The sequence below is a fragment of the Zoogloea sp. genome, from assembly GCF_030157465.1.
Taxonomy (GTDB): Bacteria; Pseudomonadota; Gammaproteobacteria; order Burkholderiales; family Rhodocyclaceae; genus Zoogloea.
Genome location: NZ_JAOAUU010000103.1, coordinates 1 through 45,930 on the forward strand (window position 1 = coordinate 1; position 45,930 = coordinate 45,930).

A 45,930-nucleotide genomic window follows, 5' to 3' on the forward strand; every position below is an offset into this window, starting at 1 on the left:
ATAAAGTCGTGATTCGATTGAGCCATGATTATTTTTCCTCCCGATCAGGCGTGAGCGCCAGCAGGTGCCAGCACCGGAGCGTCATAAGCCTTCTGACCGGCGATCGTTTTCACCATGTTGTAGAACATGATCAGCATGCCAGCCAGGAACAGCACACCGCCCACAACACGGATGGTCCAGAACGGGTAGCTAGCCTTTACGGATTCGACGAAGGAGTAAGTCAGGGTGCCATCCGGGTTGGTGGCACGCCACATCAGTCCCTGCATAACGCCCGAGATCCACAGTGCGGCGATATAAAGCACAACGCCGGTAGTCGCAACCCAGAAGTGGGTCGTGATCAGCTTGGTGGAATACATCTCGGTCTTGCCGTACATCCGCGGGATCAGGTAGTACATCGCGCCGATTGAGACCATCGCAACCCAGCCAAGAGCACCGGAGTGCACGTGACCAACGGTCCAGTCGGTGTAGTGGGACAGGGCATTAACCGTCTTGATGGACATCATCGGACCTTCGAAGGTCGACATGCCATAGAAAGACAGGGAGGTGATCAGGAACTTCAGGATCGGGTCGGTGCGCAGCTTATGCCAGGCGCCGGACAGGGTCATGATGCCGTTGATCATGCCGCCCCAGGACGGAGCCAACAGGATCAGGGAGAAGACCATACCCACGGACTGGGTCCAGTCGGGAAGCGCGGTGTAATGCAGGTGGTGCGGACCAGCCCACATGTAGGTGAAAATCAGCGCCCAGAAGTGCACCACCGACAGGCGATAGGAATACACCGGACGGCCAGCCTGCTTGGGCACGAAGTAATACATCATGCCGAGGAAGCCCGCGGTCAGGAAGAAACCCACCGCATTATGGCCGTACCACCACTGGATCATTGCATCCTGAACACCAGCGTAGGCTGAATAGGACTTGGTCAGGGTAACGGGGATCTCGGCGCTATTGACCAGGTGCAGCAATGCCACCGTAATGATGAAAGCGCCGTAAAACCAGTTAGCCACATAAATGTGGGAGGTTTTGCGGGTCCCGATCGTACCGAAGAACACAATCGCGTAGGAAACCCAGACGACGGTAATCAGGATGTCGATCGGCCACTCCAGCTCGGCGTACTCCTTGCCGGACGTGTAGCCCAGAGGGAGCGTGATCGCAGCGAGAAGGATCACCAGTTGCCAGCCCCAGAAAGTAAAGGCAGCAAGGCCTGGGGCAAAGAGACGGGTGTGGCAGGTACGCTGGACGCAGTAGTAGGACGTCGCAAAAAGGGCACAGCCACCAAACGCAAAAATCACGGCGTTGGTGTGGAGCGGGCGAAGCCGTCCAAAGTGGAACCATTCGGCAAAGTTCAATTCGGGCCATACCAGCTGTGCTGCGGCGATAACGCCAACCAGCATGCCTACAATGCCCCAAACCACCGTCATGATGGCGAACTGCCGCACGACTTTATAGTTGTAAGTCTGCGATTGCATGTGAGTCACCTCAAGAAAAAAAAAACAAACCCCCCCGCCTACACAACGAACAAACCGCTGGCAGGCTTCCGCGGAAGGATACCCCGCGAATAGGGGGACATTTTGACACAGATCAACTTTATTGCAGCGCAGGAAAACCGGAGCACGTTGCGGCGCATGGCTTTCCGCGGAATTTGCCATATTTTCAAAATCAAGGTTTTAGAAGAATATTGTCAACCGGGCTCCATGTGCCGACTGCTGCACACAACACACTTGCAGCGCCTTCCGGCGCACCCGGCGAGGATCCGGCAGGCGCCGACATTCAGTTTTTCCCGAAACAAAAGCATAAACAATTCTGATTTTATTAATATTCACAACAAGCTAAGCTTGTAGGGTTATTTGCTTACCAACAGGAGACACGCATGAAATCCTTTGCCCTGCTCACCGCCACACTGGCGCTGGGCCTCACGCTGGCTGCGGGCGATGCCGATGCGGCCAAACGCTTTGGTGGCGGCAAGTCGTCAGGCATGCAGCGCCAGGAAATGAGTCAGCCCAAGTCCGCAAACGCCACGCCGGCCTCGCCGGCCCAGGCTCCGGGAGCTGCTGCAGCTCCGACCCGCGCCCAGCAGGCTGGCGCAGCAGCAGCTCCGCAAGCCCAGCCGAAGCGGTCGTGGATGGGACCGCTCGCCGGTCTCGCCGCCGGTATCGGCCTGGCAGCGCTGGCCTCCCACTTCGGTTTTGGTGAGGAACTGGCCTCGATGATGATGATGGGCCTGGTCGCCGTCGCAGTGATGCTGCTGATCGGCTTCTTTATGCGTCGCCGGGCAGCAGCTCAACGGCCGGCGCTCGCTGGCGCAGGTGGCATGCAATACGCCGGTCAGACAGCGACGCCCTACGCCGCACCTCAGCCGGACCAAGTCTACGGCAGCAGCGCACCGATCGCCGATACGGCCGCACCGGTCGGAAACATCCCCGCCGACTTCGATGCAGAAGCCTTCGTTCGCAACGCCAAGCTGAACTTCATCCGCCTGCAGGCCGCCAACGATACGCGCAACCTTGACGACATCCGTGAATACACCACCCCGGAACTGTTCGCGGAGATCAAGATGAACTGGATGGACCAGGTCAGCGGCAGCCAGAAGACCGACGTTGTCTCACTGAACGCAGAAGTCCTTGATGTCGCCGAGGAAGCGGCCCGCTACATTGTCAGCGTGCGCTTCACCGGCCTGCTGCGCGAAGAGGCCAATGCAGCGCCTGAAGCCATCGACGAGATCTGGCACCTTACCAAGCCGCGCAGTGGCAACGCAGGCTGGGCCGTCGCCGGAATCCAGCAGAACGCCTGACGCTCCGGCAGATACGAAATCACATGCCCCCGCCCCTGCCCGAGCCACCGGCTCCAGCAGGGGCGTTTTGTTTTCAGGGCGCCAGCGGCAGGCCGTCCTCTCCGCTCTCGAGCAATTCAAAGCCCGTCTTCGCCGCCTCGGAAATCGCCAGCACGCAGGGATGGGTCAGACGCCGCTCGACCGAAATCGCAAAATACTCGATCCGCACCTCCTCGGCCCGCCCGAGCAGGACCAGCTCACCTCCCGCCAGCGTCTCCTGCTCAATCGCGGTTGGCACGGCGAATACCCCCACCCCTGCCCGCCCAAAGGCAGTCATCAGGGCCGTGTCATCAAACTCTCCGGCGATGCGGGGACGCAGGTGCTTGCGATCCAGCCAGTCCACCAGCTTGCGCCGGATGGCCGAATCCTCGCCGGGAAGCAAAGCCGGCATATCGCCGATGCATTCAGGGAAAGGCTTGCTCATGCTGCCAACCAGCGCATGGGCCGCAAAGAAACTGAGTCCCGAGTCCCCAAGGCGGTGGTTGTAGGCACGCACATCCACGGACGGAGGAATCGGCGAATCGGCGATCACCAGATCAAGCCGATGAATCGCCAGTTCGGCGAGCAGCCGGTCGAGCCGCCATTCCCGACAAATGATGCGAACCGGATCGGCCGGGTCCACTGCTGGCCTCATCAGACGATAAGCCAACGATTTGGGCACAGCGTCTGACACACCAACCCGAAACTCCACCGGCCGCCCCTTCGGGTAATGCCGAAGAGCCTGCTCGAGTTCGGCACTGATAGAGAACATCTCGTCGGCGTACTCCATCGCCAGCCGCCCTGCCGGTGTCAGCTCCAGAGCCCGGCCGTCACGGGCGAACAGCTGGGTATCAAGGCTCTCCTCGAGAAGCCGGATCTGCCCGCTTATGGTTTGAGGCGTGATGTGCAGTGCCTCACCAGCCTTGACGACACCGCCACTGCGTGCAGTTTTCCAGAAATAAAAGAGATGTTTCAGGTTCATGCAGATTTCCGGCGCAGATCCGCCCAGGTTCGTTATTTTCGAAGTGTACGATCATATATTGCGACTTTATATTCATGCCAGCTCAATCTAGAGTAACTGGAAGCTTGGCAACGCAAGGAGAGATCGCATCATGGAAATCCAGATCAAGACCAGCGGACTACCCGCAGCCAAGAAGCTGCGTGCCCACGCAAGCGCTCGCATCGGAGCCACCCTTGGCCGTTTCGGCCACATGGTTCAGTCGGTCAGCGTGCGGCTCAGCGATATCAACGGGCCGCGCGGCGGGGCAGACAAGCTGTGCCGAATCGTGATCCAGATGAAAACCCGCTCACTGGTACTGGAGGAACTCGGAGCCGACATGCGCCGGGTCATCGACCGCCTGGCCGACCGGGTCCAGCACAACGTGTGCCGCCAACTGGAACAACTTGCGCGCCTGGATCTGCAGCTTTCAGGCGCACGACTGCCCGTTCCCATAACTCGCCAGAGCCCTCCCCGCACCCGGAATTCCGGATAAAATCGCAGCCCGAACGCCATCTGCGGGGAAAAAATCCCCGCCATGCACTCATGCTGCGACTCTCCGAACTCCGCCTCCCCCTCGATCACTCCGCGGATGCCTTGCCTGACGCCATCGCCAGGCGCCTGAACATCCCGAAGGAGGACGTGCTCAGCTTCACCGTCTTCAAGCGCAGCTACGACGCGCGCAAGAGCCATTCCTTGTCCCTCATCTACATCGTGGACATCGAGGTGAAGAACGAAACGGTACTACTGAAGAAATTCAGCGGGGATCTACACCTCAAGCCAACCCCGGACATGGAATACCATTTCGTGGGCAAGGCTCCGCCGGATGTCGCCAACCGTCCGGTGGTGATCGGCTTTGGCCCCTGCGGCATCTTCGCCGCGCTGATTCTCGCCCAGATGGGCTTCAAACCCATCGTGCTCGAGCGCGGCAAAGCAGTGCGCGAGCGGACCCAGGACACCTGGGGCCTGTGGCGCAAGAACACCCTCAACCCGGAATCCAACGTGCAGTTTGGCGAAGGCGGTGCGGGCACCTTCTCTGACGGCAAACTCTACAGCCAGATCAAGGATCCGAAACACTACGGCCGCAAGGTGATCAGCGAGTTCGTCAAGGCTGGTGCACCGGAAGAAATCCTCTACGTTTCCAAGCCTCACATCGGCACGTTCCGGCTGGTTGGCATGGTTGAAACCATGCGTGCCGAAATCATTGAACTGGGCGGCGAGATCCGCTTCCAGCAACGCGTTACCGATATCGTCATCGAAGACGGCCAGGTGCGCGGCGTGAAAACGGCCAGCGGTGACGAGATCCGCAGCGACCACGTCGTGCTGGCCCTCGGCCACAGCGCCCGCGACACCTTCGAGATGCTCCACGCACGGGGCGTCTTCATGGAAGCCAAGCCCTTCTCGGTGGGCTTTCGCATCGAGCACCCGCAATCGCTGATCGACAAGGCCCGCCTCGGCCCCCACGCCGGCCACCCGCTGCTCGGCGCGGCCGACTACAAGCTGGTGCACCACGCCTCCAACGGCCGGGCGGTGTATAGCTTCTGCATGTGCCCGGGTGGCACGGTGGTGGCTGCAACCTCCGAACCGAACCGGGTCGTGACCAACGGCATGAGCCAGTACTCGCGCAACGAGCGCAACGCCAACGCCGGCATCGTTGTCGGGATCACGCCGGAAGACTTCCCCGGTGAAGGGCCGCTGGCAGGCATCGAACTCCAGCGCCAGCTCGAGAGCCGCGCCTTCGAACTGGGTGGCGGCACTTATGAGGCACCGGGCCAGCTGGTGGGTGATTTCCTGCAGGGCAAGCCCTCCACACAACTGGGCAGCGTCGAACCGTCCTACAAGCCCGGGGTGCATCTCACCGACCTCTCCAGCGCCCTGCCCGACTATGCGATCGCCGCCATGCGCGAGGCGATTCCGGCCTTCGACCGCCAGATCAAGGGCTTCAACCTCTACGACGCCGTCCTCACTGGCGTCGAGACACGCACCTCGTCTCCGCTGCGCATCACCCGCGGCGAAAACTGCCAGAGCCTCAACGTAAAAGGCCTTTACCCGGCCGGCGAAGGCGCCGGCTACGCGGGGGGAATCCTGTCGGCGGGGGTTGATGGCATTCGTGTTGCGGAAGCACTGGCAATCGACATGCTGAAGCAGGCCTGAGCCCTGGCAGCTACGGCCGTCAGCGCGTCACAAAGGAACGAAAACGGTTTTCCCGCCCGAGCATCAACCGGCCAAACTCGTCGAGCATGGCCGCACCGATGGACTCGGGCGACAGCGTACAGGACGCGTACCCCAGGCGTTCGAGGTTGCGAGACTCCATCACGATGACGTGGTTATCGAAATCCACCCGCCAAACCACCAGCACGCTGATTTCATCGGCCACAGTGAATGCGCCGTGCTCCAGCTCCCGCTGGCGGTTGCGCCGCTCCCGGCATTCAAACTTGAGCCCGAGATCAAAAAGCAACTGGCGCAGCCTCTCAACCCCGCTGCCGAGGCGTTCGAGATTCCGCGCGCCTGGCCCCTTGAGCGTGTAGCCGAGGGTTACCCGCTCGATATGCCCGCCCTCCCGCTCGGCCTGGGTACGAAAATCGGAGAAACCCTCCAGCCACGCCAGGTTGCGGAAGGCATCGTCGGAATCAAGGAAAAAATAGCTGCGGGCAACTGCCGGCTTGAGGTAATTGAGCTGGGTCGTCAGATCATGAAAATACTCGAACAACCCGCGTAGCCGCCGGTCGAGATCCTCCCTTTCCGCATCGACCTGCCGCGAAGCGTCGCTCGCTTCCTGCTGCCGGCTGACAACCTCGCCCTTCAACTGGTCGAGAAGTCCCCCTTGAGCACGAAGCGGAGCGGCCTGCGGGCCGGGCTGTGGGGCTGACGGCGCCTCGGCCACGCGAACCGGTGGAAATGCCGCGTCCGCAGGCACATCGGGAAACAGGGTGGAAGACACACGCAGACCTGAATGACGGGCATCCAATGCCTGCACGCGCTGACGTGCCGACTCGATATCGAAGGCTGCGATATCGGCCATCAGCGCAGCCGCGTCGGCATCCAGGCCGGTGGAATCAGCAGCGGAACAATCGGACGAAAGAGCGCTGAGCGCGGAAGGTTTTGGGAGCACGGCGGTCGGCAAGCCACATAGGCGGCAAGGTCGGCATGGCAAAAGGGATGCCATTATCGTTCTCTCGCTCACCGGCCGGCAAGATGCAATAAATCTGCAGGGCACATGACAACGAACTGCGTCGGCGCAGCCTCGTCCTCATCCGCCGCCGGCAACAGATGGATCGGCAGATGACGGATGGAGGTGTGCGTCTTTCCCCCGCCCCCCGGCCGCCGATGGCACAATCCCGCGCCCATGAAAGCTCTCGTCTCACGCACCCTCTACCTCATCCACCGCTGGCTCGGCATTGCCACCTGCCTGCCGGTCCTGATGTGGTTCGTCTCCGGGCTGGTGATGCTCTACGTCCCCTTCCCTAAACTCACCGCGGAGGAACGCCTGCCCCACCTGGCACCGATTGCGGCCGAAGCCTTACGGTTCAGCCCGGCAGCGGCGCTAGCGGCCTGTCCGGGCAAGTTCCGCGGCGTTCGACTGGCGATGTCCGGCGCACGTCCTGCCTACCATTTCATGCTCGACAGTGGCGCATGCAGCGTATGGGCCGATACGGGCGAGCCCCTGGGACCGGTGTCGCCGGAGGCTGCACGAGCACAGGCCCGGGATTTTCTGGGCACCACCGATGTCGGCCCCGCCGAAGTCATCGAACGCGACCAATGGACGGTCTACGCCAGCTATAACGCCCACCGCCCCCTGTACAGGATCGCCGCGAACGATGCCGCCGACAGTGTGATTTACGTCTCCCCCCGCAGCGGCGAAGTGCTGCTCGACACCACCCGATTCGAACGCGGCTGGAACTGGATTGGCACCGTACTGCACTGGATCTACTTCACGCCACTGCGCAGCGGAGGCGATTCAGACACCTGGCGCTGGATCGTGATGGGGCTGTCCTTCCCGGCACTGCTGGCCGCCAGCAGCGGGCTGTGGCTGGGACTGACACGACTGCGTATCGTCAAACGCTACCCCCGCGGGCAAGTCACACCCTACCGGGGCACGAAACGGTGGCACCACCTGCTCGGCCTCACTGCCGGTCTGTTCGCATTTACGTGGCTGCTCTCCGGCTGGCTGTCGGTTCACCCCTTCGGCCTGCTCAAACTGAACGGCCTGCCGCCCGGGGCTGCGCGACAACTGGCTGGTGGGGCATTGCGCGCATCAGACGACCTGCCCCTGCTCAAACGCCAGCTCGCCCGAGCCCCGGAGGCGCGCGAAGCCGAGTGGTTCCGCTTCGGCGGCAGGGACTACCTGGAGATCGGTACGGACACCGTCAAACTGCGTTTCGACGACCAGGCTGCCGCCGCGGCGCCCATCCCTCCCGAAACCTTCGCGGCCGCCATTCAGTCAATAGAAAAGGCAGCCATCGCCAGCGCCGAACTGATCCACGCCGAAGACCTGTATTACTACAGCCGCAGCACGCCGCGCGCCCTGCCGGTCGTGCGCATCCGCCTCGCCGATCCGGAAGAAACCACCTGGTATCTCGACCCAGCCACTGGCCGCATCCTGCTGCGGGTGGACAACGCCAGCCGCGCCCATCGCTGGATCTTCAACGCGCTTCACCGCCTGGACTTCCCGCCCCTCGGCTACAGCTCCGCCTGGACCACAGTGATCACGACGCTCTGCCTGCTGGGTGCGCTGCTGGCCGCCAGCGCCTGTGTTATCGGCTGGCGCCGCATCAAGCAGAAAAGAACTTCGCGCAGCTGAGCGATACGTCAAGGACGTGGATGCAGAGCCGATCGAAATGTGCGGCTCAAACAGCGAAGCGGGATTTAAAGAACGGGAAGCTGGAAATCGTCCCGGCTCAACGCCTTGACGTCCCCGCCAGGCCTCAGGCCCGGCGCCAGATCGTTCCCTGCGGCGTATCTTCGAGAGCGATGCCGTCGGCCAGCAACTCGGCGCGCAGACGGTCGGCCTCGGCAAAATTACGGGCTCTCTTGGCTTCGATACGCGCGGCGATCCTTGCTTCGATGCTGGCCGTTTCTTCGTCGCCACCGGCTTCAACGCCCCCTTGCAGGAAAGCCTGCGGATCCTGCTCAAGCAAGCCCAGCACCTGGCCAAGCGCCTTGAGCTGGGCCGCAGCCTGAGCCGACTGATCGCGGTTCACTTCGTTGGCCAGATCGAACAACACCGCAACGGCCTCGGCCGTATTGAAGTCGTCGTCCATCGCCAGCTTGAAACGGGCCGCCATCGGCGCGGACCAATCCACGTCGGCGGCGCCCACCGGCGGCACGTTGCGCAGGGCGGTGTATAGACGCGACAGCGCATGGCGGGCATCCACCAGATGGGCGTCGGAATAATTCAGCGGGCTGCGGTAATGGGCACGCAGAATGAAGAAACGCACCACCTCGGGCGCGTACTCCTTGAGCACGTCACGAATGGTGAAGAAGTTGCCGAGACTCTTCGACATCTTCTCGTCATCCACGCGCACGAAACCGTTGTGCATCCAGTAATTGACGAAGGAACATTGATGGGCCCCTTCGCTCTGGGCGATCTCGTTCTCGTGATGCGGAAACTGCAGATCTGCCCCGCCACCGTGAATGTCGAAGTGATCGCCAAGCAGCTCGGAACTCATCGCCGAGCACTCGATGTGCCAGCCCGGGCGGCCAGCCCCCCAGGGAGACGCCCATTTCACTTCGTCGGGCTCTTCCGGACGGGCGTGCTTCCACAACACAAAATCCAGCGGATCGTGCTTGCCACCCGCCACCTCGACACGCTCGCCGGCACGCAGCTCGTCCACGGATTTGCCTGACAGCTTGCCGTAGCCCTCGAACTTGCGTACCGCGTAACACATGTCTTCATTGGCGGCCTTGTAGGCCAGGCCGTTGTCCACCAGATTACCGATCAGCTTCTGCATCGATTCGACAAACTCGGTAGCCCTCGGCTCATGATCCGGCCGCAGCACTCCCAGCGCATCGGCGTCTTCGTGCATCGCAGCAATGAAGCGGTCGGTCAGCGCGCGGATGCTTTCGCCGTTCTCACCGGCACGCTTGATGATTTTGTCGTCGATGTCGGTGATGTTCCGCACATAAGTGACGTTATAGCTGCTGGCCCGCAACCAGCGCGCAACCATGTCAAAAACCACCATCACCCGCGCGTGGCCCAGGTGACAGTAATCATAAACGGTCATCCCGCAAACATACATGCGCACCTTGCCGGGCTCGATGGGGGTGAACTGCTCCTTTTTTCGCGAAAGGGAGTTATGAATTTTCAACATGAGAAAGACCGCAATGAAACCGAATGGGAAGAGGGGAATTCACGGAAAACTGCCGGAGGAGAACCCTGACTGGCTCGCGGACGCCGCCGCCGACAGAGAATCGGGGAACGCACATGGCCGGCAGCGGAGCTTCTTGATAAAATGGCTCTCTTGTCATCAACCCATCCCCACGAGACCCCGCGTGCCTGCGTACGCCGGCGAATCATATCACATGTCAAAACGTGCCCTGGCCGTATCCCTGCTACTCGCAAGCCTGCTCTGCAGCCCCGTCCGGGCTGACTCCCTCCAGGATCTGCAATCCCTTGTAAAACAGGGGCAGCTGACACAGGCCCTCGAAAAAGCCGACCAGCTTCTCGCCGCCAAGCCGCGGGATGCCCAGGTGCGCTTTCTGAAGGGCGTCGTACTGTCTGAGCTCAACCGGGGCAGCGAAGCAGTCGCGGTTTTCCAGAAGCTCACCGAGGACTACCCCGAACTGCCCGAGCCTTACAACAACCTGGCCGTGCTCTACGCCCAGCAACGTCAGTACGACAAGGCACGTAGCGCACTCGAAATGGCGATCCGCACCCATCCGAGCTACGCCACCGCCCACGAAAACCTCGGCGACATCTACGCCCGTCTGGCCAGCCAGGCCTACGACAAGGCCCTGGCCCTGGACTCGTCCAATGCGGCAGCCCAGAACAAGCTGGCGATGATCCGCGAAATGATGAGCGTCACCGGCAAGACGGTTCGCCCGGCTGCAGTGGCCAGCGCCGCACCCGCCGCCCGGACGCAGCCTCCCGCTGCACCCGCCCCCGCCGCAGCTCCGGCCGTGATCGCAGCAGCCAAGCCCGTTGCGCCGCCGCCAGTAGCTGCCGCACCGGCGCCGAAGCCGGCAATCCCGCCAGTCGCAATGGCCCCGGTTGCGGCTGCACCTGCAGCAGCCAAACCCGCAGCACCTGCTGCGCCTTCTGCCAAGCCGGTTACCGCGCCGCCGGCGCCCGCTGCAGCCGCACCGGCAGAGCTCAAGCCCACCGCCAAACGTCCCGAGCCGAAAGACGAGACGCCACAACAGGCAGCCGCCATCGCCAAAGCGGTCCAGAGCTGGGCCGGCGCGTGGTCGAAGAAAGACGTGAAATCCTACCTGGGCCACTACGCCAAGGATTTTGAGCCGCCCAAGGGCCTGAACCGCAAAACCTGGGAAGAGGAGCGCAGTGCCCGCCTGACCAAGCCCGGCAACATCGAAGTTGATCTCGAAAACGTCAAGGTCGTCAGCGTATCGGGCGATCGCGCCACCGTGAAACTCCGGCAGCACTATCGCTCTGCCAACTTGTCCACCTCATCGAACAAGACACTCGGTCTTGTCCTGCAGGATGGCAAATGGGTGATTCAACAGGAGCGGGTTGGCGGTTGATGTATCAATTGCTGCGTGCATTGCTCGGAGGGCTTGCGCTGCTGCTGGCGTGCGGCCCTCTCATGGCTCTCGATGCCGAGGTTTCTCGTGTGCCGGGTGGCGACGCGGACGCCGCCCTCGGCGCCGTCTTCAAGGACATCGAACAAAGCCGGCTCGGCAGCGCGCTCGAGAAAGTCGACGCGCTGCTCGTCGGCTATCCGAATTTCCGCCTCGCCCACCTGATTCGCGGCGACCTGTTGCTCGCCCGCACGCGCCCCCTCGTTTCTTTCGGAAACCCGCAGGATGCTCCGGCCGACAAGCTTGCCGACCTGAGGGAAGAGGCCGTCGCCCGGCTCAAGGCGTACCGCAACCGGCCGCCCAGCAACTACGTGCCCCGCTACCTGCTCCAGATGGAGCCAGAGCAAAAATACGCGATCGTCGTCGACACCCAGCGCTCACGACTCTACATCTACCAGAACGACAACGGCCGGCCGCGCTTCGTAGCCGACTACTACATCACCCACGGCAAGCTCGGCGCCGAAAAGGCCCGCGAAGGCGACAAGCGCACCCCTGTCGGCGTCTATCATGTCACCGCCAATCTGCCCCGGCAGAAACTCTCCGACTTCTACGGCAGCGGCGCCTTTCCGATCAGCTATCCCAACGAATGGGATCGCCAGCAGGGGCGAGATGGCCATGGAATCTGGCTGCATGGCACGCCCAGCGACACCTACTCCCGCCCGCCCCGCGCCTCGGATGGATGCGTGGTTCTGACCAACCGGGATCTGGATGCCCTTTCCAGTTATCTGCAGATCGGCCTCACCCCGGTCATCATCAGCAACACCATCGAATGGCTCAGCGTTGACGACTGGGCCAGCGAGCGCAAATCACTCAACCGCCAGATCGAAGACTGGCGCAAGGACTGGGAGAGCCGCGACGTTGATCGCTACCTCGCCCACTACTCCAAAAACTTCCGCAACAGCGAAGGCGGCTACGAACAGTGGGCCCGGCAGAAGCGCCTTGTTACCGCCAGCAAGAACTGGGTCAAGGTCGACCTCGGCAAGCTCAGCGTCTTCCGCAGCCCCGGCAAACAGGATCTGATCGTCGTTACCTTCGAGCAGGACTATCGAAGCAACAATCTTTCCAATGTCCTCAAGAAGCGCCAATACTGGCTCAAGGAAGGCGGCCGCTGGAAAATCGTTTACGAGGGCTTCGCCTGACAAAGCCTCGCCCCCGATGCACCCTCAAACCCGCACCAGGACATCCCATGAAGAAGATCCTTCTTGCCCTCACCCTTGCCGGCCAGGCATTGATCGCCGCCGCCGCCAATCCCCAGGTTGAACTGAACACAAGCGCCGGTACCATCGTGCTCGAGCTTTACCCGGAAAAGGCCCCGAAAACCGTAGCCAACTTCCTCGAGTACGTAAAAAGCGGCTTCTATGACGGGCTGGTTTTCCATCGTGTGATCGACGGCTTCATGATCCAGGGTGGCGGCATGAACGCCAAGCTGGAAGAGAAACAAACCCGGCCCCCCATCGAGAACGAAGCAAAGAACGGCCTCAAGAACGATGCTGGCACCATTGCCATGGCCCGCACCCAGAACCCCCATTCGGCCTCGGCCCAGTTCTTCATCAACCTCGAGGACAACCGCTCGCTCAACTACCCGTCACCTGACGGCTGGGGCTATGCAGTCTTCGGCAAGGTCACCGGCGGCATGGATGTCGTCCGCAAGATCGGCAAGGAGCCGACCACCACCCGCGGTTACCAGCGCGACGTTCCGGCAACCCCGATCCTGATCCAGTCGGCACGCCAGCTGCCCGAAAAATCCGCCAAATAAAACCCACCCACATCCCACAGGAGAACACCATGGCAGTCAAACTCATCACCAATCACGGCGACATCGTCATCGAACTGGATGCCGAAAAAGCGCCCGAATCCGCCAAGAACTTCATCTCCTACGTTGAAGCCGGCCACTACAACAACACGGTTTTCCACCGCGTGATCAACGGCTTCATGATCCAGGGCGGCGGTTTCGAGCCCGGCATGAAACAAAAGCCCACCGGCGCCCCGATCAAGAACGAAGCCGACAACGGCCTCAAGAACGAAGCGGGCACCATCGCCATGGCGCGCACCCAGGATCCCAACTCAGCCACCGCCCAGTTCTTCATCAACGTGGCCGACAACGACTTCCTCAACTACCGCTCCCCCGACGTGCAAGGCTGGGGCTACTGCGTCTTCGGCCGCGTCAGCGAAGGCATGGACGTTGTGAACAAGATCAAGAGCGTCAAGACCGGCACCAGCGGCTTCCACCAGGACGTGCCGAAGGAAGACGTGATCATCCAGCGCGCTGAAGTCATCTAAGCAGCACGCAAAAAGGGGCGACCGGCGCATGCAAATCCACTTCATTTCCGATCTGCATCTGTGTGCCGATCGCCCGGCACTTACCGCGGTTTTCGAGCGCTACCTCGCCGGCCCCGCCCGGGCGGCCAAGCGCCTCTACATCCTAGGCGACCTCTTCGAATACTGGGCCGGAGACGACGACGTCGACGACCCGCTCGCGGCCCTTGTCGCCAGCCGGATCAAAGCCCTTGCCGAAGCCGGCTGCAACGTCTTTTTCATGCCCGGCAACCGCGACTTCCTGCTCGGCACCGACTTTGCCGGGCGCGCCAGTCTCGAAATCCTGCCCGAGCCCACGCTGATCATGCTGGATGAGCAGCCCGCCGTGCTGTGTCACGGCGACAGCCTGTGCACCGACGACATCGCCTACCAGGCCTTCCGCAACCAGGTTCGCAATCCGGCCTGGCAAGCCCAGTTCCTCACCCAGCCGCTCGCCGTGCGCAAGCAGATCATTGCGGGCGTACGCATGAAGAGCGAAGAAGCAAAGTCGGAAAAAGCCGCGGCCATCATGGACGTGAACACCACCGCCGTCACCGCCCTGCTCCGCGAGAACGGTTTTCCCCGTCTGATCCACGGCCATACCCACCGACCAGCCGAGCATTCTCTGAACGTGGAAGGTCACGTCTGCGAGCGTTGGGTGCTCGCCGACTGGCGTGAAGAAAACGGGGAAGCGAAAGGAGAGGTGCTGGTGTGGGCTGACGGAAAACTCTCCCGCCAGCCCCTTTACTGAACCCGCCGAGGCGGTTTAAAGCATCGCTAGACCGCGGGCCAGATCGACCTTCAGGTCTTCGATCGACTCCAGGCCTACCGCAACGCGCAGCAGGCTCTCGCGGATTCCTGCTGCTTCGCGAGCTTCGGGCGAAATCCGGCCGTGGGTGGTGGAAGCCGGATGCGTCAGCGTCGTCTTGGTATCGCCGAGGTTGGCGGTGATCGACACGACGCGGGTCGCATCCACCACTTTCCAGGCTTCCTCACGGCCGCCCGTCACTTCAAAACTGACAATCGCCCCGCCGCTGCTCTGCTGGCGAAGCGCCAGTTCGTACTGCGGATGGGAAGGCAGCCCCGGGTAATGAACCCGTGCCACCTGCGGCTGGGCCTCCAGCCAGGTGGCAAGTTCAAGGGCGCCGGCCGACTGGGCGGCCATGCGGATCTTCAAGGTTTCAAGACCCTTCAGGATGATCCACGCATTAAACGGCGAAATGCACGGCCCGGCAGTGCGCAAGAACTTCAGCACTTCGTCTACCAGCACCTTGCTGCCACACACCGCGCCGCCAAGCACCCGCCCCTGACCGTCGAGATACTTGGTGGCCGAGTGGATTACCAGATCGGCACCAAACTTGAGCGGTTGCTGCAGAGCGGGCGAGCAGAAGCAGTTATCGACCGCCAGCAGCGCCTTCGCCTCGTGGGCGATGGCGGCCACTGCGGCGATATCCACCAGCTCGGTCAGCGGATTCGAAGGCGACTCGACGAAGAACAACTTGGTGTTCGGCGTAACGGCCGCCCGGTATGCATCCAGGTCAGTGGCCGCCACAAAGGTGGTGACGATGCCGAAACGCGACAGGATGTTGCCGAACAACTGCTGGGTTGCGCCAAAAAGCCCGCGAGAGGCAATCACGTGATCACCGGCACTCAGTAGCGCCATCACCGTGGACAGAATCGCGGCCATGCCGGAAGCCGTCGCCACGCAGGCTTCGGCACCTTCAAGCGCCGCGAGGCGCTGCTGCATGGCGGTGACGGTCGGGTTCGTGAAGCGGGCGTAAACATTGCCCTCCTGCTCACCCGAGAAACGCGCGGCCGCCTCGGCCGCACTACCAAACACGAAACTCGACGTGAGGTAGAGCGCCTCGGAGTGCTCGTTGAACTGGCTGCGCTCGATCCCCGCCCGTACTGCCAGCGTGTCCATGCTCAGACCGCTGATGGGATTGGTACTCAACTTTCGCTCCGTGAAATGAGGTTCAGATCAAGCTGGCCCGGCGCCTCTTCCGACTCCGACTTGCTGGCTGCGTCGTTACGCTGGTTTTCGACGCCGGAAAGGTACTCCGGGGTCACGTCACCCGTGACATAGAAGCCGTCGAAACACGAGGTTTCGAAAACCGTGATGGCCGGGTTGATCGCCTGCACCGCCGCCTTGAGGTCGTCCAGATCCTGGTAGATCAGCGCGTCGGCACCGATCTCGCGGCAGATCTCCTCTTCGTTGCGGGTGCCAGCAATAAGCTCGTTCTTGGTCGGCATGTCGATGCCGTAGACGTTGGCATAGCGCACCGGGGGCGCAGCCGATGCCATGTACACCTTGGTTGCTCCAGCATCGCGGGCCATTTGCACGATCTCCCGGCTGGTCGTACCACGCACGATGGAATCATCCACCAGCAATACGGCCTTGCCCTTGAACTCCTGATGGATCGTGTTGAGTTTCTGGCGCACGGATTTCTTGCGGATCGCCTGGCCCGGCATGATGAAGGTGCGACCGATGTAGCGGTTCTTGACGAAGCCTTCGCGATAAGGTGCGTTCAGGTGATGGGCCATTTCCATCGCCGACGGACGGCTCGAATCGGGAATCGGAATCACCACGTCGATCTTCAGGTGCGGCATGGTTGCGCGCAGCTTGCGGGCGAGGAACTCGCCCATCTTGATGCGCGCGTCGTACACCGAGATGCCGTCGATCAGTGAATCCGGACGAGCCAGGTAAACGAATTCGAACATGCACGGCGCGTGCACCGTGTGGGTTGCACACTGGCGGCTGTGGAAGCGGCCTTCGGTATCGATCAGGATTGCCTCACCTGGGGCCACATCGCGCACCAGCTTGAAACCCATCACGTCAAGGGCGACGCTCTCGGAAGCCACCAGCCACTCGGTGCCGTTCGGCGTGTCGTGGCGACCGATGACCAGCGGACGGATGCCGTACGGGTCGCGGAAGGCCACGAGGCCGGTTCCGGAGATCATGGCCACGGCGGCATAGGCTCCACGGCAGCGGCGATGCACACCGGCGACTGCGGTAAAGACCGTTTCTTCATCAAGGCGGAAGCTCTTGGCTGCAGCCTGAAGCTCATGGGCCAGTACGTTGAGCAGCACTTCGGAGTCGGAATTGGTGTTGATGTGCCGAAGATCGGACAAGAACATCTCCCGCTTCAGCTCTTCCGAATTCGTCAGATTGCCGTTGTGGGCAAGCATCAGCCCGAACGGAGAGTTCACATAAAAAGGCTGCGCTTCGGCCGCCGCGGACGCCGAGCCGGCCGTCGGGTAGCGCACGTGGGCAATGCCCCAGTTGCCGGGCAGATCGCGCATGTTGCGAGTGCGGAACACATCGCGCACGAGCCCTGAGCCCTTGTGCATGTGGAAACGCCCACTTTCCGCCGTCGCAATACCCGCTGCGTCCTGCCCCCGGTGCTGAAGCACCTGCAGGCCGTCATAAAGAAGCTGATTGACGGGTGTCGTCGCTACTACGCCCAGAATCCCACACATTTCAAACCACCTATCGGTATCGAAGTCTTTTTGCCAACGGCTCGGGAAGCCAAGGTCTGGAGGCCGTCACTGCGGTTTCGAGCGGTGCGGACAGGCTCGCCTCTTGCCACCAGACCTCCTTCGCGAACCCACTCATGCCGACGAGCAACGCCAATGCAAATACGATCAAGCCGCCCCTGACGGCGCCAAAGCAGGCACCGAGAAAACGGTCAACAACCCCAAGCCCGGCCGCGCGAATGAGTTCGCCCAAAGCCCGGCGCAGGATCGCCACCAGAATGAGAACAGCAACAAAAATGATCAGAAATGACGCCGGCCCCTGCAGCAAAGGCTCGGAAACCCATGTCGCAGCCAGAGGCTGAACCTGCGGCATGAATGATTTTGCTGCCACAAACGCCAGCAACCAGGCTCCCAGCGCCAGCACCTCGGACAACAGCCCGCGCCAGAATCCAAGCGCGGCAGACAGACCGACGAGGGCGAGGAGCGCGTAATCGAATCCGCTCAAAAGCCTGCGCTTCTCACTGTTTGGCGGCCACTGACGCCTGTACGCCCAGAATCTTCTGAATACGTACAGCGGCCTTGTCGGCCGCCGCCTTGTTCGGGAAGGGGCCAGCACGAACCCTCACCTTGTCGCCTACGGTTTCCGTGTAGGAAGAATAGCCTTCAGCCTTCAGCTTTGCGCGCAGAATCGCCACGTTGCCGGCTTCGCGGTAGGCACCGAGGGAAACGAGGTGCGCCTTGCCGGGAGCCTCGTCCTTCGGGCTGGCACCGGCCAGCAAGGCCTTGGCGCGATCAGCCTCTGCGTGGGCTTTCTCACGCGCCTTGTCCTTTTCCTTTTCCTTCTCGCGCTCCCGCTCCTTCTGCTTTGCATCGGGCTTGGGTGCATCCGGCTTGGATTCGGCTTTCCTGGCTTCGGGTCTGACCGGCTCGGACTTGGGCACCTCGGCCTTTTTAGGCGGAGGAATAAGCTCTTCACCGGGCTTGAAAACCGGACTTGCCGTGTCCGGATCAGGCCTGCGCCTGGCTGCGTCGTCCACGATCGGAGGCGCGCTTTCTTCCGCCATCACACCAGCCACGGGCTGACTGGGTGCGGGCCCCTTGCCAGTAATCACGCGGGACGTGAAGTTGCTGCCTTCCTGACTGGGAATACGGATCTGGACGTCCTGCGACGGTGGACGTGGCTCATGGTCCATCACCATCGGCAATACGATGGCCGCGGCCAGAGCCAGTGCTGCAGAGCCGACGAGGCGTCTGCGGGCGCGTTTTTTCAGGTCGATCTGGGTGTCGTTGTCGGCCATTCTTGCTGCAATACCTATTGCGGCGCATTCCGGGCGGCCATGACTTCAGCCACGGTCAGGAAAGAGCCAAAGACTACAATTCTATCACCCTCGGCCGCCCGACCGACTGCGACCTCGTACGCACCACCCGGCGAAACGTATTCGGCAATATCGCCGGAGACGCCGACTTCCCGCAGGATCGCAGCCAGCTTCTCCGCGCTGAGTCCGCGCGGCCCCGGCAGGCTTGCCACCAGCCAGTGATCGACGCGGTCACGCAGCAGGCGAACCACGCCGGCCACATCCTTGTCTGCCAGCATCCCGATCACAGCCCAGGTTTCCGGGAAAAAGCCCATGCTGGCCAGGTTCTCGTTGAGCACCCCGGCCGCCTGCGGGTTGTGGGCGACATCCAGCACGATGCTCGGGCGCCCCGGCAAGACCTGGAAGCGCCCCGGAAGCTCGACGAGCATGAAACCCTGCCGGATCGCCTGCATCGGCACAGGCAGGATGTCGCGCACGGACTCACAGGCCGCCATGACGGCAGCCGCGTTGAGCAGCTGGTTCATGCCTCGCAGCGACGGATAGGCCAGCCCGCCCCGCCGGCTTCCGCCTGCAGTCCAGAAGGCCCACTGGTTCTGGTCACCGGAAAAACCAAAGTCGCGGCCACTGACCCACAGCCTGGCACCAATCGCCTCGGCATGCGCAAGCAGCGAAGCGGGCGGCTGCGGATCACTGCAGATCGCTGGACGACCGGCACGAAAAATTCCGGCCTTCTCGAATCCGATGGCCTCGCGGTTGTCGCCAAGATAGTCCATGTGATCCATCGCTACGCTGGTAACGATGGCGCAATCAGGCTCGAAGACATTCACGGCGTCCAGGCGGCCGCCCAGACCCACTTCAAGGATGATTGCTTCAAGCCCGGCACGGCAAAAGGCAACCCAGGCGGCCAGCGTGCCGTGCTCGAAGTAAGTGAGAGGAATGTCGCCGCGGGCACGCTCGACCTCGGCAAAGGCGTCGACGAGGACCGCGTCTTCGACATCCCGGCCGTCGATGCGCACGCGCTCGTTGTACCGGAGCAGGTGCGGGGACGTATACAGCCCGACGCGGTAACCTGCCGCCAACAACACAGCCTCGAGCAGGGCGCAGGTCGAGCCCTTGCCGTTGGTGCCACCTACGGTAAAGACCGGGCAGGTCTGGGGAAGATCAAGGGCGTCGCGAACCGCGCGCACCCGGTCGAGGCCGAGCTGGATGGACTGACCATGGCGTGCTTCCAGCAGGCCCAGCCAGCCGTCAAGAGTTTCAGGCAACTGCATATCAGGAGGCGGAGCGAACGGAGGACTGGCGAGTCAGAAGGGTAAGCAGTTCGGCAAGACGGTCACGCAATTCACGGCGATCCACGATCATGTCGATGGCGCCCTTCTCGAGCAGGAACTCGGAGCGCTGGAAGCCCGGCGGCAGGGTTTCACGCACGGTCTGCTCGATCACGCGGGGGCCGGCAAAGCCGATCAGCGCGCCAGGCTCGGCAATCACCAGATCGCCCATGAAGGCGAAACTGGCCGACACGCCACCCATCGTCGGATCGGTAAGGAGGGTAATGAAGGGCAGCTTGCGATCAGCCAGACGGGTAATGCCGGCGGTGGTCTTGGCCATCTGCATCAGCGAGAACAGGCCTTCCTGCATCCGCGCACCGCCCGAAGCGGTGACGCAGACAAACGGCAGACGCTGTTCGACGGCAGCCCGAACGCCACGCATGAAGCGCTCGCCGACAACCGACCCCATCGATCCGCCCATGAACTCGAACTCGAAACAGGCAATCACCACAGGCACGGTCTTGATCGCACCCTGCACGACAACCATCGCGTCGGTCTCCTCGGAGTCCTCGCTGGCTGCCACGAGGCGGTCGGGATAGCGCTTGGAATCCTTGAACTTCAGCGGATCGATCGGCACCACTTCAGAGCCGATCTCGAACTGGCCTTCCGGATCGAGAAGATACTCGATGCGCTGACGGGCCCGGATGCGCTGGTGATGCCCGCACTTGGGACACACGTTGAGATTGCTTTCGAGATCCGAGCGATACAACACCGCCTCGCAGGCCGGACACTTGCTCCACAAGCCCTCGGGGATCGCCTTGCGACCAGACGGCGCATCGCGCTTGATCTTCGGTGGCAGCAGTTTTTTCAACCAGCTCATTAGCGCTCTCCCGCGTTGTCGATGGCAGTGCGGATGCTGCGCAGGAAGGTGGTGACCTTCGCCGGCGCCTCTTCACGGCTGCTTTGTTCGATTTCCTCGATGATCCGGCTGCCGATCACCACGGCATCTGCCAGGGTCGCGATGCTCGCCGCGGTGGCGGCATCACGGATCCCGAAGCCGACACCGACCGGCATGCCGACTTTTTCGCGAATCACCGGGATACGCCGGGCGACTTCGTCCAGATCCAGGCTTGCCGAACCCGTCACACCTTTGAGGGAAACATAATAAATGTAGCCACTGCCGACAGCCGCCACATCGGCAAAACGCTGTTCGGTGGACGTGGGGGCCAGCAGGAAGACCGGATCAAGGCCCGCAGCGCGGCAGGTTTGCGCGAAAGCAATGCACTCTTCAGGCGGGTAATCAACCACCAGCACGCCGTCTACACCCGCATCGGCGGCCGCGCGGGCAAAGGCTTCAGCCCCCATCGCCTCGATCGGGTTGGCGTAGCCCATCAGCACGATGGGGGTTGCATCGCCAGTGGCACGGAAAGCGCGAACGATATCAAGCACCTTGCGCGTGCTCATGCCCGCGGCCAGGGCCCGCTCGGAAGCACGCTGGATCGTCGGGCCATCGGCCATCGGATCCGAGAACGGAACACCGAGTTCAATGATGTCAGCCCCCCCCGCAACCAGTGCCTGCATCAGCGGCAAGGTCATTTCGGGAGCGGGATCGCCGGCGGTGATGAACGGAATGAGCGCCTTGCGCCCTTCGTTAGCCAGCCGCTTGAAAGTTTGTTGGATTGTGGACATGGACGGGTATGAATGGTCGGCGGCCCCGCCGGAAAAGCCGACGGGGCCGCGAAGATCAGAACTGGATGCCGGATTTCTCGGCGACGGTGTGCATATCCTTGTCGCCGCGACCGGAAAGATTGACCAGCAGCACCTTGTCCTTCGGCAGGGTCGGCGCCAGCTTGGCTGCATAGGCCAGGGCGTGGGACGACTCCAGCGCCGGAATGATGCCTTCGAAACGGCACAGGTCATGGAAGGCCTGCAGCGCTTCGGCATCCGTTATCCCGACGTATTCAGCGCGCAGGCTATCCTTCAGCCACGCATGCTCGGGGCCCACGCCGGGGTAATCGAGGCCCGCCGAAATGGAATGCGTTTCGATGATTTGCCCGTCTTCGTTCTGCAGCAGATAGGTACGGTTGCCGTGCAGCACGCCGGGACGACCCGCCGACAACGACGCCGCATGCTGACCGGTCTCGATGCCGCTGCCAGCCGCCTCGACACCGATGAGACGGACCTTGTCGTGGCCGATATACGGATGGAAGATCCCCATCGCGTTCGAGCCGCCACCCACACAGGCGATCACGTAATCTGGCTGGCGGCCGGCCATCTCGGGCATCTGGTCGATGCACTCCTTGCCAATGACCGCCTGAAAGTCACGCACCATCATCGGATAGGGGTGCGGCCCCGCGACCGTGCCGATGATGTAGAAGGTATTGCCGATGTTGGTGACCCAGTCGCGCATCGCTTCGTTGAGCGCATCCTTGAGGGTCTTGGAGCCGCTCTCCACCGGCACGACCGTGGCGCCGAGAAGCTTCATGCGGTAGACGTTGGCGGCCTGACGGCGCACGTCTTCCGAGCCCATGTAAACCACGCACTCCATGCCGTAGCGGGCGGCAACCGTCGCCGTCGCAACTCCGTGCTGGCCAGCCCCCGTTTCGGCGATAACCCGCGGCTTGCCCATGCGCCGGGCCAGCATGGCCTGACCGATGCAGTTATTGATCTTGTGCGCGCCGGTATGGTTGAGATCTTCCCGCTTGAGATAGATCTGCGCGCCGCCGAGAAGGTCTGACATGCGCTTGGCGTGGTAGATCGGGCTCGGACGGCCGACGTAGTGCTTGAGCTCGTACTCGAACTCGGCAACGAACGCGGGATCTTGCTGGGCCACTTCGTAGGCCTGCCGCAGTTCGGTCAGCGCCGGGATCAGGGTCTCAGCGACAAACACACCGCCATAGGGACCGAAATGGCCGCGCGCGTCGGGTAGATCGTAAGGGGCATCAGCCATGTGCATTTTGGACTCCGGCAACAAATTCGGTGATTCGGTCAGCATCCTTGATTCCCTTCGCCGCTTCGACACCGCTCGACACGTCCACAGCCCACGGCTGAACGCATCTCACAGCCTCGGCCACATTCCCGGCATGCAGGCCACCGGAAAGAATCAGGGGCAAAGGCAGCCCGGAAGGAATGAGCGACCAGTCGAAAGCTTCTCCACCACCACCATAGCCTTCAACAAAGGCATCCAGAAGCAAACCCTGGGCGCAAGGGAAGGAAGCTGCGTATTTTAACAGATCGAGCCCCGGCCGCATCCGCCCTGCCTTGATGTACGGCAGGCCATAGCCGACGCAATCGGCCTCGGTCTCATCGCCATGAAACTGCAAGACCTGTAGCGGCACGGCTTCCAGCGCGTTTTCGACATAGTCACGCCCGGCGTTCACGAACAATCCGACTGTTGTGACGAAAGGCGGAATCAGACGGGCAAGCTCTGCCGCCCTCTCGAAACTTACGAAGCGGGGACTGGGCGGGTAGAAAACGAAACCGATCGCGTCGGCGCCGGCACTGACCGCGGCGCGAACGTCTTCTTCGCGGGTCAGGCCGCAGATCTTGATACGGGTGCGATGCACGGAAGTCAGGGAAGCAGCAGTTGGGGAGCACCGATGATACGCCCCCCGCCCGGCAGCGGCCAACGCGCAGGGTATTCGACACCGCACAGGTAAAGCCCGTCGGGAGCGAAGGTGGGCGCAGCAAGCGTCCGGTTTCGCACTGCCAACAGTTCAGCCATCCACTCGGCCGGCTTGCGCCCCTTGCCGACGAAAACCAGCGACCCGACAAGATTGCGGATCATGTGATGCAAGAAAGCATTGGCGTGAAAATCAAACAGCACGATGTCACCCTGACGCCGGACCTCGACCGAATGCATGAAGCGCACCGGGGACTTGGCCTGGCACTCGGCCGCCCTGAACGACGTGAAATCGTGCTCGCCGACGAGACAGGCTGCCGCCGAGCGCATGGCCTCTTCGTCCAGTGGGCCATGCGTCCAGCCCACTCGCCCGCCAAGCAAACCTGGCCGGATCCGCCGGTTGAGAAGCACGTAGCGGTATCGCCGCGACTCTGCACTGAAGCGGGCATGAAAATCGTCATCCACTTCCACAGCCCACAAAACGCAGACGCTGGCTGGCAAATGACTATTCACGCCCCGCACCCAAGCCTCGAGCGGACGTTTAGCCACGGTGTCGAAATGAGCTACCTGCATGCTCGCGTGCACACCTGTATCAGTCCGGCCGGCACAGACGAGTTTCACGGGCACCTGGGCAATCTGCGCAAGGGCATGCTCGACCGCGTTCTGAACCGTCCGGCCATGGGGCTGAATCTGCCAGCCCTCGAAAGCATTGCCATCATATTCGACGCCTATTGCAACCCTCATTTGCTCACCAACCAGACCATCAGCACCAACAGGCCCCCAATCGCAAACCGGTCAGGCCAGCGCAGGGGCGCGAACACTACCGTCAAGCTATCCAACTCAGCACGATCGGGATTTTCTGCCATCAACGCTCGCCATCCGCCCGAAGGTGGCGATTCCACGTAGCCAAATGCAAGCAGCACTCGAACAGCCAGCCGTTCAATCGACAGACCGGCAAAGCTCAGCGGACGGGCGAGTGCCATCAGGCCGGACACGAGCGTTCTTTCATCGGTTTTTTCCAGAAGAATCGAGACAAGCATGACGACGACGAGCAGCCGACCACCATGAACGAGAGCCATATCAAGCCCCTCAATGGTCGGCCCGGCACGTCCCGGGAACGACAGAAGCGCTTCTCCGGGAGTAAAAAAGGCAAACAGCAGAAACAAAACCACGAGCAGAACGCGGACGCGCCGCAAAAGGCGCAGGGTTCGATGCCTCGCGAACAGGACGGAGATGACCATAACAACAAACCCGAAGCCCCATAACATGGAGCCTCGGGCTATTTGAAAAAATACGACCACTGCCGCCCAGGCGACAAGTCGCGTCGCCGGGTGCATCGCAATTGTCACTGCGTCAAAAACGCTCCGGACTGCAAGCCGCCCGATCAGGAAAGGCGAGCGAGAATCGCGCGCGCCTCATCCTGCTGGAGCCCCGAACCTTCGCGCAAGACCTCTTCAACGAGCTCCCTCGCGCCATCCTTGTCACCCATTTCCTCGTAGGCGCGAGCCAACTCGAGCTTGGTGGCCACCTCCTGCTGAAGATCGAGATCCAAGGGTGGCTCGGTGGGCGGTCCTGCATCCGGCAATTCGATTGCAGACGCGACGACAGGTCGCTTGAGTTCGAGATCGAGAGCCTTCAGGTCAGCCCCGGGCGCAAACGCCGCCTTTACGGGAGCCTTCGTCTCAACTTTATCGTCCAGTTCGAAGTCGAAATCCAGCAAGCTACTGTCAAAACTCGTCCGCTCCAGATCGACGGTGGCAGCATCCACAGGCTCGCGGATGCTGTCTTCGGCCAGCGTGGCCGTCAGATCCACATCGACGGTTTGATCAGACGGTACCCCTGAGCGGTGCTCGCCAAACTCGGAGCTTATCTCGAAGTCGAGATCGCTGGCGTCGGGCAGGCTAAAGTCTGCCGCCAAACGCTGGGGCCGCGTCGAGGTAGCCTCCAGATTGGGCATGACATCCCCGGCCACAAGTGTGGCCCCCATTTCGGGCTGAGACACCTGATCAAAACCGAGATCGAAGTCCAGGCCGTTGCTGGCAGTCGGGGAGCCGCTTCCCAGCGCAACGGTTCTCGCACTGCTCGAATCGTCTTCAACATTCAGATCGAGATCGAAATCGAGAATCCCTGCAGCGGGGAAGCTGGCTGCGGGCTGAGCAGGATGCGACTCTGCAGAAACCACCCGTTCGATATCTTCCATGCTCGCATACTGATTGAGATCTCCGGGCAAAGCCCAGGTGTCTTTCAGCTGCGATGGAGACTCCAGTGGATCGTCGCTGCCAAGCTGCGACGGCTCACTCGCCATGAAGGCCGGCTCGGCAACCGGGACTCGCGCAGTGCCTGCCTGCACAAAGCCGGTAGCTGCCGCAGCGCCTCCGGCAATCGTCTGGGGACCGGGAGTCGAAGCCGCCGCCGACACGGCCATCGTCGGGCCCGACGGAGTGCCCGGCGCCGGGATGCGGTACAACGGGCTGTCCGGATCAACTTTACGCCCGAGAGCCGCCGCCTTTTCCCAATCCTGACCGTTGCCGCCAGTCAGCGAGTAGAGCTCGGTAGCAGTAGTCTCGAACTGCTTGAGATTCTTGCGCTGTGCATAAATCTCGAGGAGCTTTAGATGGACCCCAGTCCGCCCTGGATCGGTCTTGAGGGCATCCAGAAGGATTTCCTCGGCCTGGGCATCACGCCCATAGGCCATATACACATCGGCTTCCGCTACAGGGTCGACCCCTTCATCGGTATCGATCGACGAAAGCCCGGACTGGCTGAAATCGGTCTGGATCTGGCTGCTGCTGCCTGTATCAACACTTTGCCCCACTGCGCTGCCAAAAACAGAACTCGATCCGTCACCGAATTCGGAGAGCGCGGGCGTCGTGGTGGGAGCGCCCTGACCATTACGGCGCTGGTACAGCTTGTAGCCGCCCCATCCGAGCAATAGCGCGAGAATGCCGCCCCCGCCAATCAACAGCGAGGTGTCATCCGCGGGAGACTGGACTTCCGGGGGCTTGACCGGCGCAGGCTCCGGAACGGGTGGCGGAGGCGGCGGAACCGGCCTCGGCTCGGGAACAGGCTCCGGCTCCTTCGGAAGCTCGGGCTTTTCAGGCTCGGCAGTGGCAGGCGCAGCAACAGGCTCGACAGGAGCCTTTGCGACGGGAGGCGGCGGCGCAGCTTCCGACTGCATCTGCGCCATGCCCTGGCTCTTCAGTTCGACCAGGCGCTGAAGTTCCTTGATGCTTTTTTCGAGTTCAGCCAAGCGGGTATTGGCCTCGCTCAGAGCCTTGTCCCGAGAAACCAGATCTTCTTCGAGCGCCTGCAGGCGAGCAACGGACTTCTCTCCGCCAGCACCACCTGCACGCACACCTTCTTCGCTCTTTGAAACCTTGAGCCTATCGCTTGAGCCCGCAGCAGGCTGAGCCCGATCTTCGACCTTGGCCCCGATCTTGCCGCCACTGCCCTGCTGCGTTGGCGCCTCCTTGGCCGGCCCGGCGGCAGCCTGCTCTGCAAGCTTCCGGCTGTAGCGCCCGAAATCTGACGACTGGCCGACCAGTTGTTGACGTCCGCCTTCACCAGCAACCTGACGCACACCTTCAGCATCGGGAATACGCAGGATCTTGCCGGCTTGCAGGCGATTCATGTCATCGCCTTCAAAAGCCGAGCGATTACCCTGGAAGAGAGCCATCAGCATTTGCTCCATGGAAACGCCTTCCGGCCGGTTTTCCATGGCGATGCGATTCAGCGTATCGCCGGACTGCACCATGTAGGCGCGCCCGCCCACTGGCGAAGCCGCAGCGGGCCGCGCGATGCGCGCAGCAGCAGGACGACGCACGGCAGGAGATCCGGCGCGCACGCCAGACTGGCCATAACGCATTTCCGGCGAAGCCACCGCAACAGGTGCCCGAGCGGTCCCTGTATCGGGAGGATCCAGCAAGAAGGTATATTCTCGAATGAGGCGCCCGGCCGACCAGTTCAGCTCGACCAGCATATCGACGAAGGGCTCGTTGATCGGTCTGTCACTGCTGACCCTCACGACGGCACCGCTCCCTCGACGCTCAACAGACATGCGCAATCCGCTGACGGAGGAAGAGTAATCGATCCCGGCCTGCCGGAAGGCGTCTGCAGATGCGAGACGCGCCGTCATGTTCTGGATTTCTTCGGGCGCGGCAGCGATTTCCACCTCTGCACGCAGAGGCTGACCGAGTCCGCTCAGGACTGTAATTCGCCCAAGCCCCGCTGCGGTGGCACTGAAGGACAGCGCACTGATTGCGGCAGCGAGCAGGGTGCGTTTTAGCCGACTATTCACGAGGTTCTTATGCACGAAGGCTGATCATCGAAATCGAGTTATCGATGAACATAACATCATGGGTTTGGTGAGGCAAGTTCAAGCACTATTTGAACTCACCTCACCAAAGTGAGCAGCCAATTGAAAAAGGCGGCTTTCGCCGCCTTTTTCAATTTCAGTCTTCCAGCAGAACCCGCAACATGCGTCGCAGCGGCTCGGCGGCGCCCCACAAAAGCTGGTCGCCGACGGTGAAGGCCGAAATGTACTCGCCGCCCATGGCCAGTTTCCGGATGCGGCCAACGGGAACAGTCAGCGTGCCGGTCACCGCGGTCGGGGTCAGGTCTTTCATCGACGCCTCGCGCTGGTTCGGAACAACCTTGACCCAGTCATTGGCCGTGGCCAGCATGCTCTCGATCTCGTCGACCGGGATATCCTTGCGCAGCTTCAGGGTAAGCGCCTGGCTATGGCAACGCATCGCGCCGATACGCACACAGAGGCCATCGATGGGCACCACCGGAGCACTGAAGCCTTCGCCGCGACCGAGGATCTTGTTGGTTTCGACACCCCCCTTCCACTCTTCCTTGGACTGGCCGTTTCCGAGATCCTTGTCGATCCACGGAATCAGCGAGCCTGCCAGCGGCACGCCGAAGTTGGAGGACGGGAAGGCCTCGTCGCGCATGGTGCCAGCTACTTCGCGGTCGATATCGAGGATTGCCGAGGCAGGATCGTCGAGCAGTTCTTTGACCGAGCGGTTCAGTTCGCCCATCTGGGACAGCAACTCGCGCATGTTCTGCGCACCGGCACCGGATGCTGCCTGGTAGGTCATGGACGTAGCCCACTCGACCAGATCACGCTGGAACAGGCCGCCGAGAGCCATCAGCATCAGCGACACGGTGCAGTTGCCACCGATCCAGTCGCGACCGCCCTTGACGAGAGAATCCTTGATCACGTTCATATTGACCGGATCGAGAATGATGACTGCCTTGGGGTCCATGCGCAGCGTGGAAGCTGCATCGATCCAGTGACCGCTCCAGCCCGCTGCGCGCAGCTTCGGGTACACGTCGCTGGTGTAGTCACCGCCCTGACAGGTAATGACGATGTCCATCGTCTTCAGTTCGTCGATGTTCCGGGCGTCCTTCAGCGCGGGGGCTTCCTTGCCGAAATTCGGCGCCTTGCCGCCCGGATTGGAAGTGGTGAAGAACACCGGCTCGATCAGTGCAAAATCATTCTCTTCGCGCATGCGCTGCATGAGCACGGAACCAACCATTCCGCGCCAGCCAACCAGACCCACTCTTTTCATTTCGATCCCCGATCAGACTTGATTATTTTTTCGATTGTTTACAGCGCAGCGATGACCGCGTCACCCATTTCCCTGGTGCCTACACGACGGGTGCCCGGCTCGTAGATGTCGCCGGTGCGATAGCCGGCGGCGAGTACTTTCTTCACCGCGGTCTCAATGCGCGCGGCCTGGGCCTCCATGTTGAAGCTGTAACGCAGCATCATGGCTGCCGACAACATGGTGGCCAACGGGTTGGCCAGGTCCTTGCCGGCAATATCGGGGGCGGAGCCATGGCTCGGCTCGTACATGCCCTTGCCCTGGGCATTGAGGGAAGCGGACGGCAGCATGCCGATGGAGCCGGTGAGCATGGAGGCTTCGTCGGAGAGAATGTCGCCGAACATGTTGCCGGTCACCATCACGTCGAACTGCTTTGGCGCGCGCACGAGTTGCATCGCGGCGTTGTCGACGAGCATGTGGGTGAGCTCCACGTCCGGGTAGTCGGCGGACAGCTCGATCATCACGTCGCGCCACAGCTGGGTGGTTTCGAGGACGTTCATCTTGTCCACGGAACACAGCCTCTTATCGCGCTTGCGGGCGGCTTCGAAAGCCACCTTGCCGATGCGGCGGATTTCGGATTCCGAGTAGATCATCGTATTGAAACCGACGCGCTCACCGTTTTCAACGCGGATGCCGCGGGGCTGGCCGAAATAGATGTCACCCGTGAGCTCGCGCACGATGAGGATATCCAGCCCGGCAACGATCTCGGGCTTGAGCGACGAGGCATTGGCGAGTTCGGGGTAAAGAATCGCCGGACGCAGGTTGGCGAAAAGCTCGAGCTGCCGACGAATGCCGAGCAGGCCGAGTTCGGGACGCTGCTCCCGCGGAAAGCTATCCCACTTCGGCCCCCCCACCGCGCCGAGCAGCAGCGCATCGGCTTCATCGGCAAGGCGAACGGTTTCTTCCGGCAAGGGCTTGCCGGTGGCGTCAACGGCGGCGCCGCCCACGAGAGCCGTTTCGGCTTCGAACTTCACACCGTCATCACGCATGGCATCGAGCATGCGCAGAGTCTGACCGATGATTTCAGGGCCGATGCCGTCACCCGGCAGAACACAGATTTTCATTGTAGTTTTCCGTTTTTTTCGTTGGTCGATGCCGGCGACAGGGTTGCCGCCGGACGATCGCAGTAATCAGGCGAACAGCCAAGGCTGCTCGACGCGGCGACGGGCTTCGTAGTCACGGATGATGTCGGCACGACGCAGGGTCAGGCCGATGTCGTCCCAGCCATTGAGCAGGCATTCGCGGCGGAACGGATCCACGTTGAAGGGAATCACCTTGCCGTCGGCGCGGGTAATGGTCTGAGCCTGGAGATCCACCGTCAGCCGATAGCCGTCGGCCCCAAGGCACTGGGCAAACAGTTCTTCGACTTCAGCGGCATCCAGCTTGATAGGCAGGAGACCATTCTTGAAGCAGTTGTTGAAGAAGATGTCGGCAAAGCTGGGGCCGATGATCACACGGAAGCCGTAATCCTCCAGCGCCCACGGGGCATGCTCGCGCGAGCTGCCACAACCGAAGTTGTCGCGGGTCAGCAGGATTTGCGCGCCTTGGTAGCGGGGCTGGTTAAGCACAAAATCCGGGTTCTCCGGACGCCCGGAATTGTCCTGACCGGGCTGGCCGACATCCAGGTAGCGCCACTCGTCGAACAGGTTGGGGCCGAAGCCGCTGCGCTTGATCGACTTGAGAAACTGCTTGGGAATGATTGCATCGGTATCGACGTTGGCGCGATCCATCGGCGCCACGAGACCGTCGAGTTTCTGGAATGGCTTCATTACTTGGCTACCTTCTGGATGGCCTCGCCACCCTTTTCAAGATCCTTGCCGAACCCCTGCACGGTGTTGCAACCGGCGAGGAGCACGACGGCAAATACACCGATCAGCGCGATGAATTTACGCATGACTGATTTTCTCCGCGACTTCAGGCGAACTCGCGCACATCGGCAAAATGACCGGCGATTGCAGCCGCGGCGGCCATTGCCGGGCTGACGAGATGCGTTCTGCCACCCGCGCCCTGACGACCTTCGAAGTTGCGGTTGGACGTGGAGGCACAACGCTCGCCCGGCTCAAGGCGATCGGCGTTCATCGCCAGACACATGGAGCAGCCCGGCTCGCGCCATTCAAAACCGGCGGCAACGAAGATCTTGTCGAGGCCTTCGGCTTCGGCCTGGCGCTTGACGAGGCCGGAGCCCGGCACAACCAGCACCAGCTTGACGTTGTCGGCCTTGCGGCGGCCCTGCGCCACTGCGGCCGCTGCACGCAGATCCTCGATGCGCGAGTTGGTGCATGAACCGATAAAGACCTTGTCGATCGCAATGTCCTTGATCGGCGTACGTGGCGTGAGCCCCATGTACTGAAGCGCGCGCTCCATGCCTTCGCGCTTTACCGGGTCTTTCTCGAGGGCCGGATCCGGCACGCTGGCGTCGACAGAAGCCACCATTTCAGGCGACGTACCCCAGGTGACCTGAGGCTCGATCTGCGCGGCATCAAGCTCCACCACGGCATCGAAGACGGCGTCGTCATCCGAATGCAGGGTCTTCCAGTATTCGACCGCGCGATCCCACAGTGCGCCTTTTGGCGAAAAAGGCCGGTCTTTGAGGTAGGCGACGGTTTGATCGTCAACGGCAACGAGGCCCGCGCGGGCACCCGCTTCGATGGCCATGTTGCAAATGGTCATACGGCCTTCGACCGACAGGCCACGAATGGCGCTGCCTCCGAACTCCATCGCGTAACCGGTTCCGCCCGCCGTGCCGATGCGGCCGATGATCGCCAGCACGACATCCTTGGCAGTTACACCGGCGCCGAGCTGGCCATCCACGCGGATCAGCATGGTTTTGGACTTTTTCTGGAGCAGGCACTGGGTGGCCATCACGTGCTCGACTTCCGAGGTGCCGATGCCGTGAGCCAGGCACGCAAAGGCGCCATGAGTGGACGTGTGGGAGTCCCCGCAGACGACGGTCATGCCCGGCAGGATTGCGCCGTTTTCCGGCCCGATGACGTGCACGATGCCCTGGCGCGCGTCCTTGAACGGGAAATAGGCCAGCGCTCCAACTTCACGGATGTTGCTGTCGAGGGTTTCCACCTGCTGACGGGAAACCGGGTCGAGAATGCCCTGCTCCCAGTGATCGGTGGGCGTGTTGTGGTCGGCCGTTGCAACGATCGAATCCACGCGCCAGGGCTTGCGCCCGGCCAGCTTGAGGCCTTCGAAGGCTTGGGGGCTGGTGACTTCGTGAACGAGGTGACGGTCGATGTAGATCAGCGCAGTGCCGTCGTCTTCGACGTGGACCACGTGGCTCGACCACAATTTTTCGTAAAGCGTTTGCGCTTGCATGGGCGGGAAGTCAGAGCTGAAGGGCGGAAAACTTTTATTATTTCACAGGCCTTGCGCGCTGAGTAGCTTGCTCGTACAGGGGCATGACCCGCGCGGCGTATTGTTGCAGATCCTGCTGCCGAGTCTCGTTGGACGGGTGGGTCGACAACCACTGGGGCGGAGCACCGCTGGAAGCCTTGGCCATCTTCTGCCAGAGGCTGATTGCGGCACGGGGATCGTAGCCGCCAAGGGCAGCAAGTTCGACGCCGATACGGTCGGCCTCAGTCTCGTGTTCACGGCTGTTGGGCAGCTCGAAACTCACCTTGGCCACCGTACCGATGAGGTCGGTTCCCGCTCGGCCAACGCCAAGCACGGCACCGACAACCGCTACGCCGACGTTCGTCACCATCGACTGCGACGCCCGTTCCCGAGCGTGCTCGCGCAGCGCATGGGCAATCTCGTGGCCCATGATGGCGGCGATCTCGTCGTCGGTCAGGGCCAGCTTTTCGATGATTCCGGAGTAGAACGCGATCTTTCCTCCCGCCATGCACCAGGCGTTGAGATCGTTCGAAGTCAGCACATTCACTTCCCACTGCCAGGCCGGCGCGTCGGGCCGGAAGGCCCCGGTTGCCGGGATCAGGCGACGGGCCACCGCACGCACGCGTTCAACCTGGACCTTGTCCCGGTTGAGGGCATTCTTCTGTCCCGCCTGCTGGAGGATCTGGTGATAGCTCTGGGACGATGCCTGCTCCATCTCCTTGGACGAGACCATCATCATCTGCCGACGCTCGATACCCACTGCCCCGCCCTGGGTCGTTTGCACCGTCTGGCAGGCGGTCACGACGCCCGCGGCGATCATCACGGGCAAAAAGCCCTGCAGCCATCCAAAATGTCTATTCATGCTTTGACTCAAATCTGTTCATTTAAATGTCTGCCCGCCCTGAACTGCCCCGCTCCTGCCAGCCGCCGACGAGCACCAGCAAGCCGAGAAGCGCAAACAGAGATCCGAGCGAATAGGTCCAGGCCGGCCCGATGCTTTCCCAAGTGTAGCCGCTAATCAGGCCGCCGATCATTCCCCCGGCGCCAAACGAAATACTGCCGTACAAGGCCTGACCACGCGCCTGGTGACGGGTTCCGAACCAGCCATTCACGGCAGCCACAGCAGCCGCGTGATAGGCGCCAAAGGTTGCACCATGAAGCACCTGGGCGAACAGCAGCAGCACCAGCGACTCCGCGCCCCAGCCTATCAACAAAAACCGCAGCACGGCCGCCGCGAGACTGAAGATCAGGATTCCACGCAGGGAAGAGACGCGAAGCAGCTGCGGCATCCCCATGAAAACAACGATTTCGGCAACAACGCCAAGGGTCCACATCCAGCCCACCAGCGACTTGCTGTACCCATGGGCAACCAGGTGCAAGGAGTAGAAAACATACAGCGCTCCGTGCGCGGCAGACATGAAAAAACACGCAGCCAGCAGCGCCCTTACGTGGGGCCGTCGCAGAATTTCGGTGAGCGCGACATGCACGTCGGGCACCGACGAGGCATGCGCTTCCGGAATCGTCAGCGCGCAAAACAGGATTCCCCCCAGCAGTGCCAACGAAATCCACAGGAGCGCAGCCACAGGCAGATCGTCGAGGAGATAACCCAGGCCCAGCACCGCCACGATAAAGCCCACCGAGCCCCACACGCGGATATTGCCGTAGCGGCCGGCCTGCCCCTGCAAATGCGCAAAGGTCAGCGTTTCGACCAGCGGTAGTGCCGCACTCCAGAAAAATGCCAGAAAAGCCATGCTGGCAAACAGCGCGCCATAGGCATCGCTCACCAGAAACCCTGCAAAACCAATCAGCGACAAAAGTGCAGACAGGCGCAGGATGGTCGTGCGGGCCCCGAGCCGGTCGGCCAGCCAGCCCCAAAGTGCCGGCGCCAGCATGCGCATGACGGACATCAGCGACATCAGCACGGCAATTTGCGTTGCCGTGTTGCCGATGGATTGCAGGTAAAGGCTGAAGTAGGGAGAAAAGGCGCCGATGAAAGCGAAATAGAAGAAGTAATAGCCGGACAGGCGCCAGTAGGGAATCATCGACGGGAGTGTAGCTTGCACGAAACCCCGCGGAATCCACGGGGCGGGCTTGAGCATGCCGGGATTGAAAAAATCAAAGCCCCCGACGAGCGGAGGCTTGGAGGTTTGTCCGCAGTATGAGCGCTCTCAAGCGCTCTTTTTCCTGCAGAACAGTCAACCGGTCAATTGACCGGAGAACTCTTCAACATGCCATGGAGTTCGTCTTTCAGTTTCAGGCGGCGCTTCTTGAGGTCTTCGAGCTCGAAGTCCGTTGCGATTTCGGCCTGGACTTCAACACGCACCACGTTGCGGTTTACGTCGTGGTATTCATCAAAAAGCCTTGCGAAGTGTCCGTTGGACATCTTAAGTGCATGAATCTGCTCGCGGTATTCGGGGAATTCGTGGTTCAGATCGTGTTGCTCCATGCATTACCTCCCGGCTCGTATTGAAGACTGAAATATCGTACGAGCTACTTTACGCCGCAGAAACCGGCCGAAAGTTGACCACGGTCAATCCCGTGAAGCAGGCGACGGCACCGACTGCACACCAGCCGGCGCCAGCCCCGCGACCTGCGGAGTCGGACAGACGACGTCGCCGTTCTGGGCGCGATGACGCAGGGCATGGTCAACCAGCACAATGGCCAGCATGGCTTCGGCAATCGGCGTGGCACGAATGCCGACGCAGGGATCATGGCGGCCGTGGGTATTGACGACGACCGGATTGCCGGCCTTGTCGATGGTGTGGCGATCAAGGCGCGTGCTCGCGGTGGGCTTGATCGCCATGCTGACAGTGATGTCCTGACCCGTGGAAATGCCACCGAGCACGCCACCCGCATTGTTGGACAGAAAGCCTTCCGGCGACATTTCGTCGGAATGTTCGGTTCCAAGCTGGGAGACGCTGGCGAAACCTGCGCCGATCTCAACGCCTTTCACCGCGTTGATGCTCATCATGGCATAGGCGATATCAGCGTCGAGGCGGTCGTATACCGGTTCACCCCAGCCCACCGGCACGCCGGTGGCCATCACGTTAATGCGCGCGCCAACCGAATCACCGGACTTCCGCAGCTCGTCCATGTAACTTTCGAGCTTCGGCACGATGGCCTGGTTGGGTGCGAAAAAGCTGTTGCTATCAACGTCATCCCATGCGGCAAAGGGAATCTCGATCGGCCCGAGCTGGGCCATGTAGCCGCGGATCACGATACCGAAACGCTCGAGCAGCCACTTGCGGGCGATCGCTCCGGCGGCCACGCGCACGGCGGTTTCACGGGCAGAAGAGCGGCCACCACCACGGTAGTCGCGGATGCCGTATTTCTGCCAGTAGGCGTAGTCGGCGTGTCCGGGCCGGAAGCTTTCGGCGATGTTGCCGTAGTCTTTGGAGCGCTGGTCCTGGTTGCGGATCAGCAAGGAAATCGGTGTTCCGGTCGTCACGCCCTCGAAGACACCGGAGAGGATCTCGACGGTGTCCGGCTCGCGACGCTGGGTGACGTGGCGAGAGGTGCCGGGCTTGCGCCGGTCAAGTTCTGCCTGGATGTCGGCCTCGCTGATTGCCAAGCCCGGCGGGCAGCCGTCCACCACGCAGCCGATGGCGGGACCGTGGGATTCGCCGAAGGAGGTGACGCAAAAAAGCGTGCCGAGCGTATTACCTGACATGGGGAACTCGCGAAGACGTGGATGGGGAATTGGACTGCCAGACAGGCCGGGGAGTCTAGCACGCCACCGGCACGGGGCCGGCGGCGCAGGTATTGCGACTTACTGGAAGAACTCGTCGAGACGACCGAAGACCGGATGCTCGCCAGCGTGCTTATTCACGTAGAGGACATCCTCAAGCTTCTCAACTTGCTTGATCATCTTCTCGAGGCGCTGGTCTTCGAAGACCAGCAGCCAGATCCGGCTGGTGCTGCCCGTGCCAACCGGCATGCACAGGATGCCTTCGACGTTGAAGGCGCGCCGGGCAAACAGACCGCAGATGTGGCTCATCACACCCGGGTGGTTGGCAACGCCGAGTTCCAGCACAACCTTGTGGAAACCGTTGTGCTCGGGCACCTCGGGGATGAACTCGGACAGGGGCTTGGTGGCAGAAGTGTTCTGTTCGGACATCGTGTTGTCTCCTCGGGCTCAGCCGATCATCTCGGAATTGGCGGCGCCCGGCGGCACCATCGGGTAGACGAATTCGTTCGGATCGATCGTCGCATGGATCAGGCAGGGGCCCGGCGTATTGAGGGCCTCGGCCAGGGTTGCCCGCGGGTTCGGAACCGGATCGAGATCCACTGCACGCATGCCGAAGCCTTCAGCGATCTTCAGGAAATCGGTGGGCCGCTCGTAGCGGGACGCCATGATGCGCTTGCCGTAGAACATGCTCTGCTGTTGATGCACCAAGCCAAGGGACTGGTTGTTGAAGAGGATGATCTTGACGTTGACGTTTTCCTGGGCGGCGGTGGCCATTTCCTGGATGTTCATCTTGAGGCTGCCGTCACCCGAGAAGCACACCACGGTGCGATCCGGTGCAGCCAGCGCGGCACCAATGGCAGCCGGAAAGCCGAATCCCATCGTGCCGAGACCGCCCGAGTTGAGCCACTGGCGGGAGCGGCGGAACGGATAGGCCTGCGCCACCCACATCTGGTGCTGACCGACATCGCTGGTGATGATCGCACTGTCGTCGAGACAGTTGGCCACTGCGTGGATGAGGCCGTAGGGCGAGCGGGGATTGTCAACGCCCGGCATGGCCAGCGGGAAGCGGCCCTTCAGGCTTTCGACGTGGGACAGCCAGCGCTTGCGCAGCTGGGGCTTGACCCGCGGCAGCAGCTCGGAGAGCACCTGCCCCACATCGCCGGCGATGGCAACGTGGGCATCCTTCACCTTGTGCAGCTCGGACCGATCGATGTCGATGTGGATGATCTTGGCGTTCGGACAGAACTCGGCCGTCTTGCCGATGGCACGATCGTCGAAACGGGCGCCGACGCAAATCAGCAGGTCGGCCTCTTCAAGCACATAGTTGGTGTAGCGCGCGCCGTGCATGCCCAGCATGCCGAGGGACAGCGGGTGATCCATCGGCATTGCGCCAAGGGCCATCAGCGTCATGGTGGTGGGCAGCGAAGCCTGCTCGGCAAGCGTGACCGCCATGTGCGCGGCACCGGAGTGGATCACGCCGCCGCCCAGGTAAAGCACCGGACGCTCGGCGGCCTCGATCATCTTCGCCGCTTCCTCAACCGCAGCGATGTCGAAACTCGGAGCGGCATCGGGCACCACGACGTCGGGGTAGTCCTCGAAGCTGACCATCTGGTTCTGGACGTCCTTCGGCACGTCGATGAGCACCGGGCCGGGCCGGTCGGACATGGCAATGCGAAAGGCCGCCGGAACAACGTCAAGCAGATCCTTGGCCGAGCGGACCAAAAAATTGTGCTTGGTGATCGGAATCGTCAGGCCGTAGGTGTCGACCTCCTGGAAGGCGTCGGTACCGATCATCGACAGCGGAACCTGGCCAGTCAGGGCGATCATCGGTATCGAATCGAGCTTGGCGTCAGCGATGGCCGTCACCAGGTTGGTCGCGCCGGGGCCACTGGAGGCCAGACAGACTTCGGGCCGGCCGGACACCCGGGCCATGCCCTGGGCGATGAAGCCGGCGCCCTGCTCATGACGACACAGGACGTGGTGGATCTGCTCGCTCTTGGACAGGGCGTCATACATCGGCAGGGCCGCACCGCCGGGAACACCGGCGATAGTGCGTATTCCTTGCCGTTCGAGCAGCTTCACAATCAGGTCTGCTCCAGTCATTTGCATCATCGAATTTCTCCTAGGGGCTGGGGAGCCGCACTGCAGTCCGGGCCGGGGCGCAACAAAAGACAAAACCCCCGCCGGTTGCGCGCCGGCGGGGGTCTGAATTCTTTAACGACTACCTGGGACCCTTACGACGCGCGCTTACCTACGCTTACTACGCGTACTACTACGACGTCGACAGGCAGGAAGCTCGCAATTCGGGTCATGGGGTCGCTAAGTCATATACAGGACTACCTGCGAATTATTCTCACAAAGCCCCGAAAACACAAGTGATTTTTGCACCGCACCAGCCGGTTCCGCACAAAACCTCAAGCATTACCCGGAGCGTCACGCAGCACACGGCGCAGAATTTTGCCCACATTGCTCTTGGGCAATTCATCCCTGAACTCGACAAACCTCGGCACCTTGTAGCCGGTCAGTCCGGCCCTGCAATGTGCAACCAGCGCCTCGGCGGTCAGTTTCGGATCCTTCCGGACGACAAATATTTTCACCGCCTCGCCGGAATGCTCGTCCGGAACGCCTACCGCAGCCACCTCCATCACGCCCGGATGAGCAGCCACAACGCCTTCCACCTCGTTCGGATAAACGTTGAAGCCGGACACCAGGATCATGTCCTTCTTGCGGTCGACAATGCGCACAAAGCCGTCCGCATCGATGGTCGCCACATCCCCGGTACGCAGGTAGCCGTCGTGGGTGAAGGCCCGCACCGTGTCCTCAGGTCGCCTGTAGTAGCCCTTCATCACCTGGGGACCACGTACGCAAAGCTCGCCGGACATGCCCTGGGCAACTTCATAGCCATCATCGTCGCGCAAACTGATGTCGGTGGACGAGATCGGCAAGCCGATGGAGTGGTTGAACTCGGGGAGATCCAGCGGATTGATGCATACCGCAGGAGAGGTTTCGGTGAGCCCGTAGGCTTCCGAAAGGGGCTTCCCGCTGACTTTTTTCCAGCGCTCGGCAACCACCTGCTGCACCGCCATACCGCCACCGAGAGCAACCTTCAGGGTCGAAAAATCGAGCTTCGCAAAATCAGGGTTGTTGAGCAGCGCATTGAAAAGCGTGTTGACACCGGTAATGACCGTAAAAGGGTACTTGCCCAATTCGGCAACGAAGCCGGGGATGTCCCGCGGATTGGTGATCAGCACGTTGGTCGCGCCGATCTTGAAGAAGGTCAGGCAGTTCGCTGTCAGCGAGAAAATATGATACAGCGGTAGAGCGGTAATAATGACCTCCACGCCTTCCCGCACGTAGGGGCTGATCCAGGCATGGGCCTGCTGCAGGTTCGCCACGATGTTGCCGTGGGTCAGCATCGCCCCCTTGGCCACGCCAGTTGTTCCGCCGGTGTATTGCAGATAGGCCAGATCGTCATGGGTGATGACCACAGGCTTGAGCGGATGCGCAGCACCGAGACGAAGCGCTTCGCGAAACGCCACGGAACCGGGAATACTCCAGGCCGGCACCATTTTTTTTACGTGCCGGACGACAAAATTGACCAGCAATGACTTGGGAAAACCAAGCATGTCACCCAGCCCGGTAACCACCACGTGCTTCAGCGAGGACGTGTTGGCAATCACTTCCTGCAATGTGTGGGCGAAGTTCTCGACGATAACAATCGCCTCACAGCCTGCATCAGAGAGCTGGTGCTCAAGCTCACGGGCGGTATAAAGGGGGTTAACGTTGACCACCGTACAGCCAACCCGCAGGATTCCGAACATCGCGACCGGATATTGCAGGCAGTTGGGCATCATCAAGGCAACCCGCACACCTTTCGCAAGCCCGAGCTCACCTTGCAGGTAACCGGCAAACTGGCGCGAAAACTCTTCAAGCTCGCCATAAGTAATGGATTTACCCATGCAGACATAAGCCGTCTGCCCGGCGAACTTGCGGACGCCCTTGTCAAAGAGATCAGCCAGCGAGGAAAACTCGCCGGTGTCGATCTCGGCAGGCACGCCAGGGGGATAGCTTTTCAGCCAAATTTTGTCCATGTTGTCTCCTTTGTAGTTGGTGTACAGGCCCAACCGGATTTTCGAGTGCTGCCACGCAGCACTGTCCGGCCAGAACCCTGCCCTCCCCAGGCAGACCGGCGCCCTGATGCACCGCCTTCCAACGTACTTTTCGACTGGCGTTTCATACGCCTTGTTATCGGGCTGCGCCGCCCCCTGCGCAGCGCAGCCCGCTACAGCTTCAATGCATTTACGTCACACCTGTAAGGGTCAGGCCTTGCCTTCCTCGGCCGGCCAGTTACGGATGTAGTTTTTCAACATGCGGTTTTCGAAGCTCTGCTCTTCGAGCACCGCCTTTGCCACATCATGAAAAGACACAACGCCCATCAGCGTCGTGCCATCCATTACAGGAAGGTAGCGCTGGTGATGATCAACCATCAGCCGGCGCAGTTCGTCCATCTCCATATTCAGCGCGGCAGCCACCGGATTCTTGAGCATGGCCTCCCCGACCGGCATCGCCTGCCATTCTGCTCCCGCCTTCTGGGTTGCCAGAAGCACCTCCCGGAAAGTCATCATGCCCACCATGCTTCCCTTGTCAAAAACAACCAGCGAGCCGACGTCCTGCTCGGTCATCACAGCAACGGCTTCGGCAAGGGTCTTGGTAGACGAAACCGTAAAGAGAACCTTGCCCTTGATCGCCAGAATTTCACTAACCAGCATTTTTTTTCCTTTGGATGGCGTCTGATCGCCCGATTCAACTCAGCTTTTGATGGTATTCGATTGCCCACTCGGCGAGAAGCCTTCGGGCATAAGGGCTTACCCGAGCTTACTCCAGGCTTCGACACCCTCCCCTGGCGAGTGGGGATGGATCATCATGCCCTTGTGCCGGCCAGTTGTAAGCGGCCAGTCAGCGCTCGAGCAACTTGAGCTTGTCTTTTACGCCACGCCAGTCATCGGCATCAGCTGGCGGCTCCTTGCGTTCGACGATGGGCGTCCACTTCACTGCCAGCTCAGCGTTCAGCGCAATGAAGGCTTGCTGGTCAGACGGCACATCGTCCTCGGCAAAAATAGCCTCGGCCGGGCATTCCGCAACGCACAGGGTGCAGTCGATGCACTCATCCGGGTCGATCACCAGAAAGTTGGGGCCTTCGCGGAAACAATCGACCGGGCATACATCGACGCAGTCGGTGTACTTGCAGCGGATGCAATTCTCGGTGACGACATAGGTCATGGGGACAACTCCTGTTCTTTGTGCTGACGGCCGCCCGCGGGCGCGTGTATCCACAGCGGACTGAAAAAATTTCGTACCCCTGAAATATACCCCATCCACCCCAAGCCATGCCCCGCCCAAAACAGCCCCTGCGCCAACGTCGGGCAGAGGCCCTGGGAGCCGCTTCCATCTGTAACATCGCTACCACAAATTGAATTCGTTGGCGAGAAAAGCACTTTTCTTGCGGGAGAATATTCGCTAGGATCTTGGTACCAGCATCTGATTGCACGGACTTTGCAGCTCTGGCCACTCTGGAGCTGTCCTTCCCTTCCCGGCAATACCCACAAATCTCCCCTGAATCTGCGAGGAACCATGAGCGAACATATCCATTACGTCACCGATGCAAACTTCGAAGCAGAAGTTCTGCAATCCACTAGCCCTGTACTGGTCGACTACTGGGCTGAGTGGTGCGGTCCTTGCAAAATGATTGCCCCGATCCTCGATGACGTAGCGAAGGAATACAACGGAAAACTCAAGGTCGCCAAGCTGAACATCGACGAAAACCAGGAAACTCCTGCCAAATACGGAATTCGTGGCATCCCCACCCTGATGCTGTTCAAGGGCGGCAACATCGAGGCGACCAAGGTTGGCGCCCTCTCCAAGTCCCAGTTGGCCGCCTTCATTGACAGCCACCTGTGAGCAGGTTAGATTGAGCAAAGTTAGTCATTAGCAACGCCGAGGTCATCCATCCGATAACCTTGGCACTGCTTGTACAGTCCGAGCACTTTTGCTGCTGTACTCGCTGTAGCGAATCCGCCGCAGCCCACTCCTCTCCTTTTTCCCCTCTCCCCCACCGCTGCCTGCCATGCAACTCTCGGAGCTCAAGTCTCTCCACGTCGGCCAATTGCTCGAAATGGCCATCGCCAACGAAATCGAAGGCGCCAACCGCCTGCGCAAACAGGAACTGGTCTTCGCGCTGCTGAAGAACCGCGCAAAGAAGGGCGAACCCATCTACGGCGACGGCGTCATGGAAATACTTCCGGACGGTTTCGGCTTCCTGCGCTCGCCCGACACCTCCTATCTGGCAGGCACTGACGATATCTACGTCTCGCCCAGTCAGATCCGGCGTTTCAACCTTCACACCGGCGACACCGTCGAGGGCGAAATTCGCACACCAAAGGAAGGCGAGCGCTACTTCGCGCTGGTAAAGGTGGATAAGGTCAATCTGGAACCTCCGGAAGCCGCCAAGCACAAGATTCTGTTTGAAAACCTCACCCCGCTTCACCCGAACCAGTGCCTCAAGCTGGAACGGGACATACGCGGCGAGGAAAACATCACCTCGCGGGTCATCGACATGATCGCCCCCATCGGCAAGGGTCAGCGCGGACTGCTGGTGGCTCCGCCGAAGAGCGGCAAGACGGTGATGCTCCAGCACATCGCCCACTCGATCACCTCCAACCATCCGGACGTGGTCGTGATCGTATTGCTGATCGACGAACGCCCCGAAGAAGTCACCGAAATGCAACGTTCGGTAAAGGGTGAAGTCGTTGCCTCAACCTTCGACGAACCGGCCATCCGCCACGTACAGGTTGCCGAGATGGTCATCGAGAAAGCCAAGCGCCTCGTTGAGCACAAAAAAGATGTTGTCATTCTGCTCGACTCCCTGACCCGCCTGGCCCGCGCCTACAACACGGTAGTCCCGGCCTCCGGCAAGGTTCTGACTGGCGGCGTGGACGCTAACGCCCTGCAAAAGCCCAAGCGTTTCTTCGGTGCAGCCCGAAATATCGAGGAAGGCGGCTCACTGACCATAATCGCCACGGCCCTCATCGATACAGGCAGCCGGATGGATGACGTGATCTACGAGGAGTTCAAAGGCACCGGCAACATGGAGATCCACCTCGATCGCCGAATGGCGGAAAAGCGTGTCTACCCAGCCATCAACGTCAATCGCTCAGGCACCCGCCGCGAAGAACTCCTCCTCAAGTCCGACATCCTCCAGAAGGTCTGGGTGTTGCGTAAACTTCTTTACGGCATGGATGACATCGATGCGATGGAATTCCTTCTCGACAAGATCAAGGCCACCAAGAACAACGGAGAATTCTACGACGCCATGCGTCGCGGTTGAACTTCGCACTCTTATTGGCAAAGCGCGGTTCATTGGCCAGGCGGAGCTCTGTGAACCTGACCGCAAGGGCCGGCCTGAAGCGTACCGCCTCAGGCCGGCTTGTCACTTCAAGCAAGAACTCGTTGCAAATAGCCAACCGCACTGCCTTCATTCATTCCTGCTCCAAATAGGGAGCAGTCAAGTAGCTCCAACGAGGGTTATCCCGGCAAGACGTGATCGAGGCACCCGAAAAGCCCTCATTTGAAAGCCAAGCGACGCTTCCGACCTACAACCATCGGTCAGACGAGAGAGCTGCCAGGCATTTCGGAACAGGCTATTGGCTACCTGCCTCGCCTGCAATCAGTGCATCCGTTCGCCCCAAAAGGCCGCGACATCCAGCATCCGGTTCGCAAACCCCCACTCATTATCAAACCAGATCAACAGGTTGAGCAAATGCCCACCGCTCATCCGGGTCTGCCCCGCATCAACAATTGCCGAGTGCACGCTGTGATTAAAGTCGATAGACGCGTGGGGCGCAGCCGTATATGACATTCGTCCCGAATCTTGACCATCGGCGGCGGCACGCAACAAGGCGTTTACCTCCTCCACGGTCGTCTGCCGACGCAGCGTAACAACGAGGTCGATAGCCGATACGTTGACGACGGGCACACGAATCGCCTTGGCTTCGATGCGGCCGGCCAGCTCCGGCAACAAGCGCACGACTCCACGCGCCAATCCGGTCGACACCGGAATCATCGACTGCATCGCAGAACGGGTGCGGTGGAGGTCCGAGTGATGATAACCATCGATAAGCGGCTGGTCGTTCATCACAGAATGCAGCGTTGTCAGCAAGGCATGATCAAGACCGTAAGCCTCATCCAGCATCGCCAGCACGGGCACGATCGCATTCGTTGTGCAGGACGCAGCCGAGACGATCCGCTCATCGCCGTTAAGCAGATGATGGTTCATGCCGAAGACGATCGTCTGATCGACGTCCGCAGCACTCAGGCCGGGATGGGAGAGCAACACACGGCGACAACCGGCAGCGAGAAATGCCTCGAGTTCATGGCGACAACTGTATTGCCCCGAGGCCTCGATCAAGAGATCCACCCCCAGCGACGCCCAGTCGACGCCGCCCGGCGTACTCACATGGAAAACAGGAATGTCCGCTCCATCGATACGCAGGCAGCCGTCGCCAACCTCAACCACTCCCGGAAAACAACCATGGGTCGAATCGAAACGGGTCAGATAAGCCATGCTCTCCAGATCGGCCGGTTCATTGATCGCCACCACCGTGAACTTGCTCCGCAACGGAGACACCATCAAGGCACGCAGAAAGCAGCGTCCGATTCGCCCATAACCGTTTATCGCTATTCGCAATGCCATACCCTGTTCCTCAACATAAACGCGCGGGGTCCGCGAGCCATATTCGGCTTTATGAACGTACAAAACGGCGCCTGTCCGAGCCGCCGAAGCAATTACCAATCAGCATTCCGACACCCATTGTCAGAACGTAGACCAAAGCCTCGCCACTTCCCGCGCTTGCTGAAACCAGCGCAGGCCCGGGGCAGAAACCTGACAAACCCCAGCCAACCCCGAACAAAACACTCCCGATAACCAACCGCTTATCGATAGGCCCGTTCATCGGCGGTGCCTTGCGTCGGCGCTGTACCCACTGAAAGACTGGCAATGTCACCGCAATTGCCCCGCCCATCACAAGACCAAGGGACGGATCCCACAGACCACCAAGATCGAGAAAACCCTGAACCTTTGCAGGATGCGTCATACCGGAAACAATCAACCCAACCCCAAAAAGCAAACCGGAAAGAAGGGGAATCAGAAAATCGAGCAGGTGTCTCATAAAACCCTCTCCAACAATATCCGCAGTACCGTAACAGTGAACATTCCTGAAGCCATAAATGACAGAACTGCAACCAGCGATCGCGACGACAAGCGGGAGAGCCCACAGACCCCGTGACCGCTTGTACATCCACGAGCTATTCGGGTGCCATAGCCTGTCAGCAATCCTGCCAATAAAAGCACCAAGAGCGACACATCGAAACGCGCTCCCGTCCCCACGGCACCCACTCCTCCTGCAACCCAAGGGGCAAGCAGTAGCCCCCCAAGAAATGCCAGCCGCCAGGCCCGCCCTTCACCGGCAAGACCTTGCAAGCATTCTCCAAGAATTCCGCTTATTCCAGCTACACGCCCGCGCCCCAAAAACAAAAGAACAGCAGCAAGACCGATCATGGCCCCGCCTACAAGCGAGGATAAAGGGGTGAAACTTCCCCAATCAACGGCAATCAAGCTCTCATCTCCGAATATCCTTATATGTTGTGAGTAGACGAGCAAAGCCCCGCAGAGATTTTCTGCGGGGCTTTGAGTA

General features: G+C 61.1%; 44 protein-coding genes. 11 read left to right on the forward strand and 33 right to left on the reverse strand.

Features of this window, described 5'->3' with window-relative positions; all coding sequences use genetic code 11:
* Positions 1-44: 44 nt before the first annotated feature.
* Positions 45-1,466, reverse strand: a complete 1,422-nt coding sequence (gene ccoN / locus Q1W26_RS12885; protein ID WP_300440735.1) for a cytochrome-c oxidase, cbb3-type subunit I — start codon at positions 1,464-1,466, stop codon at positions 45-47.
* A 401-nt stretch (positions 1,467-1,867) separates the two neighbouring features.
* Here ccoN and Q1W26_RS12890 point away from each other — a divergent pair, with 401 nt between their 5' ends.
* On the forward strand, positions 1,868-2,788 hold the full coding sequence (locus Q1W26_RS12890) for a Tim44-like domain-containing protein (protein WP_300440738.1): 921 nt from the start codon (positions 1,868-1,870) through the stop codon (positions 2,786-2,788).
* 73 nt (positions 2,789-2,861) lie between these two features.
* Here the strand turns inward: Q1W26_RS12890 and nhaR are convergent, their stop codons facing one another.
* Entirely contained in the window at positions 2,862-3,788 is a 927-nt protein-coding gene (nhaR, locus tag Q1W26_RS12895) for a transcriptional activator NhaR (protein WP_300440741.1), read from the reverse strand.
* A 130-nt stretch (positions 3,789-3,918) separates the two neighbouring features.
* Here nhaR and Q1W26_RS12900 point away from each other — a divergent pair, with 130 nt between their 5' ends.
* Together Q1W26_RS12900 and Q1W26_RS12905 are read left to right on the forward strand one after the other, a co-directional pair.
* Entirely contained in the window at positions 3,919-4,299 is a 381-nt protein-coding gene (locus Q1W26_RS12900; RefSeq protein ID WP_300440744.1) for an HPF/RaiA family ribosome-associated protein, read from the forward strand.
* Between the two features lie 50 nt (positions 4,300-4,349).
* Positions 4,350-5,957 (forward strand): NAD(P)/FAD-dependent oxidoreductase, encoded by a 1,608-nt coding sequence (locus Q1W26_RS12905; protein WP_300440747.1) that lies wholly within the window; start codon positions 4,350-4,352, stop codon positions 5,955-5,957.
* Between the two features lie 19 nt (positions 5,958-5,976).
* On the opposite strand, the gene Q1W26_RS12910 is transcribed toward Q1W26_RS12905, so the two are convergent.
* Entirely contained in the window at positions 5,977-6,927 is a 951-nt protein-coding gene (locus Q1W26_RS12910; protein WP_300440750.1) for a hypothetical protein, read from the reverse strand.
* Between the two features lie 222 nt (positions 6,928-7,149).
* Here Q1W26_RS12910 and Q1W26_RS12915 point away from each other — a divergent pair, with 222 nt between their 5' ends.
* Entirely contained in the window at positions 7,150-8,604 is a 1,455-nt protein-coding gene (locus tag Q1W26_RS12915; protein WP_300440753.1) for a PepSY-associated TM helix domain-containing protein, read from the forward strand.
* Positions 8,605-8,728: 124 nt separating this feature from the next.
* Here the strand turns inward: Q1W26_RS12915 and cysS are convergent, their stop codons facing one another.
* Positions 8,729-10,114, reverse strand: coding sequence for a cysteine--tRNA ligase (gene cysS, locus Q1W26_RS12920; protein WP_300440756.1), 1,386 nt, complete (start codon positions 10,112-10,114; stop codon positions 8,729-8,731).
* Between the two features lie 211 nt (positions 10,115-10,325).
* Here cysS and Q1W26_RS12925 point away from each other — a divergent pair, with 211 nt between their 5' ends.
* The 5 genes from Q1W26_RS12925 to Q1W26_RS12945 all read left to right on the forward strand — a co-directional run bounded on the left by Q1W26_RS12925 (position 10,326) and on the right by Q1W26_RS12945 (position 14,607).
* The gene (locus Q1W26_RS12925; protein WP_300440759.1) at positions 10,326-11,504 is read left to right on the forward strand and encodes a tetratricopeptide repeat protein; all 1,179 of its coding nucleotides are present in this window, start codon (positions 10,326-10,328) and stop codon (positions 11,502-11,504) included.
* Positions 11,505-11,566: 62 nt separating this feature from the next.
* On the forward strand, positions 11,567-12,700 hold the full coding sequence (locus Q1W26_RS12930) for a L,D-transpeptidase family protein (RefSeq protein WP_300440761.1): 1,134 nt from the start codon (positions 11,567-11,569) through the stop codon (positions 12,698-12,700).
* Positions 12,701-12,747: 47 nt separating this feature from the next.
* Positions 12,748-13,317: a peptidylprolyl isomerase gene (locus tag Q1W26_RS12935; protein ID WP_300440763.1), complete on the forward strand. Its 570-nt coding sequence runs from the start codon at positions 12,748-12,750 to the stop codon at positions 13,315-13,317.
* Positions 13,318-13,346: 29 nt separating this feature from the next.
* The gene (locus tag Q1W26_RS12940) at positions 13,347-13,841 is read left to right on the forward strand and encodes a peptidylprolyl isomerase (RefSeq protein WP_300440764.1); all 495 of its coding nucleotides are present in this window, start codon (positions 13,347-13,349) and stop codon (positions 13,839-13,841) included.
* A 28-nt stretch (positions 13,842-13,869) separates the two neighbouring features.
* Positions 13,870-14,607, forward strand: a complete 738-nt coding sequence (locus Q1W26_RS12945; protein ID WP_300440766.1) for a UDP-2,3-diacylglucosamine diphosphatase — start codon at positions 13,870-13,872, stop codon at positions 14,605-14,607.
* A 15-nt stretch (positions 14,608-14,622) separates the two neighbouring features.
* On the opposite strand, the gene Q1W26_RS12950 is transcribed toward Q1W26_RS12945, so the two are convergent.
* From Q1W26_RS12950 to fdxA, 26 genes are all read right to left on the reverse strand, one after another.
* Positions 14,623-15,780 carry an O-succinylhomoserine sulfhydrylase gene (locus tag Q1W26_RS12950; RefSeq protein WP_300440833.1) on the reverse strand — a complete coding sequence of 386 codons (1,158 nt, stop codon included), beginning with the start codon at positions 15,778-15,780 and terminating at the stop codon, positions 14,623-14,625.
* A gap of 26 nt (positions 15,781-15,806) precedes the next feature.
* On the reverse strand, positions 15,807-17,336 hold the full coding sequence (purF, locus tag Q1W26_RS12955) for an amidophosphoribosyltransferase (protein ID WP_300440768.1): 1,530 nt from the start codon (positions 17,334-17,336) through the stop codon (positions 15,807-15,809).
* Between the two features lie 10 nt (positions 17,337-17,346).
* On the reverse strand, positions 17,347-17,838 hold the full coding sequence (locus Q1W26_RS12960; RefSeq protein ID WP_300440770.1) for a CvpA family protein: 492 nt from the start codon (positions 17,836-17,838) through the stop codon (positions 17,347-17,349).
* A gap of 13 nt (positions 17,839-17,851) precedes the next feature.
* Positions 17,852-18,631 carry an SPOR domain-containing protein gene (locus Q1W26_RS12965; RefSeq protein ID WP_300440772.1) on the reverse strand — a complete coding sequence of 260 codons (780 nt, stop codon included), beginning with the start codon at positions 18,629-18,631 and terminating at the stop codon, positions 17,852-17,854.
* A gap of 14 nt (positions 18,632-18,645) precedes the next feature.
* Positions 18,646-19,920, reverse strand: a complete 1,275-nt coding sequence (gene folC, locus Q1W26_RS12970) for a bifunctional tetrahydrofolate synthase/dihydrofolate synthase (protein ID WP_300440774.1) — start codon at positions 19,918-19,920, stop codon at positions 18,646-18,648.
* Position 19,921: 1 nt separating this feature from the next.
* Complete coding sequence (gene accD / locus Q1W26_RS12975; protein ID WP_300440776.1) at positions 19,922-20,797, reverse strand: acetyl-CoA carboxylase, carboxyltransferase subunit beta; 876 nt, start codon at positions 20,795-20,797, stop codon at positions 19,922-19,924.
* The gene (trpA, locus tag Q1W26_RS12980) at positions 20,797-21,606 is read right to left on the reverse strand and encodes a tryptophan synthase subunit alpha (protein ID WP_300440778.1); all 810 of its coding nucleotides are present in this window, start codon (positions 21,604-21,606) and stop codon (positions 20,797-20,799) included. The genes accD and trpA overlap by 1 nt, the downstream gene beginning before the upstream one ends.
* A gap of 55 nt (positions 21,607-21,661) precedes the next feature.
* Positions 21,662-22,873: a tryptophan synthase subunit beta gene (gene trpB, locus Q1W26_RS12985; RefSeq protein ID WP_300440836.1), complete on the reverse strand. Its 1,212-nt coding sequence runs from the start codon at positions 22,871-22,873 to the stop codon at positions 21,662-21,664.
* Positions 22,860-23,483 (reverse strand): phosphoribosylanthranilate isomerase, encoded by a 624-nt coding sequence (locus Q1W26_RS12990; protein ID WP_300440780.1) that lies wholly within the window; start codon positions 23,481-23,483, stop codon positions 22,860-22,862. The genes trpB and Q1W26_RS12990 overlap by 14 nt, the downstream gene beginning before the upstream one ends.
* 5 nt (positions 23,484-23,488) lie before the next feature.
* Entirely contained in the window at positions 23,489-24,283 is a 795-nt protein-coding gene (gene truA / locus Q1W26_RS12995; RefSeq protein WP_300440782.1) for a tRNA pseudouridine(38-40) synthase TruA, read from the reverse strand.
* Positions 24,280-24,807, reverse strand: coding sequence for a hypothetical protein (locus Q1W26_RS13000; protein WP_366143676.1), 528 nt, complete (start codon positions 24,805-24,807; stop codon positions 24,280-24,282). The genes truA and Q1W26_RS13000 overlap by 4 nt, the downstream gene beginning before the upstream one ends.
* A 116-nt stretch (positions 24,808-24,923) precedes the next feature.
* Positions 24,924-27,851 (reverse strand): FimV/HubP family polar landmark protein, encoded by a 2,928-nt coding sequence (locus Q1W26_RS13005; RefSeq protein WP_300440784.1) that lies wholly within the window; start codon positions 27,849-27,851, stop codon positions 24,924-24,926.
* A gap of 139 nt (positions 27,852-27,990) precedes the next feature.
* A complete protein-coding gene (gene asd / locus Q1W26_RS13010; protein WP_300440786.1) occupies positions 27,991-29,115 on the reverse strand; it encodes an aspartate-semialdehyde dehydrogenase in 1,125 nt (374 codons plus the stop codon).
* A gap of 38 nt (positions 29,116-29,153) precedes the next feature.
* Positions 29,154-30,215, reverse strand: a complete 1,062-nt coding sequence (leuB, locus tag Q1W26_RS13015) for a 3-isopropylmalate dehydrogenase (RefSeq protein WP_300440788.1) — start codon at positions 30,213-30,215, stop codon at positions 29,154-29,156.
* Positions 30,216-30,281: 66 nt separating this feature from the next.
* Positions 30,282-30,920, reverse strand: a complete 639-nt coding sequence (leuD, locus tag Q1W26_RS13020; RefSeq protein WP_300440790.1) for a 3-isopropylmalate dehydratase small subunit — start codon at positions 30,918-30,920, stop codon at positions 30,282-30,284.
* Positions 30,920-31,045 carry an entericidin A/B family lipoprotein gene (locus Q1W26_RS13025; RefSeq protein ID WP_300440792.1) on the reverse strand — a complete coding sequence of 42 codons (126 nt, stop codon included), beginning with the start codon at positions 31,043-31,045 and terminating at the stop codon, positions 30,920-30,922. Before Q1W26_RS13025 ends, leuD begins: the two co-directional genes overlap by 1 nt.
* A gap of 20 nt (positions 31,046-31,065) precedes the next feature.
* A complete protein-coding gene (gene leuC / locus Q1W26_RS13030) occupies positions 31,066-32,475 on the reverse strand; it encodes a 3-isopropylmalate dehydratase large subunit (protein WP_300440794.1) in 1,410 nt (469 codons plus the stop codon).
* A 37-nt stretch (positions 32,476-32,512) separates the two neighbouring features.
* On the reverse strand, positions 32,513-33,355 hold the full coding sequence (locus Q1W26_RS13035) for a M48 family metallopeptidase (protein ID WP_300440796.1): 843 nt from the start codon (positions 33,353-33,355) through the stop codon (positions 32,513-32,515).
* 22 nt (positions 33,356-33,377) lie between these two features.
* Positions 33,378-34,535, reverse strand: coding sequence for an MFS transporter (locus tag Q1W26_RS13040; RefSeq protein WP_300440842.1), 1,158 nt, complete (start codon positions 34,533-34,535; stop codon positions 33,378-33,380).
* 161 nt (positions 34,536-34,696) lie between these two features.
* Positions 34,697-34,939, reverse strand: a complete 243-nt coding sequence (locus tag Q1W26_RS13045; RefSeq protein WP_300440798.1) for a DUF465 domain-containing protein — start codon at positions 34,937-34,939, stop codon at positions 34,697-34,699.
* Between the two features lie 84 nt (positions 34,940-35,023).
* Positions 35,024-36,163 carry a chorismate synthase gene (gene aroC, locus Q1W26_RS13050; RefSeq protein ID WP_300440800.1) on the reverse strand — a complete coding sequence of 380 codons (1,140 nt, stop codon included), beginning with the start codon at positions 36,161-36,163 and terminating at the stop codon, positions 35,024-35,026.
* A 99-nt stretch (positions 36,164-36,262) separates the two neighbouring features.
* On the reverse strand, positions 36,263-36,610 hold the full coding sequence (gene ilvN, locus Q1W26_RS13055) for an acetolactate synthase small subunit (protein WP_300440803.1): 348 nt from the start codon (positions 36,608-36,610) through the stop codon (positions 36,263-36,265).
* Between the two features lie 18 nt (positions 36,611-36,628).
* A complete protein-coding gene (gene ilvB / locus Q1W26_RS13060; protein WP_300440807.1) occupies positions 36,629-38,293 on the reverse strand; it encodes an acetolactate synthase large subunit in 1,665 nt (554 codons plus the stop codon).
* Positions 38,294-38,595: 302 nt separating this feature from the next.
* Positions 38,596-40,272 carry a long-chain-fatty-acid--CoA ligase gene (locus Q1W26_RS13065; RefSeq protein ID WP_300440810.1) on the reverse strand — a complete coding sequence of 559 codons (1,677 nt, stop codon included), beginning with the start codon at positions 40,270-40,272 and terminating at the stop codon, positions 38,596-38,598.
* Between the two features lie 228 nt (positions 40,273-40,500).
* Complete coding sequence (locus Q1W26_RS13070; protein WP_300440813.1) at positions 40,501-40,950, reverse strand: CBS domain-containing protein; 450 nt, start codon at positions 40,948-40,950, stop codon at positions 40,501-40,503.
* Positions 40,951-41,137: 187 nt separating this feature from the next.
* Positions 41,138-41,461, reverse strand: a complete 324-nt coding sequence (gene fdxA, locus Q1W26_RS13075) for a ferredoxin FdxA (protein ID WP_300440816.1) — start codon at positions 41,459-41,461, stop codon at positions 41,138-41,140.
* 351 nt (positions 41,462-41,812) lie between these two features.
* On the opposite strand from fdxA, the gene trxA reads away from it, so the two are divergent.
* Both trxA and rho read left to right on the forward strand, forming a co-directional pair.
* Positions 41,813-42,139: a thioredoxin TrxA gene (gene trxA, locus Q1W26_RS13080; RefSeq protein ID WP_300440819.1), complete on the forward strand. Its 327-nt coding sequence runs from the start codon at positions 41,813-41,815 to the stop codon at positions 42,137-42,139.
* Positions 42,140-42,305: 166 nt separating this feature from the next.
* Complete coding sequence (rho, locus tag Q1W26_RS13085) at positions 42,306-43,565, forward strand: transcription termination factor Rho (protein WP_300440822.1); 1,260 nt, start codon at positions 42,306-42,308, stop codon at positions 43,563-43,565.
* 339 nt (positions 43,566-43,904) lie between these two features.
* Here rho and Q1W26_RS13090 read toward each other — a convergent pair whose 3' ends face one another.
* The 3 genes from Q1W26_RS13090 to Q1W26_RS13100 form a co-directional block, all read right to left on the reverse strand.
* On the reverse strand, positions 43,905-44,930 hold the full coding sequence (locus Q1W26_RS13090) for a glyceraldehyde 3-phosphate dehydrogenase NAD-binding domain-containing protein (RefSeq protein ID WP_300440825.1): 1,026 nt from the start codon (positions 44,928-44,930) through the stop codon (positions 43,905-43,907).
* A 49-nt stretch (positions 44,931-44,979) separates the two neighbouring features.
* Positions 44,980-45,405: a YeeE/YedE family protein gene (locus tag Q1W26_RS13095; protein ID WP_300440827.1), complete on the reverse strand. Its 426-nt coding sequence runs from the start codon at positions 45,403-45,405 to the stop codon at positions 44,980-44,982.
* On the reverse strand, positions 45,402-45,930 hold a 529-nt coding region (locus tag Q1W26_RS13100), incomplete at its 5' end, for a hypothetical protein (protein ID WP_300440830.1). The genes Q1W26_RS13095 and Q1W26_RS13100, both read right to left, overlap by 4 nt.

Excerpts from the sequence above, each read along its gene's own strand:
- Q1W26_RS13090 (WP_300440825.1), bottom strand. The coding sequence starts at position 44,930 with ATGGCATTGCGAATAGCGATAAACGGTTATGGGCGAATCGGACGCTGC.
- ilvN (WP_300440803.1), bottom strand. The coding sequence starts at position 36,610 with ATGTCCGAACAGAACACTTCTGCCACCAAGCCCCTGTCCGAGTTCATC.
- nhaR (WP_300440741.1), bottom strand. The coding sequence starts at position 3,788 with ATGAACCTGAAACATCTCTTTTATTTCTGGAAAACTGCACGCAGTGGC.
- leuC (WP_300440794.1), bottom strand. The coding sequence starts at position 32,475 with ATGCAAGCGCAAACGCTTTACGAAAAATTGTGGTCGAGCCACGTGGTC.
- Q1W26_RS13040 (WP_300440842.1), bottom strand. The coding sequence starts at position 34,535 with ATGATTCCCTACTGGCGCCTGTCCGGCTATTACTTCTTCTATTTCGCT.
- trpB (WP_300440836.1), bottom strand. The coding sequence starts at position 22,873 with ATGCACATGGCTGATGCCCCTTACGATCTACCCGACGCGCGCGGCCAT.
- ilvB (WP_300440807.1), bottom strand. The coding sequence starts at position 38,293 with ATGATGCAAATGACTGGAGCAGACCTGATTGTGAAGCTGCTCGAACGG.
- ccoN (WP_300440735.1), bottom strand. The coding sequence starts at position 1,466 with ATGCAATCGCAGACTTACAACTATAAAGTCGTGCGGCAGTTCGCCATC.
- fdxA (WP_300440816.1), bottom strand. The coding sequence starts at position 41,461 with ATGACCTATGTCGTCACCGAGAATTGCATCCGCTGCAAGTACACCGAC.
- aroC (WP_300440800.1), bottom strand. The coding sequence starts at position 36,163 with ATGTCAGGTAATACGCTCGGCACGCTTTTTTGCGTCACCTCCTTCGGC.
- trxA (WP_300440819.1), top strand. The coding sequence starts at position 41,813 with ATGAGCGAACATATCCATTACGTCACCGATGCAAACTTCGAAGCAGAA.
- trpA (WP_300440778.1), bottom strand. The coding sequence starts at position 21,606 with ATGTCCACAATCCAACAAACTTTCAAGCGGCTGGCTAACGAAGGGCGC.
- Q1W26_RS12905 (WP_300440747.1), top strand. The coding sequence starts at position 4,350 with ATGCTGCGACTCTCCGAACTCCGCCTCCCCCTCGATCACTCCGCGGAT.
- Q1W26_RS12900 (WP_300440744.1), top strand. The coding sequence starts at position 3,919 with ATGGAAATCCAGATCAAGACCAGCGGACTACCCGCAGCCAAGAAGCTG.
- Q1W26_RS12925 (WP_300440759.1), top strand. The coding sequence starts at position 10,326 with ATGTCAAAACGTGCCCTGGCCGTATCCCTGCTACTCGCAAGCCTGCTC.
- Q1W26_RS13095 (WP_300440827.1), bottom strand. The coding sequence starts at position 45,405 with ATGAGACACCTGCTCGATTTTCTGATTCCCCTTCTTTCCGGTTTGCTT.
- Q1W26_RS13000 (WP_366143676.1), bottom strand. The coding sequence starts at position 24,807 with ATGTTATGGGGCTTCGGGTTTGTTGTTATGGTCATCTCCGTCCTGTTC.
- Q1W26_RS12935 (WP_300440763.1), top strand. The coding sequence starts at position 12,748 with ATGAAGAAGATCCTTCTTGCCCTCACCCTTGCCGGCCAGGCATTGATC.
- Q1W26_RS13035 (WP_300440796.1), bottom strand. The coding sequence starts at position 33,355 with ATGAATAGACATTTTGGATGGCTGCAGGGCTTTTTGCCCGTGATGATC.
- Q1W26_RS12945 (WP_300440766.1), top strand. The coding sequence starts at position 13,870 with ATGCAAATCCACTTCATTTCCGATCTGCATCTGTGTGCCGATCGCCCG.
- Q1W26_RS13070 (WP_300440813.1), bottom strand. The coding sequence starts at position 40,950 with ATGCTGGTTAGTGAAATTCTGGCGATCAAGGGCAAGGTTCTCTTTACG.
- asd (WP_300440786.1), bottom strand. The coding sequence starts at position 29,115 with ATGAAAAGAGTGGGTCTGGTTGGCTGGCGCGGAATGGTTGGTTCCGTG.
- Q1W26_RS12940 (WP_300440764.1), top strand. The coding sequence starts at position 13,347 with ATGGCAGTCAAACTCATCACCAATCACGGCGACATCGTCATCGAACTG.
- Q1W26_RS13025 (WP_300440792.1), bottom strand. The coding sequence starts at position 31,045 with ATGCGTAAATTCATCGCGCTGATCGGTGTATTTGCCGTCGTGCTCCTC.
- truA (WP_300440782.1), bottom strand. The coding sequence starts at position 24,283 with ATGAGGGTTGCAATAGGCGTCGAATATGATGGCAATGCTTTCGAGGGC.
- purF (WP_300440768.1), bottom strand. The coding sequence starts at position 17,336 with ATGTGTGGGATTCTGGGCGTAGTAGCGACGACACCCGTCAATCAGCTT.
- Q1W26_RS13045 (WP_300440798.1), bottom strand. The coding sequence starts at position 34,939 with ATGGAGCAACACGATCTGAACCACGAATTCCCCGAATACCGCGAGCAG.
- cysS (WP_300440756.1), bottom strand. The coding sequence starts at position 10,114 with ATGTTGAAAATTCATAACTCCCTTTCGCGAAAAAAGGAGCAGTTCACC.
- Q1W26_RS13065 (WP_300440810.1), bottom strand. The coding sequence starts at position 40,272 with ATGGACAAAATTTGGCTGAAAAGCTATCCCCCTGGCGTGCCTGCCGAG.
- leuD (WP_300440790.1), bottom strand. The coding sequence starts at position 30,920 with ATGAAGCCATTCCAGAAACTCGACGGTCTCGTGGCGCCGATGGATCGC.
- folC (WP_300440774.1), bottom strand. The coding sequence starts at position 19,920 with ATGCAGTTGCCTGAAACTCTTGACGGCTGGCTGGGCCTGCTGGAAGCA.
- Q1W26_RS12915 (WP_300440753.1), top strand. The coding sequence starts at position 7,150 with ATGAAAGCTCTCGTCTCACGCACCCTCTACCTCATCCACCGCTGGCTC.
- Q1W26_RS12965 (WP_300440772.1), bottom strand. The coding sequence starts at position 18,631 with ATGGCCGACAACGACACCCAGATCGACCTGAAAAAACGCGCCCGCAGA.
- accD (WP_300440776.1), bottom strand. The coding sequence starts at position 20,797 with ATGAGCTGGTTGAAAAAACTGCTGCCACCGAAGATCAAGCGCGATGCG.
- Q1W26_RS12950 (WP_300440833.1), bottom strand. The coding sequence starts at position 15,780 with ATGGACACGCTGGCAGTACGGGCGGGGATCGAGCGCAGCCAGTTCAAC.
- Q1W26_RS12890 (WP_300440738.1), top strand. The coding sequence starts at position 1,868 with ATGAAATCCTTTGCCCTGCTCACCGCCACACTGGCGCTGGGCCTCACG.
- Q1W26_RS12930 (WP_300440761.1), top strand. The coding sequence starts at position 11,567 with ATGGCTCTCGATGCCGAGGTTTCTCGTGTGCCGGGTGGCGACGCGGAC.
- leuB (WP_300440788.1), bottom strand. The coding sequence starts at position 30,215 with ATGAAAATCTGTGTTCTGCCGGGTGACGGCATCGGCCCTGAAATCATC.
- rho (WP_300440822.1), top strand. The coding sequence starts at position 42,306 with ATGCAACTCTCGGAGCTCAAGTCTCTCCACGTCGGCCAATTGCTCGAA.